50 protein-coding genes, 1 pseudogene and 1 riboswitch (2 of these 52 only partly in view) are annotated in these 57,671 nt (G+C 71.4%); of the genes and pseudogenes, 25 read left to right on the forward strand and 26 right to left on the reverse strand.

All coding sequences use genetic code 11. The features are described 5' to 3' along the window. Positions 1-331, reverse strand: partial view of a D-alanyl-D-alanine carboxypeptidase family protein gene (locus BLU27_RS14030; RefSeq protein ID WP_092653993.1) — the start only. 1,070 nt of this gene lie to the left of the window's left edge; only the first 331 of its 1,401 coding nucleotides appear in the window; the start codon lies at positions 329-331; its stop codon lies beyond the left edge, outside the window. Positions 332-379: 48 nt separating this feature from the next. Here BLU27_RS14030 and BLU27_RS14035 point away from each other — a divergent pair, with 48 nt between their 5' ends. After that, entirely contained in the window at positions 380-1,411 is a 1,032-nt protein-coding gene (locus tag BLU27_RS14035) for a serine/threonine dehydratase (protein WP_241827960.1), read from the forward strand. Here the strand turns inward: BLU27_RS14035 and BLU27_RS14040 are convergent. Together BLU27_RS14040 and BLU27_RS14045 are read right to left on the reverse strand one after the other, a co-directional pair. After that, positions 1,378-1,653 carry an SCO4848 family membrane protein gene (locus tag BLU27_RS14040; protein ID WP_241827961.1) on the reverse strand — a complete coding sequence of 92 codons (276 nt, stop codon included), beginning with the start codon at positions 1,651-1,653 and terminating at the stop codon, positions 1,378-1,380. The genes BLU27_RS14035 and BLU27_RS14040 overlap by 34 nt on opposite strands. A gap of 115 nt (positions 1,654-1,768) precedes the next feature. After that, positions 1,769-2,077 (reverse strand): hypothetical protein, encoded by a 309-nt coding sequence (locus BLU27_RS14045; protein ID WP_092653995.1) that lies wholly within the window; start codon positions 2,075-2,077, stop codon positions 1,769-1,771. Positions 2,078-2,341: 264 nt separating this feature from the next. On the opposite strand from BLU27_RS14045, the gene BLU27_RS14050 reads away from it, so the two are divergent. From BLU27_RS14050 to BLU27_RS14100, 11 genes and pseudogenes are all read left to right on the forward strand, one after another. Continuing rightward, a complete protein-coding gene (locus BLU27_RS14050) occupies positions 2,342-3,376 on the forward strand; it encodes an XRE family transcriptional regulator (RefSeq protein ID WP_157728525.1) in 1,035 nt (344 codons plus the stop codon). Continuing rightward, on the forward strand, positions 3,373-4,992 hold the full coding sequence (locus tag BLU27_RS14055; protein WP_092653999.1) for an acyl-CoA mutase large subunit family protein: 1,620 nt from the start codon (positions 3,373-3,375) through the stop codon (positions 4,990-4,992). Before BLU27_RS14050 ends, BLU27_RS14055 begins: the two co-directional genes overlap by 4 nt. Before the next feature lie 213 nt (positions 4,993-5,205). Next, positions 5,206-6,426, forward strand: a complete 1,221-nt coding sequence (locus tag BLU27_RS14060; protein ID WP_241827962.1) for an amidohydrolase — start codon at positions 5,206-5,208, stop codon at positions 6,424-6,426. Positions 6,427-6,736: 310 nt separating this feature from the next. Further along, positions 6,737-7,867, forward strand: coding sequence for a BMP family lipoprotein (locus BLU27_RS14065; RefSeq protein WP_092654003.1), 1,131 nt, complete (start codon positions 6,737-6,739; stop codon positions 7,865-7,867). A gap of 97 nt (positions 7,868-7,964) precedes the next feature. Beyond that, positions 7,965-9,527 carry an ABC transporter ATP-binding protein gene (locus BLU27_RS14070; RefSeq protein ID WP_092654005.1) on the forward strand — a complete coding sequence of 521 codons (1,563 nt, stop codon included), beginning with the start codon at positions 7,965-7,967 and terminating at the stop codon, positions 9,525-9,527. After that, positions 9,524-10,663, forward strand: coding sequence for an ABC transporter permease (locus tag BLU27_RS14075; RefSeq protein WP_092654007.1), 1,140 nt, complete (start codon positions 9,524-9,526; stop codon positions 10,661-10,663). Before BLU27_RS14070 ends, BLU27_RS14075 begins: the two co-directional genes overlap by 4 nt. Before the next feature lie 19 nt (positions 10,664-10,682). Continuing rightward, positions 10,683-11,963, forward strand: a complete 1,281-nt coding sequence (locus tag BLU27_RS14080; protein WP_092654008.1) for an ABC transporter permease — start codon at positions 10,683-10,685, stop codon at positions 11,961-11,963. A 133-nt stretch (positions 11,964-12,096) separates the two neighbouring features. Next, positions 12,097-12,471, forward strand: a pseudogene (locus tag BLU27_RS14085) (cytidine deaminase); the annotation flags it as partial. Between the two features lie 89 nt (positions 12,472-12,560). Beyond that, complete coding sequence (locus BLU27_RS14090) at positions 12,561-13,850, forward strand: thymidine phosphorylase (protein ID WP_092654012.1); 1,290 nt, start codon at positions 12,561-12,563, stop codon at positions 13,848-13,850. Between the two features lie 89 nt (positions 13,851-13,939). Further along, positions 13,940-15,052: an adenosine deaminase gene (locus tag BLU27_RS14095; RefSeq protein ID WP_092657678.1), complete on the forward strand. Its 1,113-nt coding sequence runs from the start codon at positions 13,940-13,942 to the stop codon at positions 15,050-15,052. A gap of 93 nt (positions 15,053-15,145) precedes the next feature. Further along, positions 15,146-15,541 carry a hypothetical protein gene (locus BLU27_RS14100; RefSeq protein ID WP_092654014.1) on the forward strand — a complete coding sequence of 132 codons (396 nt, stop codon included), beginning with the start codon at positions 15,146-15,148 and terminating at the stop codon, positions 15,539-15,541. Between the two features lie 61 nt (positions 15,542-15,602). Here the strand turns inward: BLU27_RS14100 and BLU27_RS14105 are convergent, their stop codons facing one another. From BLU27_RS14105 to deoC, 5 genes are all read right to left on the reverse strand, one after another. Next, the gene (locus BLU27_RS14105; RefSeq protein WP_092654016.1) at positions 15,603-15,788 is read right to left on the reverse strand and encodes a PspC domain-containing protein; all 186 of its coding nucleotides are present in this window, start codon (positions 15,786-15,788) and stop codon (positions 15,603-15,605) included. Positions 15,789-15,900: 112 nt separating this feature from the next. Next, on the reverse strand, positions 15,901-17,151 hold the full coding sequence (locus tag BLU27_RS14110) for a hypothetical protein (protein WP_092654018.1): 1,251 nt from the start codon (positions 17,149-17,151) through the stop codon (positions 15,901-15,903). A 3-nt stretch (positions 17,152-17,154) separates the two neighbouring features. Then, on the reverse strand, positions 17,155-18,039 hold the full coding sequence (locus BLU27_RS14115; RefSeq protein WP_092654020.1) for an aldehyde dehydrogenase family protein: 885 nt from the start codon (positions 18,037-18,039) through the stop codon (positions 17,155-17,157). Next, on the reverse strand, positions 18,036-19,505 hold the full coding sequence (locus BLU27_RS14120; protein WP_092654022.1) for an aldehyde dehydrogenase family protein: 1,470 nt from the start codon (positions 19,503-19,505) through the stop codon (positions 18,036-18,038). Before BLU27_RS14120 ends, BLU27_RS14115 begins: the two co-directional genes overlap by 4 nt. 8 nt (positions 19,506-19,513) lie before the next feature. Beyond that, positions 19,514-20,524, reverse strand: a complete 1,011-nt coding sequence (gene deoC, locus BLU27_RS14125) for a deoxyribose-phosphate aldolase (RefSeq protein ID WP_241827963.1) — start codon at positions 20,522-20,524, stop codon at positions 19,514-19,516. A gap of 126 nt (positions 20,525-20,650) precedes the next feature. On the opposite strand from deoC, the gene BLU27_RS14130 reads away from it, so the two are divergent. After that, positions 20,651-21,301: a hypothetical protein gene (locus BLU27_RS14130; RefSeq protein ID WP_092654024.1), complete on the forward strand. Its 651-nt coding sequence runs from the start codon at positions 20,651-20,653 to the stop codon at positions 21,299-21,301. A 28-nt stretch (positions 21,302-21,329) separates the two neighbouring features. On the opposite strand, the gene BLU27_RS14135 is transcribed toward BLU27_RS14130, so the two are convergent. Together BLU27_RS14135 and BLU27_RS14140 are read right to left on the reverse strand one after the other, a co-directional pair. Further along, the gene (locus BLU27_RS14135; protein ID WP_092654025.1) at positions 21,330-23,042 is read right to left on the reverse strand and encodes a phospho-sugar mutase; all 1,713 of its coding nucleotides are present in this window, start codon (positions 23,040-23,042) and stop codon (positions 21,330-21,332) included. 51 nt (positions 23,043-23,093) lie between these two features. Beyond that, positions 23,094-24,149: a LysR family transcriptional regulator gene (locus BLU27_RS14140; protein ID WP_092654027.1), complete on the reverse strand. Its 1,056-nt coding sequence runs from the start codon at positions 24,147-24,149 to the stop codon at positions 23,094-23,096. A 171-nt stretch (positions 24,150-24,320) separates the two neighbouring features. Here BLU27_RS14140 and BLU27_RS14145 point away from each other — a divergent pair, with 171 nt between their 5' ends. Further along, complete coding sequence (locus BLU27_RS14145) at positions 24,321-25,340, forward strand: aldo/keto reductase (RefSeq protein WP_092654029.1); 1,020 nt, start codon at positions 24,321-24,323, stop codon at positions 25,338-25,340. A 23-nt stretch (positions 25,341-25,363) separates the two neighbouring features. Here the strand turns inward: BLU27_RS14145 and BLU27_RS14150 are convergent, their stop codons facing one another. Both BLU27_RS14150 and BLU27_RS14155 read right to left on the reverse strand, forming a co-directional pair. Next, positions 25,364-26,197: a purine-nucleoside phosphorylase gene (locus BLU27_RS14150; protein ID WP_197681832.1), complete on the reverse strand. Its 834-nt coding sequence runs from the start codon at positions 26,195-26,197 to the stop codon at positions 25,364-25,366. Between the two features lie 131 nt (positions 26,198-26,328). Next, positions 26,329-26,781, reverse strand: coding sequence for a gamma-glutamylcyclotransferase (locus BLU27_RS14155; protein ID WP_092654033.1), 453 nt, complete (start codon positions 26,779-26,781; stop codon positions 26,329-26,331). 52 nt (positions 26,782-26,833) lie between these two features. Here BLU27_RS14155 and BLU27_RS14160 point away from each other — a divergent pair, with 52 nt between their 5' ends. After that, complete coding sequence (locus BLU27_RS14160) at positions 26,834-28,249, forward strand: NAD(P)H-quinone dehydrogenase (RefSeq protein ID WP_092654035.1); 1,416 nt, start codon at positions 26,834-26,836, stop codon at positions 28,247-28,249. A gap of 189 nt (positions 28,250-28,438) precedes the next feature. Here BLU27_RS14160 and BLU27_RS14165 read toward each other — a convergent pair whose 3' ends face one another. The 5 genes from BLU27_RS14165 to BLU27_RS14185 form a co-directional block, all read right to left on the reverse strand. Beyond that, on the reverse strand, positions 28,439-28,876 hold the full coding sequence (locus BLU27_RS14165; protein WP_092654037.1) for an SPW repeat protein: 438 nt from the start codon (positions 28,874-28,876) through the stop codon (positions 28,439-28,441). A gap of 122 nt (positions 28,877-28,998) precedes the next feature. Beyond that, positions 28,999-29,853 carry a hypothetical protein gene (locus BLU27_RS14170; RefSeq protein ID WP_092654038.1) on the reverse strand — a complete coding sequence of 285 codons (855 nt, stop codon included), beginning with the start codon at positions 29,851-29,853 and terminating at the stop codon, positions 28,999-29,001. Between the two features lie 132 nt (positions 29,854-29,985). After that, positions 29,986-31,749, reverse strand: coding sequence for an acetyl/propionyl/methylcrotonyl-CoA carboxylase subunit alpha (locus BLU27_RS14175; protein WP_241827964.1), 1,764 nt, complete (start codon positions 31,747-31,749; stop codon positions 29,986-29,988). A 167-nt stretch (positions 31,750-31,916) separates the two neighbouring features. Then, the gene (locus tag BLU27_RS14180) at positions 31,917-34,085 is read right to left on the reverse strand and encodes a heavy metal translocating P-type ATPase (protein WP_197681833.1); all 2,169 of its coding nucleotides are present in this window, start codon (positions 34,083-34,085) and stop codon (positions 31,917-31,919) included. Positions 34,086-34,281: 196 nt separating this feature from the next. After that, the gene (locus BLU27_RS14185) at positions 34,282-34,683 is read right to left on the reverse strand and encodes a MerR family transcriptional regulator (protein WP_092654042.1); all 402 of its coding nucleotides are present in this window, start codon (positions 34,681-34,683) and stop codon (positions 34,282-34,284) included. Between the two features lie 79 nt (positions 34,684-34,762). On the opposite strand from BLU27_RS14185, the gene BLU27_RS14190 reads away from it, so the two are divergent. The 5 genes from BLU27_RS14190 to BLU27_RS14210 all read left to right on the forward strand — a co-directional run bounded on the left by BLU27_RS14190 (position 34,763) and on the right by BLU27_RS14210 (position 40,467). Continuing rightward, positions 34,763-35,929 (forward strand): acyl-CoA dehydrogenase family protein, encoded by a 1,167-nt coding sequence (locus tag BLU27_RS14190; protein ID WP_092654044.1) that lies wholly within the window; start codon positions 34,763-34,765, stop codon positions 35,927-35,929. Positions 35,930-36,039: 110 nt separating this feature from the next. Continuing rightward, the gene (locus BLU27_RS14195; RefSeq protein ID WP_241827965.1) at positions 36,040-37,620 is read left to right on the forward strand and encodes an acyl-CoA carboxylase subunit beta; all 1,581 of its coding nucleotides are present in this window, start codon (positions 36,040-36,042) and stop codon (positions 37,618-37,620) included. A 211-nt stretch (positions 37,621-37,831) separates the two neighbouring features. Beyond that, positions 37,832-38,644: a sugar phosphate isomerase/epimerase family protein gene (locus tag BLU27_RS14200; protein WP_157728526.1), complete on the forward strand. Its 813-nt coding sequence runs from the start codon at positions 37,832-37,834 to the stop codon at positions 38,642-38,644. 179 nt (positions 38,645-38,823) lie between these two features. Beyond that, positions 38,824-39,684 carry a fumarylacetoacetate hydrolase family protein gene (locus BLU27_RS14205; protein ID WP_092654047.1) on the forward strand — a complete coding sequence of 287 codons (861 nt, stop codon included), beginning with the start codon at positions 38,824-38,826 and terminating at the stop codon, positions 39,682-39,684. A 30-nt stretch (positions 39,685-39,714) separates the two neighbouring features. Beyond that, positions 39,715-40,467, forward strand: coding sequence for an SDR family NAD(P)-dependent oxidoreductase (locus BLU27_RS14210; protein ID WP_092654049.1), 753 nt, complete (start codon positions 39,715-39,717; stop codon positions 40,465-40,467). Positions 40,468-40,596: 129 nt separating this feature from the next. Here the strand turns inward: BLU27_RS14210 and BLU27_RS14215 are convergent, their stop codons facing one another. Continuing rightward, complete coding sequence (locus tag BLU27_RS14215; protein ID WP_092654051.1) at positions 40,597-41,325, reverse strand: Maf family protein; 729 nt, start codon at positions 41,323-41,325, stop codon at positions 40,597-40,599. A 102-nt stretch (positions 41,326-41,427) separates the two neighbouring features. On the opposite strand from BLU27_RS14215, the gene BLU27_RS14220 reads away from it, so the two are divergent. Next, entirely contained in the window at positions 41,428-42,765 is a 1,338-nt protein-coding gene (locus tag BLU27_RS14220) for an ADP-ribosylglycohydrolase family protein (RefSeq protein WP_197681834.1), read from the forward strand. A 25-nt stretch (positions 42,766-42,790) separates the two neighbouring features. On the opposite strand, the gene BLU27_RS14225 is transcribed toward BLU27_RS14220, so the two are convergent. Both BLU27_RS14225 and metE read right to left on the reverse strand, forming a co-directional pair. Then, positions 42,791-43,678, reverse strand: coding sequence for a helix-turn-helix transcriptional regulator (locus BLU27_RS14225; protein ID WP_092654053.1), 888 nt, complete (start codon positions 43,676-43,678; stop codon positions 42,791-42,793). 97 nt (positions 43,679-43,775) lie between these two features. After that, the gene (gene metE / locus BLU27_RS14230) at positions 43,776-46,049 is read right to left on the reverse strand and encodes a 5-methyltetrahydropteroyltriglutamate--homocysteine S-methyltransferase (RefSeq protein WP_092654055.1); all 2,274 of its coding nucleotides are present in this window, start codon (positions 46,047-46,049) and stop codon (positions 43,776-43,778) included. Between the two features lie 123 nt (positions 46,050-46,172). Continuing rightward, a riboswitch (cobalamin riboswitch) is annotated at positions 46,173-46,404 on the reverse strand. A 184-nt stretch (positions 46,405-46,588) separates the two neighbouring features. Here metE and dgoD point away from each other — a divergent pair. Continuing rightward, positions 46,589-47,734 carry a galactonate dehydratase gene (gene dgoD, locus BLU27_RS14235; RefSeq protein WP_092654057.1) on the forward strand — a complete coding sequence of 382 codons (1,146 nt, stop codon included), beginning with the start codon at positions 46,589-46,591 and terminating at the stop codon, positions 47,732-47,734. A 20-nt stretch (positions 47,735-47,754) separates the two neighbouring features. Here the strand turns inward: dgoD and BLU27_RS14240 are convergent, their stop codons facing one another. From BLU27_RS14240 to BLU27_RS29060, 3 genes are read right to left on the reverse strand one after another with little or no spacing between them, the layout of a single operon-like run. Continuing rightward, on the reverse strand, positions 47,755-48,126 hold the full coding sequence (locus tag BLU27_RS14240) for a hypothetical protein (protein WP_092654059.1): 372 nt from the start codon (positions 48,124-48,126) through the stop codon (positions 47,755-47,757). Beyond that, on the reverse strand, positions 48,110-48,892 hold the full coding sequence (locus BLU27_RS14245; protein ID WP_092654061.1) for a hypothetical protein: 783 nt from the start codon (positions 48,890-48,892) through the stop codon (positions 48,110-48,112). The genes BLU27_RS14240 and BLU27_RS14245 overlap by 17 nt, the downstream gene beginning before the upstream one ends. Positions 48,893-48,902: 10 nt before the next feature. Further along, positions 48,903-49,217 carry a hypothetical protein gene (locus BLU27_RS29060; RefSeq protein WP_157728527.1) on the reverse strand — a complete coding sequence of 105 codons (315 nt, stop codon included), beginning with the start codon at positions 49,215-49,217 and terminating at the stop codon, positions 48,903-48,905. 217 nt (positions 49,218-49,434) lie between these two features. On the opposite strand from BLU27_RS29060, the gene BLU27_RS14255 reads away from it, so the two are divergent. After that, positions 49,435-49,890 carry a hypothetical protein gene (locus tag BLU27_RS14255; protein ID WP_092654065.1) on the forward strand — a complete coding sequence of 152 codons (456 nt, stop codon included), beginning with the start codon at positions 49,435-49,437 and terminating at the stop codon, positions 49,888-49,890. A 21-nt stretch (positions 49,891-49,911) separates the two neighbouring features. Here the strand turns inward: BLU27_RS14255 and BLU27_RS14260 are convergent, their stop codons facing one another. From BLU27_RS14260 to BLU27_RS14270, 3 genes are all read right to left on the reverse strand, one after another. Further along, a complete protein-coding gene (locus BLU27_RS14260; protein ID WP_092654067.1) occupies positions 49,912-51,594 on the reverse strand; it encodes a DUF885 domain-containing protein in 1,683 nt (560 codons plus the stop codon). Positions 51,595-51,721: 127 nt separating this feature from the next. Then, positions 51,722-52,015 carry an acyl-CoA carboxylase subunit epsilon gene (locus BLU27_RS30885; RefSeq protein WP_092657686.1) on the reverse strand — a complete coding sequence of 98 codons (294 nt, stop codon included), beginning with the start codon at positions 52,013-52,015 and terminating at the stop codon, positions 51,722-51,724. Positions 52,016-52,103: 88 nt separating this feature from the next. Further along, positions 52,104-53,750, reverse strand: coding sequence for an acyl-CoA carboxylase subunit beta (locus tag BLU27_RS14270; RefSeq protein WP_241827966.1), 1,647 nt, complete (start codon positions 53,748-53,750; stop codon positions 52,104-52,106). A 352-nt stretch (positions 53,751-54,102) separates the two neighbouring features. Between BLU27_RS14270 and BLU27_RS14275 the strand changes: the two genes are divergently transcribed. Together BLU27_RS14275 and BLU27_RS14280 are read left to right on the forward strand one after the other, a co-directional pair. Continuing rightward, positions 54,103-56,751 carry a phosphoenolpyruvate carboxylase gene (locus tag BLU27_RS14275; RefSeq protein WP_092654069.1) on the forward strand — a complete coding sequence of 883 codons (2,649 nt, stop codon included), beginning with the start codon at positions 54,103-54,105 and terminating at the stop codon, positions 56,749-56,751. Between the two features lie 135 nt (positions 56,752-56,886). Then, positions 56,887-57,671, forward strand: the 5' portion of a protein-coding gene (locus tag BLU27_RS14280; protein WP_092654071.1) for an alpha-L-fucosidase. 499 nt of this gene lie beyond the right edge of the window; only the first 785 of its 1,284 coding nucleotides appear in the window; the start codon lies at positions 56,887-56,889; its stop codon lies off the right edge, out of view.

Here is a 57,671-nt window from a genome sequence, read left to right on the forward strand (position 1 = left end):
GTGCCGCGCCACCGACCGGGCCGGTGAACGGGTTGCTGGTGGGAACGGGCGCTGCGGTGGGGCCCGGGACGGGCGGAGCCGGTGCGGGCGGATCGGTCGTCGGCGTCGGCTTCGCACCGGGCGCCCCGACGGTCGAACTGACGGCCGCACCGGCGGGGACGGCGGTCAGGCCAAGCGTGGTAGCCAGCCCGAGCACCAGGACGCAGACCACCCGGGCGATCCGGGCCGCGGAACCGACACGAACAACGGTGTGTACCCGGCGTACCGGGCGCACTCCTCCCACGGTCAGGCCGGCCCGTTCACGGGGGCTGGGATGATCGGCTGGGGGCATGGTGTCGGACAGGGTAGTACCTGACCCTGGGCGAAGGGGTGGTCACCGGTGGGGAGATCAGCGGAGCGGGCGAACGCGCCGGACGGAGGGGCCGAGGTCGTACGGCTGCCGGGAGAACGCGAGTTCGCCGACGCGGCGGAGCGGCTGCGCGGACAGGTCCGGCGTACTCCCGTACTGGAGATCGACGGCACCGAGCTCGGCGTGCCCGCCCGGGTCCTTGTCAAGCTGGAGTTGCTTCAGCACACCGGCTCGTTCAAGGCCCGCGGCGCACTCAACACCCTCCTCGTCCGGCCACGCGCCGACGACGGCGTGGTGGCGGCCTCCGGCGGGAACCACGGCGCGGCGGTCGCCTGGGCGGCGGACCGGGTAGGTGTGCCCGCGCGGATCTTCGTCCCGGCCACGTCGCCTCCGGTGAAGGCCGAACGCGTCGCGTCGTACGGCGCCGAGGTAGTTGTCGTCGACGGGTACTACCCCGAGGCGTTCGCCGCCGCCGAGCAGTGGGCGGCCGGGCGTTCCGTAGTGCGGGTGCATGCCTACGACGCGCCGGAGGTGGTGGCGGGTCAGGGCACGCTCGGCCTGGAGCTCGCCGAGCAGGTTCCGGAGGTGTCCACGGTGCTGGTGTCCTGCGGCGGGGGAGGGTTGTACGCCGGACTCGGCCTGGCGCTGGCCGACCGGGCCGCGGTGGTGCCCGTGGAGCCGGAACGCTGCCGGTCGTTGTCGGCCGCGGTGGCGGCGGGCCGCCCGGTGCCGGTCGAGGTCGGCGGCGTGGCCGCGGACAGCATGGGTGCGGGGACGGTCGGCCGGTACGGGTACGCGGTCGCCGCGCGCACCCGTACCTCGCCGCTGCTGGTGTCCGACGAGGCGATCGTCGCCGCCCGGAGCTTCCTCTGGGAACGCTGCCGCGTTCTCGCCGAGCCCGGTGGAGCGACGGCGTTCGCGGCCCTGTCGTCCGGGGTGTTCCGTCCGGCACCCGGGCAGACCGTGGTAGTGGTGGTGTCCGGCGGCAACACCACCGACGTTCCGGACGGACCCTGGCGGCCTGTGGCTCAGCGGCCTGTGGACACCTCGTCGCGGTCCTGACCCCGCCCCGCCTCGCCGGCGCCGGCCCGCTCGGCCTTCTCCGCTTTCAGGGCCTGCCAGCCGATTCGGCCCAGGACGGCCGCGATGGCGAGGTTCACGACGATCAGCACCGTGTGGGCCACGTAGAAACCCGTCGGGCGCCCTTCGGTCCTGGCCAGATTGCGGATGAACGTGGCGTAGGTGACGACGTTCCAGCCGGCCACGGCGAGCAGCAGGGCGGCGATCTTCCTGGTGATACGCACCACCCCAGTATGACCAGCCGACGTGGACGAGCCGCGGAGGACCGCCGGGGACCTGCAGAGGCGACCGGCCGAGGTGACCACCGGGGCGGGACCGCGGAGCCCCCTGCTGCCGGAGTCACGGTTGGATGCCGTACGGCGGTTCGACGAGCTCCTTCACCCAGGCGATGAGGGTTTCCAGGTCGTCGGCGTCGGCGACCGGGCGGCATCCGGTCTGGCGGAAGACCCACCGGCCGTCCCAGCGGTCGCAGCGGAGGACGACCGAGATCTCCGGAAGCGAGGGGTAGGGAATCTCGATGCCGTACTGCTTGCCGGCCATGCCCACCCGGGGATGGGACCGGTAACCGGCGGACTTCAGGGCGATCCGCGCGGACTCGATCAGCTCTTCGCGCTGCCGGTCGTCCGACGGCGGGGCCTCTGCTGTCATGGGCTGCTCGCCTCCTTGTGTGCGTGTTGCCGACATCGGGCAGAGCTCAAGCATTCGGTGGATGGGCGTGACCAGGCGAGGTCCCACGCCGGACCTGTGGCGGACCTGTGCCGGACCCGGATGGCACCGAGGGACCTGTGCCGGACCTCATCCGGACCCTGCGCGCTCGAGGCGGCCGTCGGTCGGTGCCTGCCGGTACAAATTCGTCGAGCGTTCGGGGGCGAGCGTTCCGACGAACGGGGGCCTGGCCACCAGGAGGAGTGGATGACGGGGAGACGAGACACCGCCCCTCGCACCGTGCTGGAGCACCTGATCCGGCAACGCGACCAGACCTACGACGAGGTGGCCGAGGCGTTCGAGACGCTGGCGCGCCAGACCGGGGAACGCGGCGCGAGCATGTCCGCGCGGCACCTGCGCCGGCTGGCGTCCGGGCAGCGCACCGGCATGACGCCGGTCACCCGGCGGGTGCTGCAGGCGATGTTCGGCAGGCCCGCCGCCGAACTCGTCGCGCCGTACGCCCCGACCGGCCCCGCCGCGGCGAGCGGGCCGGCGACCGGCCCGGCCTTCGGGCCCGACCACGAAACCGCCTTCGGGCAGGATGCGCACGACCTGGAGATCCTGGAGCGGTCCGCCCGGCGGGCACGCGCGTTCGGTCTGCTGGTCGCCCGCACCGCTCTCGGCGAGGAGAGCCTGGATCAGGTCTACGCCGAGGTTCGCCAGCTCACCCACGCCTACCAACAGCGGCCGCTGCCGCGGATCCTGGGCACCCTCGCCGCCACCCAGGACCTGCTGTTCACCCTGCTGGAGGGCCCGCAGCATCCCGCGCACGTACGCCGGCTGCACTTCGCCGCCGCCCTCGTGTCCGGGATGCTGGCCAAGCTCGCCCACGACCGGGTGGACGCACCGAACGCGATGGCGCACGCCTACGCCGCGTTCGTGTGCGCCGACCTCGCCGACCACAACGGCCTGCGGGCGTGGGCACGCGGGCTGCAGTCGGTGGTGGCGTACTGGATCGGCCGGCCGCACGACGCGATCCGCTACGCCCAGGCGGGCGCCGACTACGCCACCACCGACGGCACCGAGGTGTGGCTGCACGCGAGTGAGGCCCGCGCTCTGGCGGTCCTCACCCGCGCGCGCACCCCCGCCCCTGCCGGTCGCCGGGGGTTCTACTACGCCGCGGACGCCATGGCCTGGCTGCCCACCGACCTGCGTGAGGACGTCGAGGTGCTCCACCGCGACGCGTCGGCGTGGGAGGACCCCGCTCGCGGATATCCTCGTCGCGGAGGCGAGAACCCATGACCGATGCCGCTGCGTCGAAGCCCTCCCCCTCGCGCCCGGCGCGGGTGGGGGAGTCCGGCCTGCCGATCAAGCCCGTCTACGGACCCGGCGACCTCGCAGGGTGGACGCCTGCGAGCCAGTTGGGCGAGCCCGGCTCGTATCCGTACACCCGGGGTGTCTACCCGACGATGTACACCGGCCGCCCGTGGACGATGCGGCAGTACGCCGGCTTCGGCACAGCGGCGGAGTCCAACCGCCGGTACCACCAGTTGATCGAGGCGGGCACCGCCGGCCTCTCGGTGGCCTTCGACCTGCCCACCCAGATGGGTTACGACTCCGACGCGCCGATCGCGCACGGCGAGGTCGGCAAGGTCGGGGTCGCGATCGACTCCATCGAGGACATGCGGCTGCTCTTCGACGGCATCCCGCTGGACCAGGTGTCGACGTCGATGACGATCAACGCGCCGGCCGCGGTGTTGCTGCTGCTCTACCAACTCGTCGGCGAGGAACACGGCGTCGACCCCGGTCGGCTGAGCGGGACCATCCAGAACGACGTGCTGAAGGAGTACATCGCCCGCGGCACCTACATCTATCCGCCGAAGGCCTCGCTGCGGTTGGTCTCCGACATCTTCGCCTACTGTCAAGCCGAGCTTGCGCGGTTCAACACGATCTCCATCTCCGGCTACCACATGGCCGAGGCCGGTGCCACGCCCGCGCAGGAGATCGCGTTCACGCTGGCGAACGGCATCGAGTACGTCCAGGCGGCGATCGACGCGGGCCTCGACGTGGACGAGTTCGCGCCGCGGCTGTCGTTCTTCTTCGTCGCCCGTACGACGCTGCTGGAGGAGGTGGCGAAGTTCCGCGCCGCCCGCAGGATCTGGGCGCAGGTGATGCGTGACCGGTTCGGTGCGCGCAACCCGAAGTCGCAGATGCTGCGCTTCCACACCCAGACCGCGGGCGTGCAGTTGACCGCCCAGCAGCCGGAGGTCAACCTGGTCCGCGTGGCGGTGCAGGGGCTCGCCGCGGTGCTGGGGGGTACGCAGTCGCTGCACACCAACGCCTACGACGAGGCGATCGCACTGCCCAGCGAGAAGGCCGCCCGGCTGGCCTTGCGGACCCAGCAGGTGCTGGCGTACGAGACCGACGTGACGGCGACCGTCGACCCGTTCGCCGGCTCCTACGCCGTGGAGTCGATGACCGACGCGGTGGAGGAGGCCGCGCGGGCGCTGATGGAAACCGTCGAGGACCTCGGTGGGGCGGTGGCCGCGATCGAGAAGGGCTACCAGAAGGCGGAGATCGAGCAGGCGGCGTACCAGATCGCGCGCGACATCGACGGCGGTGAACGCGTCGTGGTGGGCGTCAACAAGTACGTCGTTCCCGACGACGAGCGGTACGAGCCGCTGCGGGTCGACCCCACCATCGAGGAGGCCCAGCGCGGCCGGTTGGCCAAGCTGCGCGCGGACCGGGACGCCGACGAGGTGCAAGGCTGCCTTGCGGAGCTGCGGTCGGCGGCTTCGGGCTCGGACAACGTGCTCTACCCGATGAAGCGGGCGCTGGCCGCACGGGCGACGGTCGGCGAGGTCTGCGACGCGCTGCGCGAGGTGTGGGGCGTCTACACCCCCGCCGACGCGATCTGAGCCCGCGGAGGTCGCTTCGAGGTCGTCCCGAGGTCGTCCCGAGGTCGGTCCGAGGTCGCTTCAGGATCGGCTCCGGAGTCGGCTCCGAGGGCCATGGCCAGTTGGGCTTTCGGTGTCCGGCTGGGTGGGCCGGGCAAGACTGTGGGTGAGAAGCCGGGGGGGCGGAAGCAGGGTGGCGTGCGGGACAAGTCGGACGGGGTGGACAATCGCAGGGTGCCCCTCGACTCAGCTGTCGTTGCCGAGGTGGACCGGCTCGCCAAGACCTACGCCGACGAGCTGATCGCATTCCGGCGCGATCTTCACACCCATCCCGAACCCGGCCGCGAGGAGTTCCGGACCACCCGGGTGGTCAGTGACCGCCTGGAGCTGGCCGGCCTCGCCCCCGTCCCCCTGCCGGTGGGCACCGGGCTGCTGTGCGACGTCGGCGGACCCGCCCTCGGCCCGGTCAAGGCCGCCTTGCGCGCCGACCTGGACGCGCTGCGCGTCGTGGACGAGAAGACCGTCCCCTACCGCTCCAGCCGCCCGGGTGTCTGTCACGCCTGCGGCCACGACGCGCACACCGCGATCGTCCTGGGCGCCGGACTCGTGCTCGCCGAACTCGCCGCGGCCGGGATGCTCGGCAACCGCGTGCGGCTGATCTTCCAGCCCGCCGAGGAGGTCATCCCGGGCGGCGCACTGGACGTGCTCGCCACCGACGGCGCCCTGGCCGGGGTGGAGCAGATCTTCGCCGTGCACTGCGACCCGCGGCTGGAGGTGGGCACCGTCGGCCTGCGGGCCGGACCGATCACCTCCGCCGCCGACCGGGTGCACGTACGCCTGACCGGCCCCGGCGGGCACACCGCCCGGCCGCACCTGTCCGCCGACCTCGTACACGCCCTGTCCACGTTGGTGAGCCAACTCCCGCTGGCACTGAGCCGGCGGGTCGACCCGCGCGGTGGGCTGACCCTCGTCTGGGGACGGATCCAGGCCGGCGCCGCGCCGAACGCGATCCCCATGTACGGCGAGGCCGAGGGCACCCTGCGTTGCCTGAACGTCAACGTGTGGGAGTCCGCCGCCGAACTCGTTCCCGTGCTCGCGCACCAGATCGTGGCGCCCTACGGCGTGGGCGTGCAGGCCGAGGTGCACCGCGGCGTACCCCCGGTGGTCAACGACCCGTTCGCGATCGGCCTTCTGCAGCGGGCGGTGGAGGCCACGATGGGCCGTGACGCCGTGGGCACCACCGAGCAGAGCCTGGGCGGTGAGGACTTCGCGTGGTACCTCACCAGGACCCGGGGCGCCCTTGCCCGCCTGGGAGTTCGCCCGGCCGGCAGCACCCGGCCGTTCGACATCCACCAGGGCACGTTCGACATCGACGAGCACGCTATCTCGGTCGGCGTACGCACTCTCGTGGGCGCCGCCCTGCTCGCCGGCGAGGGCGCCGGCGCCGGCGGCTGAACCGCCGTACTGCCCGGGGTTTGCGGCCGGTGTGACAAGCCCATAACCGGCGGATGAACTCAGGCATTCGGGGCGAGCCGGACCACCTGGCCGGACGAGACGGATTCGCCTGTACCGCCGTCGGGGCGGAAGATGCTCCGGCCCCCGGCCAAGGTCACGGGAGGATCACAGGGCTGGGATCCGAAGCCGCGATTCCTCACCTTCTGTCGGTGCGCCTTATAGTCACCCATGCGCATCGCGCGGCGTCCTTCCTCGACGCCCGTCCGCGTGCGCGGGCACCCCACCCGATCGGGCACGCTGAGGAGGCGTTTTGACGAAGTACCTGAAGGGCCTCGCGGTCCTTGGCGCGGTGGCTCTGGTGGTCACCGGCTGTGGAAGCAAGCCGACCGAGAGCAACTCGGGTTCGGGCGGGAACGGCTCGAAGTCCAACGCGGCGGCGAAGAACTTCCGCGCCTGCATGGTTTCCGACTCCGGCGGTTTCGACGACAAGTCGTTCAACCAGACGTCCTACCAGGGCTTCCAGGACGCCGCGAAGGAACTGAACATCAAGACCTCGACCGCGGAGTCGAAGTCCGACAGCGACTACGCGAAGAACGTCGGCGGCATGGTCGACGCGAAGTGCAACGCCATCGTGACCGTCGGCTTCAAGCTCGGTGACCAGACGGCGAAGTCGGCCGCGGCCAATCCTGACATCAAGTGGGGCATCGTCGACTACGACATCGCCGCCACCGACCTGAAGAAGACCGGCCTGAAGGAGGTGCCGAAGAACGTCAAGTCGCTGCTCTTCGACACCGCCCAGTCCAGCTTCCTCGCCGGCTATCTCGCCGCCGGCACGACGAAGACCGGCAAGGTCGGCACGTTCGGTGGCCTGCCCATCCCCACCGTCACGATCTTCATGGACGGTTACTGGGAGGGCGTGGAGTACTACAACAAGGTCAAGAAGAAGAACGTCCAGGTTCTCGGCTGGAGCGAGAAGACCCAGAAGGGCCTGTTCACCAACGACTTCGAGAACAAGGCGCAGGGCAAGAACACCGCCAGCAACCTGATCAGCCAGGGCGCCGACATCATCTTCCCGGTCGCCGGCCCCGCCGGCCTGGGTGGTCTGCAGGCCGCGAAGGCCTCCGGCGGCAAGGTCAACGCGATCTGGGTGGACACCGACGGCTGCAAGAGCGCCGCGGAGTACTGCGACGTGCTGCTCACCAGTGTCTACAAGGGCATGGACGTCGCGGTGAAGGACGTCGTGACGACCGCGGCCGAGAACAAGTTCGACAGCACCGCCTACGTCGGAACGCTGAAGAACGACGGCACCGGTCTGTCGCCCTACCACCAGTGGGACAGCAAGATCCCGTCCGAACTCAAGGACGAGGTCGACCAGCTGAAGCAGGACATCATCGACGGCAAGATCACGATCAAGTCGAAGGCGCAGCCGCAGTCCAAGTGACCGCGTTGCGACCCTTGTCAGCCGTGGGGGAGGGCTGGTGCGAGCCGCACCGGCCCTCCCCGCCGCACGGGTGCGCACCTTCAGGCTGGAGTAGTGCATGAAGCTCGAACTCCGCGGGCTCACCAAACGGTTCGGTTCGCTCGTCGCCAACGACCACATCGACCTGACGTTCGAGTCCGGGCGGATCCACTGTCTGCTCGGCGAGAACGGCGCCGGCAAGAGCACGTTGATGAACATGCTCTTCGGGCTGCTGCGCCCCGACGAGGGCCAGGTGCTCGTCGACGACACCCCGGTGTCCTTCGGCTCACCCGGTGAGGCGATCGCGGCCGGCATCGGGATGGTCCACCAGCACTTCATGCTGGTCCCCGTCTTCACCGTCGCCGAGAACGTCGTCCTGGGCCGCGAACGCACCCGCGGCCTCGGCCTGCTCGACCAGCGGGCGGCCCGCTCCCTTGTGCGCGACCTGTCGGAGCGCTACGGCCTGGCCGTGGACCCCGACGCGCGGGTGGAGGACCTCCCGGTCGGTGTGCAGCAGCGGGTGGAGATCCTCAAGGCGCTGGCCAACGAGGCCAAGGTGCTGATCCTCGACGAACCCACCGCGGTGCTCACCCCGCAGGAGATCGACGAGCTGATCGAGGTGATGCGCGCGCTCCGGGAGAACGGCACGACGGTGGTCTTCATCACCCACAAGCTCAAGGAGGTGCGGGCGATCGCGGACACGATCACGGTGATCCGCCGCGGGTCCGTGGTCGGCACGGTCGCACCGGACGCCTCCGAGGCCGAACTCGCCGAGCTGATGGTCGGCCGACCGGTGCAACTCCAGGTTGACAAGGCGCCGGCCACCCCGGCCGAGCCCAAGCTGACGGTGAAGGACCTGAGCGTCGTGGACGGCCAAGGCCTGGTCGCGGTCGACGACGTGTCGTTCGACGTGCATGGCGGGGAGATCCTCGGTATCGCCGGCGTCCAGGGCAACGGCCAGACCGAGCTCGTCCAGGCACTGGTCGGGCTGGTCGACGTGGCCGCCGGGTCGGTACGCCTGGGCGGCAGGGAACTCGTCGGTACGACACCACGCCAGCACCTCGCCGCCGGGATCGGCTACATCCCGGAGGACCGCTCCCACGACGGGTTCGTCGGCTCGTTCTCGGTGGCTGAGAACCTCATCCTGGACCTCTTCCGCGGTGCGCCGTTCGCGCGCAGGGGATCGCTGTCCCAGACCGCCGTACGGGAGAACGCCGACCACCGGGTGAAGGAGTTCGACGTCCGTACGCAGTCGGTGGACACGCCGGTGAGCGCACTCTCGGGCGGCAACCAGCAGAAGGTCGTCCTGGCCCGGGAGCTGTCCCGGCCGCTGGAGCTCCTGATCGCCGCGCAGCCCACCCGCGGTCTGGACGTGGGGTCCATCGAGTTCGTCCACCGCCGCATCGTGGCCGAGCGCGACCAGGGCACGGCGGTGGTGATCGTGTCCACGGAGTTGGAGGAGATCGTGGCGCTCGCGGACCGGATCGCGGTGATGTACCGCGGCAGGTTGGTCGGCATCGTCGGCACGGACACGCCGTGGGACCAGCTGGGCTGCATGATGGCCGGCGTGCCGGTCGAGGAGGCCGCGCAGCTGGCCGAGGCCAACCCGACCGCGCTGGGAACGCTGGAGGACGCCTCGTGAGCGCCACCCGTCCGGCCTGGGCGCGCGAGCTCCTCGTGAGCGTGGCCGCGGTCGTGCTCGCGCTGGTGGTCGGCGCGGTGCTGATCGTCGTCAGCAACGCCGAGGTCCTGTCCACCTGGTCGTACTTCTTCTCCTATCCGCCCGACGCGCTCTCGGCGTCGTGGTCGGCGGTGTCGGACGCCTACGGCGCGTTGTTCTCCGGCGCGTTCGGTGGCCTGCGGCAGCTCGCCGAGACGCTGGTGCAGGCGACACCCCTGATCTGCGGCGGCCTCGGCGTCTCGCTGGCCTTCCGTGCCGGGTTGTTCAACATCGGCGCCCAGGGCCAGCTGATCGTCGGCGCGCTGTGCGCCGCCTGGGTCGGCTTCACCCTGCACCTCCCGCCCGGCGTGCACGTCCTCGTCGCGCTCCTCGCCGGCGTGCTCGGCGGGGCACTGTGGGGCGGCATCGTCGGTGTGCTCAAGGCGCGCACCGGGGCGCACGAGGTGATCCTCACGATCATGCTCAACTACGTCGCGTTGTACCTCCTGCAGTGGCTGCTCACCACGAACGCCTTCCAGCGCCCGGGCCGCAACGACCCGATCAGCCCGGTGGTGGACGGCTCGGCGCAGTTCCCGGCGATTCCCGGCTCCCGGCTGCACCTGGGCTTCCTGGTCGCGCTGCTTGCCGCCGGTGCGGTGTGGTGGCTGCTCACCCGGTCGACCACGGGCTTCCAGCTGCGGGCGGTCGGCGCCAACCCCGACGCCGCCAGGACGGCCGGCATGAGCGTCGGTACGGCGTACACGCTGGCGATGCTCGGCGCCGGCGCGCTGGCCGGACTGGCCGGCGTCCAGCAGGTGCTCGGCACCAACTCGCCGCTGACGGACGGGATCGCCGGCACGGTCGGCTTCGACTCGATCACCGTCGCCCTGCTGGGCCGGGCGTCGCCGGTCGGAACGGTCGTCGCCGGGCTGGTGTTCGGCGCGCTGAACGCCGGAGGCCTGCAGATGCAGCTGCAGACCCAGACGCCGCTCACGCTGACCACCGTGCTGCAGGCGACGATCGTGTTGTTCATCGCCGCGCCGGCACTGGTCCGCGCGGTGTTCCGGATCCGCGGCGAGGGCGCGGGCGCCGTGCTCGCCAAGGGCTGGAACGCGTGAGGGACGAGGAGCAGACCCGATGACCACGACCCTCACCCGACCCGAGAAGAGCGCGGCGATCGAGTCTCCGGAGGAGCGTCGCCGGCGCATCCGCACCGGCATCCTCGCGCTGGTGCTCGCCGTGCTCGGTGTGCTGCTCGCGGTGTTCACCGCGCCGAAGACCGCGAAGTTCGGCCTGTCCGACCAGTTCGCGGCCGCGCAGCTGCCAGACATCTCCCTGCCCGCCCTGCCGGTGGCGCTCGCGCTGGCGGCGTACGCGCTGGTGCTGGCACTCACCCAGTTGCTCCGCGGAGTACGCGGGCGCTGGGCCAGGCTGTTGTGGGTGGGCTTCGCGCTCGCCCTGGTGGTGACGTTCCTGTGCTGGGCGGCGGCGGGCAAGACGTTCCCGCTCACCAACCAGTTGCAGGGAACGCTCAACCTCGCCACGCCGCTGATTCTGGGCGCGCTCGCGGGCGTGCTGTGCGAGCGCGCCGGGGTCATCAACGTCGCGATCGAGGGGCAGTTCCTCGCCGGGGCGTTCGCCGCCGCGGTCGTGACCTCGGCCACCGGAAGCTTCTGGGCCGGTGCGTTCGCCGCGATCCTGGCCGGCGTGCTGATCGCGGCGATGCTCGCGGTGTTCGCCATCCGCTACCGCGTCAACCAGGTGGTGCTGGGCGTGGTGCTGGTGGTGTTCGCGTCCGGCATCACCGGCTTCCTGTTCGACCAGTTCGTGAAGTCGGACTCCCAGCGCTACAACAACCCCGGCGTACTCCCGAACGTCCCGATCCCGGTGCTGTCGGCGATCCCGGTGATCGGGCAGACGTTCTTCGCCCAGACCCTGCTCGTGTACGCGATGTACGTCGCGGTGGCAGTCGTCACGGTGGTGTTGTTCAAGACCCGGTGGGGCCTGCGGGTCCGGTCGGTGGGCGAGCACCCCCGCGCCGCCGACACGGTGGGCATCAACGTGCTCCGCGTCCGCTACCAGGCGGTGCTGGCCGGCGGGATCGTGGCCGGCCTCGGCGGTGCGTTCTTCACCATCGGCTTTACCGGCAGCTTCGACAAGGACCTCACCGCGGGCCAGGGCTTCATCGCGCTGGCCGCGCTGATCATGGGCCGGTGGAACCCCCTCGGCGCGACGGTGGCGGCGTTGTTCTTCGGCTTCACCCAGCAGCTGCAGGGCCAGCTGCAGATCCTGCAGACACCGATCCCCGGTGAGCTGCTGGTGATGGCGCCCTACCTCGCCACGGTCGTCGCGGTCGCCGGTGCGGTAGGAAGGGTGCGGCCCCCGAAGGCGGACGGCGAACCCTACGTGAAGAGCTAGGGCGTCCTGGGGCCCTCGCGTCTGCGGGCGGCCGGGAGCCGGGCATGAGTGGTGAGCATGGGCGGGGCACACGCGAGACGACGGGGACGAGGACGTGAGTACGAACGTGGACGGTGACGTGAGCGGCGAACAGGTGGACTGGGCCGGGCTGAGGGCGGCCGCCCGGGAAGTGATGGCCGGGGCGTACGTGCCGTACTCCCACTATCCCGTCGGCGCCGCGGCGCTCACCGAAGACGGCCGGGTGGTGGCCGGCTGCAACGTCGAGAACGCGTCGTACGGCTTGACGTTGTGCGCGGAGTGCGGGCTGGTCTCGGCCCTGCACGCCACCGGCGGTGGCCGGCTGGTCGCGTTCACCTGCTGCGACGGGCAGGGCGCCCTGCTGATGCCCTGCGGCCGGTGCCGCCAGCTGCTGTGGGAGCACGGCGGCCCCCGCCTGCTGGTGGACACCCCGCGCGGAGTGCTGCGGATGACCGAGGTCCTTCCGGACGCGTTCGGGCCGGACCACCTGATCGACTACCGGACCCGACCCGAGCCCGGAGCCGAGCCCGGAGCCGAGCCCGGGACCGGTACCGGGAGCGAGACCGAAGGCGAGATGCCGTGACCGAACACTTCGACGCCGTCGACGTCATCCGCGCCAAGCGGGACGGCCACCGGCTCACGGACGCGCAGATCGACTGGGTGGTGGACGCCTACACCCGCGGGGCGGTCGCCGACGAGCAGATGTCGGCGCTGCTGATGGCGGTGCTGCTGCGCGGCATGGAGTCCGCCGAGATCGCCCGCTGGACCCGGGCGATGATCTCCTCCGGTGAGCGGCTGGACTTCGCCGGCGTGGGCCGGCCGACCGCCGACAAGCACTCCACCGGCGGCGTGGGCGACAAGATCACCCTGCCGCTGGCGGCGGTGGTCGCCGCGTGCGGTGTCGCCGTGCCCCAGCTGTCCGGGCGCGGGCTCGGCCACACCGGCGGCACCCTGGACAAGCTGGAGTCGATTCCGGGCTGGCGGGCGTCGTTGTCGTACGACGAGATCGTGGTCCAGCTGCGTGACGTCGGCGCGGTGATCTGCGCGCCCACCGACACCCTGGCCCCCGCGGACCGCAAGTTGTACGCCCTGCGCGACGTGACCGGCACCGTCGAGTCGATTCCGCTGATCGCCAGCTCGATCATGAGCAAGAAGATCGCGGAGGGCACCGGTGCGCTCGTCCTGGACGTGAAGGTCGGCTCCGGCGCGTTCATGAAGAACGCCGAGGACGCCCGGGCGCTCGCCGCCACGATGGTCGAGCTCGGCCGGTCCGCCGGCGTACGCACCGTCGCGCTGCTGACCGACATGACCACCCCGCTCGGGCTGACCGCCGGCAACGCGCTCGAGGTGCGCGAGTCGGTGGAGGTGCTGGCCGGCGGTGGCCCGCGCGACGTGGTGGAGCTGACCGTGGCGCTGGCCAGGGAAATGCTCACCGCCGCCGGTGCGGCCGGTGGGCCCGACCCGAGCGACGTCCTCAAGGACGGTACGGCGATGGACGTGTGGCGTTCGATGATCCGCGCACAGGGCGGTGACCCGGATGCCCCCCTGCCGCGCGCCGCGCACACCCACGAGGTGCCCGCACCCGCCGAGGGCGTACTCGTGCGGCTGGACGCCTACCAGGTAGGGGTGGCCGCGTGGCGGCTCGGCGCCGGGCGTTCCCGCAAGGAGGACCCGGTGTCGGCCGGTGCCGGGGTCGAGATGCACGCCAAGCCGGGTGCGCTGGTGCGTGCCGGGCAGCCGCTGCTCACCCTGCACGCCGACGATCCGGCGAGGTTCGCCCGGGCGCTGGAGGCCCTGGAAGGTGCGGTGGAGATCGCGCCGAAGGGCGCCGGGACCGACCAGAAGCTGATCCTCGGCCGGATCGAGTGAGCCGCCGGATCGGCTGGACACCCACCACCGAGAGAGCCGCCGCAACCATCGAGCGAGCCGCCGCAACCGAGGAGGGAGACCACCCGACGATGAAGATCACTCCCGAGGAGATCGTCCGCGCGCCGAAGGTTCTGCTGCACGACCACCTGGACGGCGGGTTGCGTCCGCAGACGGTGGCCGAACTCGCCGCCGGGATCGGGCACGAGCTTCCGGCCGCGCCCGAGCGGCTCGGCGAGTGGTTCCGTGAGTCGGCCGACTCGGGTTCGCTCGAACGCTACCTGGAGACCTTCGCCCACACGGTCGCCGTCATGCAGACCGCCGAGTCGCTGACCAGGGTGGCCACCGAGTGCGTGGAGGACCTCGCCGCCGACGGCATCGTGTACGCCGAGGTGCGCTACGCGCCGGAGCTGCACCTGTCCGGCGACCTCGACCTGGACGCGGTGGTGCGCGCGGTCGGCGCCGGCTTCGCCGAGGGGGAACGCCGCGCGGCGCAGGCCGGCCGGCACATCGTCGTACGCCAGATCGTCACCGCGATGCGGCACGCCGCCCGGTCGATGGAGATCGCCGAGCTCGCGGTGCGCTACCGCGACCAGGGCGTGGTCGGCTTCGACATCGCCGGTGCCGAGGCCGGCTATCCGCCCACCCGGCACCTGGACGCGTTCGAGTACCTCCAGCGGGAGAACGCGCACTTCACCATCCACGCCGGCGAGGGCTTCGGGCTGCCGTCGATCTGGCAGGCGATCCAGTGGTGCGGTGCGGACCGGCTGGGACACGGCGTACGCATCGTCGACGACATCACCCACACCGCGGACGGCGACGTCCGCCTGGGCCGGCTCGCGGCGTACGTCCGGGACAAGCGCATCCCGCTGGAGATGTGTCCCTCGTCCAACGTGCAGACGGGCGCGGCGCCCTCGCTGGCCGAGCACCCGGCCGGGCTGCTGACCAGGTTGCGGTTCCGCGTCACGATCAACACCGACAACCGGCTGATGAGCGGTACGTCGCTGTCGCGGGAGTTCGCCGGACTCGCCGACGCGTTCGGGTACGAGCTGGCGGATTTGCAGTGGTTCACCCTCAACGCCATGAAGAGCGCGTTCCTGCCGTTCGACCAGCGACTGGCCCTGATCAACAACGTGATCAAGCCGGGGTACGCCGCGCTCGGCGCCGAGCGGGCCTTTGCCCAGATGCACCAGAGGACCTTCTGACCTCGCCGGCGGGTGTGCGTCCCGAGAGGGTTGGAGCATCCTTGAGGGGCATACCCAAGGCACGGGCCCAGGGCCTGCTGAGGAGGTCGTGCCGTGGCCGGCGAGCGAGGTCAGTCAGCGCTGGGCGCCGTGCTGCGCCGCTGGCGGGAGGGCCTCGAACGCTGGTGGAACGGCGCGGACAGCCGATGCGACCCGCTCGACCGATGGTGGGACACCGTGGACTCCGGTCAGGCGCCGGTCCGGCCGCCGATCGAACGCCTCGCCGCCGACCTGCACCGGCTGGCCGGGGAGAGCGTCCGTCTGCACGCCGACCGCCGGGTCTCCGCACGGGCGTTCCACCTGCACGTCACCGAACTCGCCTACGACGAGACGCTGCTCCTGGCCTGCGGCGCGCTCGGGGTCGAGACCGGAACCACGACCGCGCCGCTGGGCAGCACCAGGCGGCTGGAACTCGAGGTCGAACTCGCCCGCCTCGGCCTCCAGTGGTGAACGCCGGCCGGATCCTTCCGCGGAAGAACCCGGCCGCCACTTCCGAAGGGCATCCCCAGCCCTAGGCGTCGGCGTTCGGGAGCAGGATCCACAAGGCGAGGTAGACGAGGATCTGCGGTCCCGGCAGGGCGCAGGACAGCACGAACGCCACCCGCACGACTCCCCGGGACACTCCGAAGCGCTGGGCCAGGCCCGCGCACACTCCGGCGATCATCCGACCCTGACGTGGGCGTTCCAGTGCTGCCATGAGACGCGTCCTCCGGTGGTGATCAGTGATCAGTTCGCGTGCCCGGCCATTGTGCGCGATGCCCGCACCGACCGCACGTCGGTGCGGGCCCGCGTTCGCCGCGTGCGCGGCGTCAGGAACGCTGGTCCAGCCGCGCGGTGAGGGCGGGTACGACGGCCAGCCAGCCGGCCGCGGCCGCCTCGGTGTCGACGGTGGCCAGGGCCTGCGCGGCACCGGGCCGGTCCTGGGCCAGGTCGAGCGCGCAGGCCACCATGAACGCACCGGCGGGGGAGTCCGGCCCGAGGAGTTCGGTGACGTCGCGCCAGCCGCCCCACGCGGCCAGCCGCAGCACCTCCGACCACGCGCTGACCAGCCGGTCGGCGGCGTCGGCGTCCATCTCCTTGCTCACCGAGTCGGCGAGCTCTACCAGGTCGAAGATGTTGTCGTCGTGCGGGGTGAAGCTCACGTCGTCGCGGGCAGCCACGGCGACCAGGTCGAGGCCCGGGAGCTCGCCGGTGGACCCCTGCGCCACCTCCGCCTGCATGCGGTCGACGTCGGTCCACACCGCCAGCCGGGCGCCGTCGGGTGCGGGCGTACCGAGGTAGGCGGGGTGCCCGTCGGTCAGCGCGGTGCCGCGCAGGGCGTAGAAGCCCTCGTCGGCGAGTCCGAACCACAGTGTCAGCGCCGGGGCGGCGTCCTCCAGCGGAACCGGCCCGTCGGAGGGCGCCGTGCCGTTCACCGCACCGCGTACGCCGGCCAGCGTCGCGCCCGGCCCGCCGCCGGCACCCGCCGTCCCGCGACCGGCCGGGCCCTCGGGAAGCTTCGGGGTGACCACCCGGCGGGACACCTCCGAGACGCAGTCGGACCAGTTGGCGTCCAGGAGCTCGACGACGTGGTGGCGGTGGTGCGCGGCCCGGAACACCGAGAGGAGCTCGTCACCGGAGGCGAGCTTGCTGATGTCCTCGTCGTCGTGCAGGGCCTGGGAGGCGCTGGTCTCGACGTCCATGTAGTCGAGCAGGTCGAGCATCAGCGCCAGCGTCGACCCGAGACCGGCCTGCTCGTCGGCGCTGAGCTCGCCGTCGGCGATCTCCGGCAGCCGGGTCAGGTCGTAGACGCACAACCGCCGGGCGTACTCCTCGGTGGTCCAGATCCGCAGGCTCTTGAAGTGCGGGCTCGGCGTGAGGTCGTTGGCCGCGCCGGAGTCGACGAACTCGACCAGGTCCTCCAGGCTGGTGAAGCCGTAGAGCTGCTTGTTCGAGCCGAGGAACCCGGCCGAGCCGTCGTCGGCGGTGTACCAGCCCGGCTGGTAGAGCGTGTAGCGCTTGCCGATGCCGAGCGTGAGTTCGAGCGGCACGAGCGGGTCGGCGACGAATTCGGTGGTCATTCCTCAGATCCCCATCGGGTGCCAGACGGTCTTGGTCTCCAGGAACGCCGCCATCCGGTCGATGCCGGGCGCGGCGGTCCAGTCTTGGGTGTGGTCGGGTACGCGGACCAGGCGCTTGAGGTTGTCGGCGGCGGCGCGTTCCAGCTCGGTGGCAAGGCCCGCGTCCTCGACACCGGTGAGGTCGAGGGCGTTGACGTCCTGGTGCGCGGCCAGCCACGGCGCCACCTCGGGCACCTTGCCGGTGAGCAGGTTGACCACGCCGCCGGGCAGGTCGCTGGTGGCCAGCACCTCGGTCAGGGTGACCGCCGGCAGCGGGCGGTCGGCGCTGGCGAGGACCACGCAGGTGTTGCCGGTGGTGATCACCGGGGCGAGGACGCTCACCAGCCCGAGCAGGCTGGACTCCTGGGGCGCGAGCACGGCGACGACGCCGGTCGGCTCGGGTACGGAGAAGTCGAAGTAGGGACCGGCGACCGGGTTGGTGGAGCCGAGCACCTGGGCCACCTTGTCCGCCCATCCGGCGTACCACACCCAGCGGTCGATGCTCTCGTCCACGGCGGCCCCGGCCTCGGCCCGGGCGAGTCCCTCGCCGGCGGCCACCTCGTCCACGAACTGTGCGCGGCGGCCCTCCATCACCTCCGCCACGCGGTAGAGGATCTGGCCGCGGTTGTACGCGGTGCGGGCGGACCAGCCGCCGAACGCCTTCCGCGCGGCGACCACCGCGTCGCGGGCGTCCTTGCGGGAGGCGAGTGCGGCGTTGGCGAGGAACCGTCCCTTGGCGTCGTGCACGACGTAGCTCCGCCCGGACTCGCTGCGCGGGAAGGCCCCGCCGACGTACAGCTTGTAGGTCTTGCGAACGGCGAGGCGTTCGCCGGGTCGGGTGGTGCTCATGCCCGCGCCGCCTCCTTCGGGTTGCCGGCCCGCAGGTAGGCGGCCAGGCCGTGCCGGCCGCCCTCACGGCCGTGGCCGGACTCCTTGTAGCCGCCGAACGGCGAGGTCGGGTCGAACCGGTTGAAGGTGTTGGCCCACACCACCCCGGCCCGCAGCCGGTCGGCCATCCACAGGATGCGCGAGCCCTTCTCCGTCCACACCCCGGCGGACAGGCCGTACGGCGTGTTGTTGGCCTTCTCGACGGCCTCGGCGGGGGTGCGGAAGGTGAGGATCGACAGCACCGGTCCGAAGATCTCCTCCCGGGCGATGCGGTGGGCCTGGGTGACGCCGGTGAAGATCGTGGGCGCGAACCAGTAGCCCCGGTCGGGCAGCTCGCACGGCGCCGACCAGCGCTCGGCGCCCTCGGCCTCGCCCACCTCGCTCAGGGTGGCGATCCGGCGCAGCTGCTCGGCGGAGTTGATCGCGCCGACGTCGGTGTTCTTGTCCAGCGGGTCCCCGACGCGCAGCGTGGCCATCCGGCGCTTGAGCCGGTCGAGCACCTCGTCGTAGACGTTCTCCTGCACCAGCAGCCGCGAGCCCGCGCAGCAGACGTGGCCCTGGTTGAAGAAGATGCCGTTGACGATGCCCTCGACGGCCTGGTCCAGCGGCGCGTCGTCGAACACGACGTTGGCGGCCTTGCCGCCGAGCTCGAGCGTGACCAACTTGTGAGTGCCGGCGACCGAGCGGGCGATCGCCTTGCCCACCTCGGTGGAGCCGGTGAACGCCACCTTGTCCACGCCCTCGTGCTCGACGATCGCCTGGCCGGTCGCGCCCGCGCCGGTGACGATGTTGACCACGCCGGGCGGCAGGTCGGCCTGCTGGCAGATCTCGGCGAAGAGCAGCGCGGTCAGCGGCGTCGTCTCGGCCGGTTTGAGGACGACGGTGTTGCCGCAGGCCAGCGCGGGGGCGATCTTCCACGCCAGCATGAGCAGCGGGAAGTTCCACGGGATGACCTGGCCTGCGACGCCGACGGGACGGGGGTCGGCGCCGAAGCCGGCGTACTCCAGCTTGTCGGCCCAGCCTGCGTAGTAGAAGAAGTGCGCGGCCACCAGCGGGATGTCGACGTCACGCGACTCCCGGATCGGCTTGCCGTTGTCGAGCGACTCGAGTACGGCGAGCTCGCGGGCGCGTTCCTGGATCAGCCGGGCGATCCGGAACAGGAACTTCCCGCGGTCCCGGCCCGACATCGGCCCCCACACCGAGTCGAAGGCGGTGCGAGCGGCGCGGACCGCGCGGTCGACGTCCTCCGTACCCGCCTCGGTGACCTCCGCGAGCACCTCCTCGGTGGCCGGGCTGACGGTCTTGAACATCCGGCCGTCGGCGGTGGGCACGAACTCGCCGCCGACGAACAGGCCGTACGACGACCTGAGGTCGACGACGGACCGCGACTCCGGCGCCGGGGCGTACTCGAACTTGCCTGCGGACAACGGCTCTCCTAGTCGAGCGTGAAGTAGTCGGGTCCGGCGTAGTGGCCGGTACGCAGCTTCGACCGCTGCATGAGCAGGTCGTTGAGCAGGCTGGAGGCGCCCAGCCGGAACCAGTCGGGGTCGAGCCAGTCCTCACCGGCGGTCTCGTTGACGAGTACGAGATAGCGGATGGCGTCCTTGCTGGTGCGGATCCCGCCCGCCGGCTTCACCCCGACCTGGCGGCCGGTCGCGGCCCGGAAGTCGCGGACCGCCTCCAGCATCACCAGCGTGACCGGCAGGGTCGCGGCGGGGCTGACCTTGCCGGTGCTGGTCTTGATGAAGTCACCACCGGCGAGCATGGCGAGCCACGAGGCCCTCCGGACGTTGTCGTACGTCGCGAGCTCGCCGGTCTCCAGGATCACCTTCAGGTGCGCGGGTCCGCACGCCTGCTTGACGGCGGCGATCTCCTCGTACACCTCGGCGTACCGGCCGGCGAGGAACGCGCCGCGGTCGATCACCATGTCCACCTCGTCGGCTCCGGCGGACACCGCGTCGGCGGTGTCGCGCAGCTTGACGTCGAGGCTGGAGCGGCCGGACGGGAACGCCGTCGCCACGCTCGCGACCTTGACCGAACTGCCCGTCAAGGCGTGCTTGGCGACCGGGACGAGGTCGGGGTAGACGCAGATCGCGGCCACCGCCGGGCACTCGGGGTCGGCCGGGTCGGGCCGGCGGGCCTTGGCGCACAGGGCGCGCACCTTGCCCGGGGTGTCCTGACCCTCCAGCGTGGTGAGGTCGATCATGGTGACGGCGAGGTCGAGGGCCCAGGCCTTCGCCGTGGTCTTGATCGACCGGGTGGCCAGGGTGGCCGCGCGGGCCTCCGCTCCCACCTGGTCGACGCCGGGCAGGCCGGCGAGGAACCGGCGCAGGCTCGCGTCGGACGCGGTGATCTCGGCGACCTGGCCGGGCGGGATCGCGCCACCCGCGGACCCCGACCCGTTGGTCGTGGCCGACGGCTTCGCGGAGGCTGCGGTGGTCGTCACCGGGCCAGTGTAGGCGTACGGCGGGCAGGGCCCGGGGCGTGCGGTCGGGGGTGCGGCGGAGGCTTCCTGTCGCTGCCGGGCCGGAGCAGGCACAATCTGAGGATCACGATGTCTGGAGGATCGCCGGTGGCCGGGTTGACGCGCAGGGAGACCGACGGATCGCGCAAAGTGATCGAACGCTTCGCCCCCATGGGAGGGCGGGTGCTCGGCTACCTCACGCTGGCGATCGGCGTGCTGATCCTGGTCGACATCGTCGTGGAGTGGCGCACGTGGTCCGGGCTGAGCACGGCCGGAATCGTCGTCGCGGTCTGCGCGCTGGTCTGGCTCAGCCTGTGCCGGCCGGCGGTGGTCGCGTTCGAGCGCGAGTTGGTGCTGCGCAACATCCTGAGCGACATCCACATCCCGTGGCACCTGGTCGAGTCGGTCAACGTCGCGCCGGTGCTCACCCTCCCGGTCGGGGACCGCATCTACCGCTCGTCGGCCATCGGGGTGACCGGGGCCGACCGGCGGGCGATGCGCAAGTCCAGGCGCGACGCGGTGGAGGCCGCCATGGCCGGGAGGCCGGCGGGCGGTGACAGCCCCGGCCAGCCGGACGCCTCGAACCTGTCGGGCCTGTCGCCGGCCAACTACGCCATCCGCCGGTTGGAGATGCTGGCGGACAAGTACGCCGACGCTTCCCGGGGCACCACCGAGGTCGAACGCCAGTGGCGGTGGCCGGAGTTCGCGGTGGTCGGCGCGGGCATCGTCCTCGCCGTGGTCGCCAAGCTGGCGAGCTGACCCCGGTCAGCTCTCCCGCCGGCCGGCGTCAGCCGACCAGGTCGGCGAGGTCGGCGAGCAGCGCCTCGATGTCGGCGTCGGCGCCGCCTCGGGCGGCGGCGAGGTCCTCGCCGGGCTCGGCGACGACGACCTCGAGGTAGCACTTCAGCTTCGGCTCGGTCCCGCTCGGCCGGATCACCACCCGCGCACCGCCGGCCAGGGCATACCGCACACCGGGCGTCCCCGGCAGGCTGTCGGCCGGCTCGGACAGGTCGTCCACCCGCTCCACCGCGCGGCCGCCGAGCACCTGCGGCGGATGGGTGTGCAGCCGGTGCAGCGTGGCGTCGATCTGGCTCAGGTCACGCACCAGCACCGAGTGCTGGGCGGTCACGTGCAGGCCGTACTCGCGGGCGATGTCGTCCAGCAGGTCCAGGAGAGTACGCCCGGCCCGCTTCTGCGTGGCGACGAGTTCGGCAATGCGCAGCAGTGCGGTGATGCCGTCCTTGTCGGCCACCGCCACCGGGTCGACGCAGTAGCCGAGCGCCTCCTCGTAGCCGAAGGCGAGCCCGGGTACCCGGCCGATCCACTTGAAGCCGGTGAGGGTCTCCGCGTACGGCTCGCCCCTGCGGGCGGCGACCACCCCCAGCAGCGACGAGGAGACGATCGTCGTCGCCAGGGTGCCCCGGGCTCCGGAGTCGAGTAGGTGGACGGCGAGCAGGGCGCCCACCTCGTCACCGGTGAGCCTCCGGACGCCGTCCGGAGTGGGTACGCCCACCGCGCACCGGTCGGCGTCGGGGTCGTTGGCGAGCACCACGTCGGCGCCGGTCCGCTCGGCCAGCTCGAACGCGAGGTCCATCGCGCCCGGCTCCTCCGGGTTCGGGAACGCCACGGTCGGGAACGCCGGGTCCGGCTCGGCCTGCGCGGCGACGACCTCCGGCTCGGCGAAGCCGGCCCGCCTCAGGGCCGCGCGCACCACCGCGCCGCCGACACCGTGCAGCGGCGTGTAGGTGATCCGGACGTCGCGCGGCCCCGGCCCCAGCAGGCCGGCCGCCCGGTCGAGGTAGGCCTCGACGATCTCCGGGCCGAGCGTCTCCCAGTCCTGCCCGCGCGGGACCTCTGCCAGCGGGCCGACCGACGCGATGGCGGCGGCGATGCCGCTGTCGGCGGGCGGCACGATCTGCGAGCCGTCACCGAGGTAGACCTTGTATCCGTTGTCCTGCGGCGGGTTGTGGGAGGCGGTGACCATCACCCCGGCCACGCAGCCCAGGTGCCGGATCGCGAACGCCAGCACCGGGGTGGGCAGCGGCTCGGGCAGGACCAGCGGGCGCAGCCCGGCCCCGGCGAGGACTGCCGCGGTGTCGGCGGCGAAGACTCGTGAGTTGCGGCGGGCGTCGTACCCGATCACCACCGAACCACCGGCGGCGCCCTCGGTCCGGAGGTAGCTCGCCAGCCCGGCGGCGGCTCGGATCACCACCGCGCGGTTCATCCGGTTGGGCCCGGCGCCCAGCGCTCCGCGAAGGCCGGCCGTACCGAACGTCAGCGGGCCGGCGAACCGGTCGGCCAGCTCGGCGGCCGCCGCCGACCGGCTCTCCACGGCCTCCGCCCCGGTGTCGCTCCCGTTGTCGCCCAGGGCCCCGTCCCCGGTCCCCTCGGCCGCCGCGATCAGCTCCGCCAGCTCGGCGCGGGTCTGCGGATCGGGATCCTCCGCCAGCCAGGCGCGGGCCTGTTCGAGCAGGTCGGGAGCGGTTTCGGTGGTGCGCACACATCCTCCTCGCGGCCGGCGCCGCGGGAATCGGCCGCCGGAGCGCCCAAGCTATCCGATGGGTTCGACGGCAGGTGCGCCGTGCGGTCCGTTACGCCGAGCACCGGACCGAGCACCGGACCGAGGACCGGACCGGGCACCGGACCGGGCGGACTGAGCACCGGACCGGCCACCGGGGCCACCGGACCCATCGGGTCCGCCGGAGCGCGCACCGGTCCCGCCCTGGGCCGGCCAGCGCAGGCTCGGGTCGCGCAGCAGCGCCTGCGCGGCGGCGCTGCACCGCCGCCCGGCCGCCACCGCGACCGCGGTCTGCCACACCGGCACGGGTGCCTCGAGTGGGACGAACCGGGCCCGGGTCTGCTTGCCGGTGAAACTGTGCGGGACGAGGGCGATACCCAGACCCGCACCCACGAAGTCCAGCAGCGAGTGGACATCGTTGACCTCGAGTGCCACCCGGCGCTCGATCCGGGCACCGGCCAGGGCGTGGTCGGTGACGTCGCGGGTGATCCAGCCGGGGTGGAAGTCGACGAAGGACTCGTCCTTGAGGTCGGCGAGGCCGACCTGCTCCCGCTCGGCGAGGTGGTGCTTCGGCCCGCAGGCGAGCACCATCGGTTCGCTGGCGAGGGGAGTGAGCACCACCCCTGCCGACTCGCCCGCGGGTGGCACGGACACGATCGCGACGTCCATGTCACCGGCGCGTACCTGCGCCAGCAACTCGTGGCTGCCGCCCTGGCGCAGGCGGATCTCCACGCCCGGATGGTCCTGGTGGAAGCGGGCGAGCAGGTCGGGAACGCTCAGCGCTCCGAGGCACTGCAGCGTCCCGACGACGAGCCGGCCGCTCAGCAGGCCCTGCACGGCGGCCACCGCCTCCCGCGCCGCGGCCAGGTCGTTGAGGGTGTGCCGGGCCTCGACGAGCAGTGCCCGCCCGGCGTCGGTGAGGTCGACGTTGCGGGTGCTGCGGATGAACAGCTCGGCACCCAGCTCGCGTTCGAGCGTACGGATGGAGGCCGACAGGCCGGACTGCGCGACGTGCAGGCGCTGGGCGGCGCGGGTGAAGTGGCGCTCCTCGGCGACCGTCACGAAGTACTCCAGCTGACGAATCTCCATACGCACCTGCCCAGGGGTCAAGGGGAACTCTCACGAAGGGGTCGCAGAACCTTGTCGACGGCTCGCCGGCAACTCATCGTCACGGCTGATCGACGAGATCGGTTTCTGCTGTTGGACAGCTTAATCGCTGGTCGGCATGGTGGGCGGTGCAGCGATCTGAGGAGGTCCCACATGGAATACCGCACGCTCGGCTCGACCGGAACTCTCGTCTCCACCCTGTGTCTCGGCACGATGACGTTCGGCAGCGAGAGCGACGAGTCGGTCTCGCACGCCCAGCTCGACCGGTTCGTCGAAGTCGGCGGCACGCTGGTCGACACCGCCAACGTCTACTCCGGCGGCGTCTCGGAGGAGATCATCGGGCGCTGGCTGGCTGCCCGGCCCGGTGCCAGGGAGCAGATCGTGCTCGCCACCAAGGGCCGCTTCAGCCGCGGGGGCAGCGGCAACGAGCTCGGGCTGTCCCGGCTCAGCCTGACCCGTGCGCTGGACGCGAGCCTGCGCCGGCTCGGCGTGGAGACGATCGACCTCTACCAGGCGCACGCGTGGGACCCGCTGACGCCGATCGAGGAGGCGCTGCGGTTCTTCGACGACGCCGTACGCGCCGGCAAGATCCACTACGTCGGGGTGTCCAACTTCCTCGGTTGGCAGCTCCAGAAGGCGTCCCTGCTCACCCAGGTCAAAGGCCTGGCGCCGATCGTCACGCTGCAGCCGCAGTACAACCTCCTGCAGCGCAGCATCGAGCTGGAGCTGACCGACGTCTGCCGCAACGAGGGCATCGGCATCCTGCCGTGGTCGCCGCTGGCCGGCGGCTGGCTCACCGGCAAGTACCAGCGCGACTCGGCCCCGACCGGTGCCACCCGGCTCGGTGAGAACCCCGACCGCGGCATGGAGGCCTACGCCAAGCGCAACGCCGACGAGCGGACCTGGCGGGTGATCGACGCCGTACGCAAGGTCGCCGACGGCCGCGGCATCTCGATGGCGCAGGTCGCGCTGGCCTGGCTGGCCGACCGCCCGGCGGTGACCTCGGTCATCCTCGGCGCCCGCACGGTCGAACAGCTCGACGACAACCTCGGCGCGGCCGGCCTGCACCTGTCGGAGGAGGAGACCACACTTCTCACCGAGGCCAGCGAGCCGATCGTGGACGACTACCCGTACGGCGTCGCGGGCGCCAACCAGCGGGACCGTAAGGCCTGAGTCGGCGCCGATCGCGACTTCGGCTACGCCGTCTGGAGGCGGGTCAGGACGGAGGCGAGCAGGCCGCCCATCCGGGTGGCCGCCGCCCGTCCCGCCGCCAGCACCTCGGCATGGTCCAGCGGAGCGCCGGTCATCCCCGCCGCCAGGTTGGTGACGAGAGACAGGCCGAGCACCTCGGCGCCGGCCTCCCGGGCAGCGATCGCCTCGAGGGTGGTCGACATCCCGACGAGGTCGGCGCCGATCGTGCGCAGGTAGCGGATCTCGGCCGGCGTCTCGTAGTGCGGCCCCGGCAGCTGGGCGTACACGCCCTCGTCCAGGCTGGGCTCGACCGCCCGGCACAGAGCCCGCAGCCGGGCGGAGTAGAGGTCGGTGAGGTCGACGAAGTTCGCGCCCGACAGCGGCGACTTGCCGGTGAGGTTCAGGTGGTCGCCGATCAGGACGGGTGTGCCCGGGATCCACTCCGGGCGCAGACCGCCGCAGCCGTTGGTGAGGACGACGTACCGGCATCCGGCCGCCACCGCGGTCCGCACGCCGTGCACGACCGCGTCCACGCCGTGCCCCTCGTACAGGTGAGTACGGCCGAGGAACACCAGCGCCCGCAGGTCACCGTCGCCGATCCGCACGCTGCGCAGCGTCCCCGCGTGGCCCTCGACGCTGGGCGGTGCGAAGCCGGGCAGGTCGGTGAACGCGATTTCGCTCGCCGTCTTTCCGATCAGGTCGACCGCCGGGCGCCACCCCGAGCCCAGGACCACGGCCACGTCGTGGCGCGGTGTGCCGGTGAGCTCGGCCAGCCGGGTCGCGGCGTCGCGGGCGGCGGCGTAGGGGTCGGCGTGCGGGTCAGGGAGTACGTCGTTCACGACAGGCGACCCTAATGGGGTTCGACCGGCGTTTCGAGCCCGGGCCACGGCTGTTGGGCGCGAGACGGGACGCCCCCGGCAGACGAAGCGATGCGTCACGCTCGGTGACTCGGTGGCTCGGTGGCGGTGGCTCACTGGCCGATGCTGCGGCAGGGCCGGCGGCGGAGGGCGGCGGTGTAGTCGGACGGCGCGCCGGCGAGGTCGGCGGCGTCGGCGAGGATGCCGAGGTAGCGGGCCGACGGCAGGCCGCCCTCGAAAGCGTCGAGCACGTAGCTCGTCGCGGACACGCCGCCGTCGAGGGTCTGCACCCACACACGCACCTTGCGGTAGAGCCCGAGGGAGGCGCCCTCCCAGTCGTCCAGCCTGGCCTCGTCCGCGGGCGCGAGGTCGTACAACGCCACGAAGACCTCCGAGACGGGGTCTTCCACCACCGTGGGCAGCGCGCCCTCCCAGCCGTGGTCCTCCCCGCCGAACGTCAGCCGCCAGCCGGTCATCCAGCCGGTGCCGCGAAGGGGGGAATGCGGGCAGCGTACGGCCATGTCCCGGGGGCTGAGATTGGACGCGTAGGCGGCGTACAGGGTCACGGATGCCGAGGGTACCCGGCGCTCGAAACCGCGTGGGGGAGAATAGGGTCCCGTGACTCGTGTCGTGATCATCGGAGGCGGGCCCGGCGGCTACGAAGCCGCCCTGGTCGCAGCCCAGCTCGGAGCCGAAGTGTGCGTCGTGGACCGGGACGGGCTCGGTGGCTCGGCCGTGCTCACCGACTGCGTGCCCAGCAAGACGCTGGTGGCGACCGCGGAGGTGATCAACCAGGTCCGCGAGTCCGGCGAGCTCGGTGTCCGGATCGGCCGGTCCGCACCCGATCTGGGCGATGTGCGCACCGACATCGCGAAGGTCAACGCCCGGGTGAAGGCCCTGGCCCACAACCAGTCCGAGGACGTCGGCCGCAGCCTGCAGCGCGAGGGCGTTCGGGTGGTGCGCGGATCCGGCCGGATGGCCGGCCCGGACCGGGTGGTGGCCACGCTGGCCGACGGAGGTACGGAGGAGCTCGCGGCCGACGTCGTACTCCTGTCCACCGGTGCCCGGCCGCGGATCCTGCCCGACGCCGAACCCGACGGCGAGCGGATCCTGACCTGGGACCAGGTGTACGAACTCGACGAGCTGCCCGAGCGGCTGATCGTGGTCGGTTCGGGGGTCACGGGTGCGGAGTTCGCCGGCGCCTACAACGCGCTCGGGAGCGACGTCGTGCTCGTGTCCAGCCGCGACCGGGTGCTGCCCACCGAGGACGCCGACGCGGCCACCGTCATCGAGGACGTCTTCACCCGCCGGGGGATGACCGTGCTGTCGCGTTCGCGTGCGGAGCGGGTGGAGCGGCGCGGCGACGGCGTGGTGGTGACGCTGACGGACGGGCGGATCGTGGAGGGTACGCACTGCCTGCTCGCCGTGGGCTCGATCCCGAACACCGGCGACCTCGGGCTGGACACTGCCGGCGTGGCCACCGACGAGCGCGGGTTCATCGAGGTGGACAAGGTGTCCCGGACCACCGCTCGGGGCGTCTACGCGGCGGGGGACTGCACCGGCGTCCTGATGCTCGCGTCGGTGGCGGCCATGCAGGGCCGGATCGCGATGGCGCACGCGCTCGGGGATGCCGTCTCGCCGCTGGACCTGGAGGAGGTCGCGGCGACCGTCTTCACCGCGCCGGAGATCGCCACCGTCGGCTGGTCGCAACACGACCTCGACAGCGGACGCGTCCAGGCCGTGGGGATCAAGCTCCCGCTGACCCGCAACCCGCGGGCGAAGATGCAGGGCATCCACGACGGGTTCGTCAAGCTGATGTGCCGCCCGGGCACCGGGATCGTCGTGGGTGGCGTGGTGGTGGCGCCACACGCCAGTGAACTGATCCACCCGGTGTCGGTGGCGGTGTCCTGCCGCCTCACCGTCGACCAGCTGGCCCACGCGTTCACCGTGTACCCGTCCCTGAGCGGCTCGATCGCCGAGGCGGCTCGCCGGCTGCACGTGCGCGGGCAACAGACTCCGCGTAAGGACAGCTGACGCGGCCGCGGGGGACCACGCACCAACTGTCGGTCGGCGCGCCGACGCCGCGGCCGCAACGAAGAGAAATCGCTTTCGTTCGAGGTCGATCTTCTTGTGTTTTTATCCGGTCCGGAAGATCAAAATGATATTAGTGATCGGTAACTGATTACCGTCGTCGAAGCTGTTCCCGACGTGACGGCTTGTCGGTCAGGTGCGCTCATTCTTGCGGCGCATCAATCCTGAACCGACCACGGCCATGCTCGACAAGAACAGCACGGCGCCACCGATGACGTTGCACAAAATCACCCGAAGGCTGTGATCCGCGTTGTAGATCACCCAGGGTGCGACGATCGTCCACACACCGAGCAGCGGAACCACCCAGCTCAGTCCGTGGGTCGTACGGAACGACGCGGCGAAGCCGAGTGCGAGCGCGACCGCGGTGAGCCCGACGACCAGGTTGTTGACCGCGAGCTGCGTGGAGGGGGCGAATCCCACGATCCACGGCGACAAGGCGACGAACAGCCCGGTCAGCACGATCATGCCGGCGCCCATCTGTACGGCGGGCTTCAGACCAATTCTCTCGTAACGTCCCTGGAGTTCGGTTATATCAGGATGCTCCTCAATAGGGAGCCGCTGGGACGACATTTTCCGTTACCTCCCGTCGAGGAAATCGAGGGGAGAAGCACATCCCCCTCACCCGCGAGCCTAACGCGGGGAGGGGGATTGTTGAACGGGTGGAAAACGAGCTGTCGATTTGTCACCGGCTGTCAGAAACCGAAGTCACCGCCGCCGAAGTCGCCCCCGCCGAAGTCACCTCCACCGAAGTCTCCGCCGTCACCACCGAAGTCTCCGCCGTCTCCGCCGTCGCCACCGTCGCCGGAATCTCCGCCGTCGCCCCCGTCGCCGCCATCGCCACCGTCGCCACCGTCGCCGTCACCGAAGCCGCCGTCGCCGTAGCCGCCCCACATGCCGCCCATCATCGAGCCCATGAGGAACGCCGGCAGCAGACCGGACGTCGCGAAGCCGGCGAAGTAGCCCTGCATCCACGGCGCGTACGCCGGCCCGCCCTGCCAGTAGGGAACGCGCTGGCCGTCGACGGTGACCTTGCGGATGTCGGGCTCGGCGCCCGCCTTCACCCGCTCGGCGTCGGCGGCACACACCGGGACCGTGCGGTAGGCGCCGCCGGCCGGTGCCCACTCCACGTCCTCGAAGGACGGGCCGTGCTGGGGATTGAAGAAGCACGGCGGGCGCCGCTGCGGAAGCGGCTGGCGGTTGATCCGGGCCCGCACGCACGCGACTGCGTACTTGCCGTCCTCCAGGATCGTGGTGACCTGCTTGATGTCCTCGGGCCTGGACGCGGTGTCGACCGCCTTCTTCGCGGTGTCGTACTCGTCCAGTGCGCGTTCGTAGTCCTGGCGGGTCGCGTCGTCGAGTTCGCGCCCGGCGACGTCGGTGTCCAGCCGCTGCAGCTCCTCGCCGAACTTCGTGACGTCCTCCTCGGCGAAGGACCTCACCTTGGCCAGCTCGGCCGCCTCGACCTCCCGGCGCCGGGTCTGTGCGCGCCGGTTGGAGACGAACGCGACGACTCCGATCACGACGACGAGCAGGATCAGGATCTCCACGGGGTGCCCTTTCTTAGGTTGCCCTCAGCGTAGGAGACGTCCGGGCGGGCGCGTGTGTTCCCGGTCGGTCCGTTCGATCCCGATCGTGCCCGGCCTGCGGCGACGCCGCGGACGGCACCGCCGCGACCGCCCTCAGTCCTTGATCTCGCAGAGCGTGGCACCGGCCGTCACCGTGCTGCCGACCTGAGCGGTCAGCCCAGCCACCGTGCCCGCCTTGTGCGCGTTGACCGGTTGCTCCATCTTCATCGCCTCCAGGACGACGATCAGATCGCCGGCCTGCACTGCCTGGCCCTCCTCGACGGCGACCTTCACCAGCGTCCCCTGCATCGGAGAGGTGAGCGCCTCACCGGAGGCGCTGGCACCGGTGCGGGCGCCGCCACCCCGGCGGGGCGGCTTGCGGGACCCGCCGGCGGGAGCACCACTCGTGGCGCCGAGCCCGGCGGGGAGCACGACCTCGAGCCGCTTGCCGTCCACCTCGACGGTGATCCGCTCGCGCTCGGGTGCCTCGGCGGCCTCGGTGGGGCCGTCGTAGGGAGCGATGGTGTTGTCGAACTCGGTCTCGATCCATCGGGTGTGCACCGCGAACTCGCCGTCGGCCGCGGTGAACGCGGGCGTCTCCAGCACCGCGCGGTGGAACGGCAGCACAGTGGGCATCCCGTCGGCGACGAACTCCGCGAGCGCCCGGCGGGACCGGGCGAGCGCGTGCTCGCGGTCGCGCCCGGTGACGACCAGCTTGGCGATCAGCGAGTCGAACGCCCCCGGCACCGTCTCGCCCTGGTCGTACCCCTCGTCCAGCCGTACGCCGGGCCCGGACGGCGGGTGCCAGCGGGTCAGCGTGCCGGGCGCGGGGAGGAAGTTGCGGCCGGCGTCCTCGGCGTTGATCCGAAACTCGATGGAGTGCCCGCGTACGACCGGGTCCTCGTAGCCCAGCGGCTCACCCGCCGCGATGCGCAACTGCTCGCGCACCAGGTCGAGGCCGGTGACCTCCTCCGACACCGGGTGCTCCACCTGCAGCCGGGTGTTGACCTCGAGGAAGCTGATCGTGCCGTCCTGGCCGACCAGGAACTCGCACGTGCCCGCACCGACGTAGCCGGCCTCGCGCAGGATCGCCTTGCTGGCGGAGTAGAGCGTCTCCAGCTGCTCGGCGGACAGGAACGGCGCCGGCGCCTCCTCGACCAGCTTCTGGTGGCGGCGCTGCAGGGAACAGTCGCGACTGGACACCACCACGACGTTGCCGTGGGAGTCGGCCAGGCACTGGGTCTCCACGTGGCGTGGCCGGTCGAGATACCGCTCCACGAAGCACTCGCCGCGCCCGAACGCCGAGACCGCCTCGCGCACGGCCGAGTCGAACAGCTCGGGAATCTCCTCCGCGGTACGCGCCACCTTCAGGCCCCGGCCACCGCCGCCGTACGCCGCCTTGATCGCCACCGGCAGTCCGTGTTCGCGGGCGAAGGCCAGCACCTCCTCGGCGTCGGCCACCGGGTCGGCGGTGCCGGGTACCAGCGGAGCGCCGACCTTCTGCGCGATGTGGCGGGCCTTCACCTTGTCGCCGAGGGCGTCGATCGCGGCCGGCGGCGGACCGATCCAGGTGAGGCCGGCGTCGGCGACCGCGGCCGCGAAACCGGCGTTCTCGGCGAGGAAGCCGTAGCCGGGGTGCACCGCGTCGGCACCGGCGCGTCGGGCGACGTCGACCAGCTTGTCGATCGCGAGGTAGCTGTCCGCCGGGGTCGCGCCGTCCAGGGCGTACGCCTCGTCGGCGACGCGGACGTGCAGCGCGTCCCGGTCGGGATCGGCGTACACGGCGACGCTGGCCACTCCCGCGTCCCGGCACGCCCGCGCGATCCGGACGGCGATCTCGCCACGGTTGGCGATGAGCACCTTGCTGATGGTCGACACCCTGTGGTCCTCCCTCCGCGGGTCGCGGCCGACGCAGGCGTTCGCCGCCGTCGTCCCTTGCCCGCGCGACCCCATGACTTCCCGGAGTCTAGGGCCTGTCCTACGGATCATGGTCGGTTCGCGTGCCCCGCAACAGTCGGCCGGGCGGTCGTACCGCCGCGAAGGCCCTACGGCGAGAGCCGGACGCGGCGGAGCAGCTGGGCGTTCAGCGCCACCACGATCGTGGAGACCGACATCAGCACCGCGCCCACGGCGGGGCTCAGGGCGACGCCGGCCCAGGCCAGGGCCCCGGCCGCCAGCGGGATCGCGACGACGTTGTACCCGGCCGCCCAGCCGAGGTTCTGCAGCATCTTGCGGTACGACGCGCGGGACAGCCGGACCACGCCGCCCACCGCGCGCGGGTCGGAGGCGGCCAGCACCACACCGGCGGACTCGATCGCCACGTCGGTGCCGGCGCCGATCGCGATGCCGACGTCTGCCCTGGCGAGCGCGGGCGCGTCGTTGACCCCGTCTCCCACCATGGCCACGGTCAGTCCGCGTTCCTGCAGCCTGGCCACCGCGCGCTGCTTGTCGGCCGGGAGCACCTCGGCGAACACCTCGTCCACGCCCGGAACGAACCCGAGGTCCGCCGCGACCGCCTCGGCCACCGGCCGGGCGTCCCCGGTCACCATGGCGATGGTGGTGACGCCGAGCTCGCGCAGGTGCGCGATCGCCTCCCGCGCCTCCGGGCGCACCTCGTCCTCCAGCGCAAGTGCACCGAGCACCTGGGCGCCGTCGGCCCCGTCGACCCGCACCAGGTGCAGAACGGCGGCACCGCGCTCCTCCCAGCCGGTGATCGTGTCGCGCAGGTCGTCCGGCACCGACGTCCCGAACTCCCGCAGGAGGGCCGGTCCGCCGACGGCGTACGACGTACCGTCAACCCTGGCTTGCACACCGCGACCCGTCAGTGACCGGAAGTCGGTCGCCGTCGCCGGAGTGGTGCGTTCCTTCGCAGCACTGACGACCGCGCGGGCCAGCGGGTGTTCGCTGTCGGCCTCCACCGCCGCGGCCACCGCGAGCAGGTGGTCCTCTGTCATGGGGGGCTTGCCCGCTGTGGTGGCCTCTGGGGTGCCGGCTGCGGTCGCCACCGCGACGACCTTGTGCTGCCCCTTGGTCAGCGTGCCGGTCTTGTCGAACAGAACCGCGTCGACGGTACGCATCCGCTCCAGTGCCAACCTGTCCTTGACGAGGATGCCGGAGCGGGCGGCCAGCGCCGTGGAGAGCGCGATCACCAACGGGATGGCCAGGCCGAGCGCGTGCGGGCAGGCGATCACCAGGACGGTGACGGTGCGCACCACCGAGTTGTCGGGGTCGCCGAGCAGCCACCAGACGGCGAAGGTGACGACGCCGGCGGCAACCGCGACGTAGAACAACAGCGCGGCGAACCGGTCGGCCAGTGCCTGGGCCCGGCCACCCGAGGCCTGCGCCTGCGCGACCATCCGGGCGATCCCGGCCAGTGCGGTGTCCTCGCCGACCGCCGTGATCTCCACCCGGACGGCGGAGTCGGTCGCCACGGTGCCGGCGACCACGCGGTCCCCGACCGTACGCGGAACCGGGCGGGACTCCCCGGTGATCATCGACTCGTCGACCTCGGCACTCCCGTCGACCACGCGGCCGTCGGCCGGCACCCGTGCGCCCGGCCGGACGAGTACGACGTCGCCGACCGTCAGCTCCTCGACCGGTACCCGCTCGGTGCCGTCGGCCGTGACGCGTTCGGCGTCGTCGGGCAGCAGTTTCGCCAACGCCGCAAGGGCACCCTGCGCCTGGCCGATCGCCTTCATCTCCTGCCAGTGGCCCAGCAGCATGATGGTGATCAGCGCGGCCAGCTCCCACCAAAACTCCAGGTCGAACCACCCGAGACTGCTGGCCGCGGACGCGACGTAGGCGACGACGACCGCGAGCGAGATCAGCAGCATCATCCCTGGCGCGCGGTCGCGAAGCTCGGCGACGGCGCCCGCCAGGAACGGCCATCCGCCGTAGAGGAAGACGACCGTGCCGAGGACAGGACCGACCCAGGCGATGCCCGGGAAGTCCAGTGAATAGCCGAACCACCGCATGACCATCTCGCTGGTCGCCACGATCGGCAGCGTCAGCAGCAGGCTGAGCCAGAACTTCCGCCGGAACATCTCCGGGTCGTGCCCGGCGTGCTTGTCGTGGCCGCCATGCCCGGCGTGCCCGGCGTGCCCCATGTGGTCCTCATGCCCGCGCGGTGTGTGGTGGGGGGCGCGTTCCTGGCCGGCCCGGTCGGGCTCTGCGTTCTCCGGGAGCGGAGCGTCCACGGATCTCAGCTTGTCCATGCCGCACACCATACCCCCCTACGGTATATGTGCAACCCCGCGGACCCGCCGACGTCTGGAAGGGGAGAGAGAGTCAGCGATGCGGTTTCGGCACAGAACACCTGTCGGAGCAGCCGTCCTGGCGGCCGTCGTCGTACCGCTCACGGCCGTCCCTGCCACGTCAGCGCAGTACGCCGACTCCTGCAGTGCACTTCGCTCACCCGGCGCCGAGCCGCTCCAGATCCTCCTGGCAGCGCCGCTCCACCTCGGCCAGCTCATCGAGCGTGGTGTCGATGTCGCGGCCGCGCTGCTCCAGCTCCTGGCGACGCGAGCCGATCTGCTCCAGCAGGTATCGCAACTGGCCCTGCTCGCCCGGCTCCGCGTCGTACATCCCGATGATCGTCTCGATCTCCCGCAGCGAGAACCCCAGCCGCCGGCCACGCAGCACCAGGCCCAGCCGCACCCGGTCGCGCGCGTGGAAGATCCGCTGGCTGCCCCGGCGCTCCGGAGCCAGGAAACCCTTGTCCTCGTAGAACCGGATCGTCCGCAGCGTCACGTCGTACTCCTCGGCGAGCTGCGTGATCGTCCAGGTCGGGGCGTCTCTTCCTGCTCCCGGCATGTCCTTCGTCCCCTTGCGCGGATCGAGGCCTCGACTTACGTTTACGTAAGCGTAAACCTGCGAGCTCTGGGAGCCCACCATGACCTTCGAGCTCTCTCCCGAGCACGAGACGTTCCGCGAGGTGGTCGCCGACTTCGCCCGGGCCGAGATCGCCCCGCACGCCGCCCGGTGGGACGAAGCGCACCATTTCCCCGTCGAGGCGGTCGCCGCGATGGGCAAGCTCGGGTTGTTCGGGCTGGTGGTGCCGGAGGAGTACGGCGGAAGTGGCGGCGACTTCACCAGCCTGTGCGTCGCGATCGAGGAGATCGGCCGGGTCGACCAGTCGCTCGGGCTCACCCTGGAGGCCGCGGTCGGGCTCGGAATCGGCCCGATCCTGGCGTGGGGCACCGACGAGCAGAAGGCCCGATGGCTGCCCGATCTCGCCACCGGCCAGGCGCTCGCCGGGTTCGGCCTGACCGAGGCCGAGGCGGGTTCGGACGCCGGTGCCACCCGCACCCGGGCCCGCCTGGACGGCGACACCTGGGTCATCGACGGCGGCAAGCAGTTCATCACCAACTCCGGGACACCCATCACGTCGCTGGTCACGGTGACCGCCCGCACCGGCCAGGCCGACGACGGAAGTCCGGAGATCTCCGCGATCATCGTCCCCGCCGGCACGCCGGGCTTCACCGTGGAGCCCGCCTACCGCAAGCTCGGCTGGCACGCGTCCGACACCCACCCGCTGTCGTTCGACAACTGCCGCGTCCCGGCCGACCACCTGCTCGGCGAGCGTGGCTCCGGTTTCCGGCAGTTCCTGGCGACGCTGGACGAGGGCCGGATCGCCATCGCCGCGCTGGCCACCGGGCTCGCGCAAGGCTGCCTTGACGAGGCCACGGAGTACGCGAAGAACCGCATCGCGTTCGGCCGTCCGATCGGTGTCAACCAGGGCTTGTCGTTCCAGCTCGCCGACCTGCGGGTTGCGGTGGAGGCCAGCCGGCTGCTGACGTACAAGGCGGCGGCGATGAAGGACGCCGGGCGACCGGCCGCGGAGCTCAAGCAGGCGGCCGCTATGGCCAAGCTGTTCGCCAGCGAGGCCGCGGTGACCGCGACCCGCACCGCCACCCAGGTGTTCGGCGGCTACGGGTTCATGGAGGAGTACCCCGTGGCCCGCTTCTACCGCGACGCGAAGATCCTGGAGATCGGCGAGGGGACCAGCGAGATCCAGCGCATGGTGATCGCCCGCTCGCTCGGGCTTCCGGTGGCCTGAGGCATGTCCCGGCGCGGGTTCGGCAGGTCATGCAGGTCATGCATGACAGCCAGGACATGGCCTAGCCTGCCGGTGAAGGCTTGCGGAAGTCGGCAGAACGGGGAGTTGGCGTGACTGATCAGCCCCTGGGGACAGGTGAGCCCGCTCGGCCGGGTGAGCCCGTACGCCCTAACGTCGCGCAGGAGCTGGCGGCCGCCCGTGAAGCCACCCTGCGGCCCACCGAGAAGGGCGCGGCCAAGCTCGCCGACCAGAACAAGCTCTACGTCCGCGAGCGGATCGCGCTGCTCGTCGACGAGGGCACGTTCGTGGAGGACGGTCAGCTCGCCAACGCCCTGGCCGACGGACTGCCCGCCGACGGTGTGGTGACAGGACGCGGGCTGGTCGACGGCCGGCCGGTCCTCGTCGTCGCCAACGACCCCACCGTGAAGGCCGGCTCGTGGGGCGCGCGGACGGTCGAGAAGATCGTGCGCGTCACCGAGGTCGCCCTGCGCGACGAGCTGCCGATCTTCTGGCTGGTCGACTCCGCGGGCGCGCGCATCACCGACCAGGTGGAGCTGTTCCCCGGTCGCCGCGGCGCGGGCCGGATCTTCGCCAACCAGGTCGCGCTGTCGGGCAAGGTCGCCCAGATCTGCTGCCTGTTCGGGCCGTCGGCGGCCGGCGGTGCGTACATCCCGTCGTTCTGCGACCTGGTGATCATGGTGGAGTCCAACGCCTCGATGTACCTCGGTTCGCCGCGGATGGCGGAGATGGTGGTGGGGGAGAAGGTGTCGCTGTCGGAGATGGGCGGCGCGCGCATGCACACCACCGTCTCCGGGTGCGGCGACCTGCTCGCTTCCGACGACGAGGAGGCGGTCGAGCTCGCCAGGGAATACTTCTCCTACGTGCCGGCGACGTGGCGGGACCAGCCGCCGGAGTTCGACGCCCGGCCACCGGCCCGGCCGTTCACCGCCGAACTGGTGCCCGCGCAGGACAGCGCGGGATACGACATGCACGTCCTGCTGGACGCGCTGCTGGACGCCGACAGCTTCTTCGAGGTGAAGCCGCTCTACGCCGCCGAGCTCATCGTCGGCTTCGGCTGCCTGGAGGGGCAGGTCGTCGGCATCGTCGCCAACAACCCGGCCGTGCGCGGCGGTGTGCTGTTCGTGGACAGCGCTGACAAGGCGGCGAGGTTCATCTGGCTGTGCGACGCGTTCAACGTCCCCCTGCTCTATCTGGCCGACGTTCCCGGCTTCATGATCGGCAGCGAGGTCGAGCGCCAGGGCATCATCCGGGCCGGCGCGAAGATGATCACCGCGGTGGCCGACGCGACCGTGCCAACCGTGTCGGTGATCGTACGGAAGGCCTACGGAGCAGGGTTGTACGCCATGTGCGGTCCCGGCTTCTCCCCGGACGCGTGCATCGCGCTGCCCACGGCCAAGATCGCGGTGATGGGCCCGGAGGCGGCGATCAACGCGGTCTACTACAACCGCATCGCCCAGATCGAGGATCCGCAGGAGCGGGCCGCCTACGTCGAGCGGCTGCGGGCGGAGTACGAACACGACATCGACATTCTCCGGCTGGCCGCCGACCTGGTGATCGACGCCATCGTCGAGCCCGGCGACCTGCGCGCGGAGATCGTGGCCCGGCTGGCCGCGGCACAGACCAAGGACCGGCGTACGCCGGACAAGCGGCGCGGCGTCCCGCCGATGTGACGGCGGTGTCCGATCCCGGACGTTCACCGGCGCCGGGCGGTTGCCGACCTGAGCAGGGACATGCCCTCTGACCTGGGCGGCCTCTGGCGGACGCCACGTCTCAGGCACTGGGACGCTGGACGAGCCCCGGGGTTGCTGCGGCAGGATGGGGCCCGACTGTCTGCACTCTGGCGTCCAATCCACCGTTCGATCCACAACGGAGCGTGAAGTTATGGCGACACCCCTCGCCCTGCAGTTGTACACCGTGCGCGACGCGATGGCCGCTGATCGCGGCGCAGCCCTGGCCAGGGCCGCGGAGCAGGGCTTCCGGGCCGTCGAGCCGTTCGGCATCGGAAATCCCCAGCGACCGCTGGAGGAGCGGCTGGCCGACGCGCGGGAGTTCCGGTCGCAGCTGGACGCCAACGGCCTGAAGGTCGTCGCCGTGCACGGTTCGGTCTCCGCCGGCGACGAGGCCGACGGGGTCTACGAAGAGCTGGAGATCCTCGGCACCGACCGGCTGGTCGCACCGGTGCCCGGCGCGGTGGCGGGGGTGGGTGGCGGCATGGGCAACGACGTCCTGGCCAAGGCCGACGGCGTGAAGCTGCTGGCGGAGGGCCTGAACGCCGCCGCCGAGCGGGCCGCCGCGCGGGGGGTCAAGGTCGGCTACCACAACCACGACTTCGAGTGGCAGCCGGTCGAGGACGGCACCCCGGCGTACGACGTCCTCGTCGGCCACCTCGACCCGCGGGTGTTCCTGGAGGTGGACGTCTACTGGGCGCACACCGCCGGGCAGAACCCCGCGCAGGTCATCTCCTCCTACGTCGACCGCGTCTTCACCCTGCACGTCAAGGACGGCCCCGGCGTGCGCGGCCAGCTGCAGACGGCCGTCGGCCAGGGCTCGGTCGACAACCCCGCTGCGATCGCCGCCGGCACCAACGTCGGCTACCACGTCATCGAGCTCGACGAGGCGCCCGGAGACCCGTTCGACGTCTCCCGCGCGGGCGCGCAGTGGCTGATCGAGCGCGGCCTGTCCAGCTGGAGCTGAGTAACCGCCGGCGTCAGGGCGTGCTTGACCCAGGTCCTGGTCGCCGGGTCCCGATGTTCGCGACGGCACCGCTTCCGGCGGCAGACGAATGCCGGCGGCGATGAACCGGTGAGTCGCCGGAAGCCGTGCCGTCACCACGTGCGACGTCTGCCGAGACGCCGCGACAAGGAGGTACGTACGTGCAGTTGTTGCGACTTGGCGCCCCCGGCGCCGAGCGGCCCGCGGTCCGTACCGACGACGGCCGGCTCCTCGACCTGTCCCCGGTGACCAACGACATCGACGGGGCGTTCCTCGCCGGTGGCGGCATCGCCACGGCCCGGGAGGCGGTGGCCTCCGACCGGCTGTCGCCGATCGACGACCCGGGAGACGGCAGCGGGCTGCGGGTCGGTCCGCCGATCGCCCGGCCGGGAGCGGTGCTGTGCATCGGCCAGAACTACGCCGCGCACGCCGCCGAGTCCGGTGACCCGCCGCCGAAGACGCCCATCCTGTTCTTCAAGCACCCGAACACCGTCGTCGGTCCCTACGACGACGTGGTCGTGCCGCGGGGTGCGACCCGGACCGACTGGGAGGTCGAGCTGGGCGTGGTGATCGGCAAGACCGCGCGCTACCTCGAGTCCCCGGAGGTCGCGCTGGAGCACGTGGCCGGCTACGTCGTGTCCAACGACGTCTCCGAGCGCGCCTTCCAGATCGAGCAGTCCGGCGGCCAGTGGTCCAAGGGCAAGTGTGCGGAGACGTTCAACCCGCTCGGGCCGTGGCTGGTGCCCGCGAACGAGGTCGAACCGCAGAAACTGCGGCTCGCTTCGTCGGTCAACGGCGAGGTCCGGCAGGACTCCACCACCGCCGACATGGTGTTCGACGTGGCCTACCTCGTCTGGCATCTGTCGCAGTACCTCGTGCTCGACCCGGGTGACCTGATCAACACCGGCACGCCGCAGGGTGTCGCGCTGTCCGGGCGCTTCCCCTACCTCAGTTCCGGCGACGTGATGGAACTCGAGATCGACGGCCTTGGACGGCAGCGGCAGCGACTGGTCGACGCGTGAGGCGTGAGTACGGACGAGGGGAGCACATCGATGGGTGAGTTCGACGGGTTGGTCGCCGCTGTCACCGGTGGCGCGTCCGGCATCGGGCTGGCGGCGGCCGGTCAGCTTGCCCGGCAGGGCGCCCGGGTCGCCTGCCTGGACCTCAAGCCCGACGACGTACCCGCACCGCTGGTCGGTGTGGCGTGCGACGTCACCGACGACGCGTCGGTCACCGCGGCTGTCGCCGAGGTCGTACGCCGGTTCGGCAGGCTCGACGTGCTGGTCAACAACGCCGGGATCGGCGCGCAGGGCACTGTCGCCGACAACGACGACGACGAGTGGCACCGGGTGTTCGACGTCAACGTGGTGGGCATCGCCCGGGTCAGCCGTGCGGCGCTCCCGCACCTGCGGCAGTCGCCGTCGGCGGTGATCGTCAACACCTGTTCGGTCGCGGCCACCGCGGGCATCCCGCAACGCGCCCTCTACAGCGCGTCCAAGGGCGCGGTGCGGGCGCTGACGTTCGCGATGGCTGCCGACCATCTCGAGGACGGCATCCGGGTCAACTGCGTCCACCCCGGCACCGCGGACACCCCGTGGGTCGGCCGGCTGCTGGACAAGGCCGAGGACCCCGAAGCCGAGCGCAGGGCGCTGGAAGCCCGGCAGCCGATGGGCCGGCTGGTGTCGGCCGAGGAGGTGGCGCAGGGGATCGTCTACCTCGCCTCGCCGGGCGCCGCTGCCAGCACCGCCGTCGAGTTGTGTGTCGACGGCGGCATGCAGAACCTCCGGTTGCGCCCGAAGTCCTGAGGACGAGCGGGGCGGCGGCGGAACGCTCCTCTCCCGGGTCTGCGTGCGGCGGTTCGTCCGCCACACGCAGACCGGGGTCGACACCGCGGTCGACGCCGATCGGACCAGGGGACGGTTCGGTGGAACGGCTCAGTGGGAACGGTTCCACAGTTCCGGCCAGGCGATGTCGAGATCGCGCAGCAGCCTACGCAACAACGGCAGGGAGACTCCCACGACGTTGTGGTGGTCGCCCTCCACCCGCTCGACGAACGCGCCGCCGAGGCCGTCGACGGTGAAGGCACCGGCCACCGCCAGCGGCTCGCCGGTCGCGACGTACGCCTCGATCTCCTCGTCGGTGACGTCGGCGAACCACACCGTCGTGGAGGCGGTTCCCTGGGCGATCCGCCCGCTTTCGGCGGAGATCACACAGTGGCCGGTGTGCAGGACGCCGCTTCGGCCGCGCATCCGCAGCCAGCGGCGCCGGGCCTCCGCGGCTGTCCCGGGCTTGCCGAGCGTCTCGCCGTCGAACTCCAGAACGGAGTCGCAGCCGAGTATCACCGTGGGAGTGGCCACCAGTCCGCCCTGACCGCCGGAGCGGCCGGCGCCGGCCCGGCCCTTGTCGGCCCAGCCCGTGCCGGACGAGCCCGTGCCGCTCCGACCCGTGTCGGTCCGGCGGAGGTCGGCGGCCACGGCCTCGGCCTTGCGGCGGGCGAGGGCGAGCGCGTGACCGGCGGTGTCGGTCGTGCCGGTGTCCACCGTTTCGTCCACGCCGGACACGATCACGTCGGGTTCGATCCCGGCGGCTCGCAGCGTGGCGAGCCGGGCCGGGGAAGCCGACGCCAGAACCAGCCGGATCTTGCTGTGCGAGCTTGCGGTCATCGGCGCATTCTACGAAGGTGCCCTGCCCGAACGAGCTCGCCGATGCGCGACGGGCCCGCATCCGCATCCCGGGGAGCCGTAAGGGACCTGTGAGGAGAGCCAGTGGCAATCGAGTACTCCAGCCCGCCGACTTTTCTCGAGTACGAGCTCGCCCAGCGCAGCGAGTCCGGTTACGACGTGTCGGCGGTGACCGCACAACTGTCCGGACCGGCGCGTGAGGTGGCACCCGACCGCGCCCGGCTGCTGCTCGACCAGCTGGCCGCTGTGCCCAGAAGGCCGGACTGGCCCTATGTCGAGCCGTCCACTCTCCCCGAGATTCTCGCCGAGCTTCCGTCCACCACCACCGCACGGGGCCGGCCGATCGGGGCGGCCGAGCTCCGGGACCGGATCCAGGCCGCGTGGCTGGGCCGGTGTGCCGGCAACTGCCTGGGCAAGCCGGTCGAGGACGGCGCGTTCTGGACGCCGGAGCGGCTGCGTTCGTACCTCGAGGCCACCGGCAACTATCCGGTCCGCGACTACGTGAGCCGGCTCCAGCCGATGCCGGACGGCTACGTGCTGCATCCGTCGTGGGTGGAGGCCACCAAGGGCCGGATCCGCTACGCCCCGCGCGACGACGACCTCGACTACACCCTGCTCGGCCTGCACCTGCTGGAGAGCAAGGGGTTCGGCTTCACCACCACCGACGTCGCGGAGGAGTGGCTGCAGCGATTGCCGTACCACCTCACCTACACCGCCGAACGCGTCACCTACCGCAACCTGGTCTGCGGTGTCGACCCCGGCCGGTCGGCCGTGGTGGACAACCCCTTCCGCGAGTGGATCGGCGCGCAGATCCGCGGTGACGTGTTCGGGTACGTCTGTGCGGGCAGGCCTCGGGACGCGGCGGTTCTCGCGTTCTCCGACGCCGCACTGTCGCACGTGGCGAACGGCATCTACGGCGAGATGTGGGCGGCGGCCCTGGTGGCCGCGGCGTTCACCGCGGGGTCCCTGCGCGAGGTGGTGGAGGAGTCGATCCGGCACGTGCCCGGGCGTTCCCGCCTGGCCGAGGCGCTGCGGTGGGCGGTGGACGCACGCGACAAGCACGCCGACTGGCGCGACGCCGTCGCGGGCCTGCGGGAGCGGTACGGCCACTACCACTGGATCCACACCATCAACAACGCCGCGGCCTGTGCGCTCGCCCTGCTCTACGCCGACGACTACGGCACGGCGATCGGGCTGGCCGTCCAGGCCGGCCTGGACACCGACTCCAACGGCGCGACGGTCGGGTCGGCCGCCGGTGCGTTCGCCGGCCGGGGCGGGATCCCGCGGCACTGGACCTCGCCCTTCGGCGACGTGCTGCGCAGCGCGCTGTACGGCTTCGACCGGAGCAGCATCCGCGACGTCGCCGAGCGCACGTTCACCCTGGCCCGCACCTACGCGGTCCGTCATCCCGTTCCGGTCTGAGCCACCTCGGGTGGTTGCGGGCGGGTCAGGTGTGGTCTGCGAGGAGTGAGCGGGCCAGCCGGAGCAGGCCGGCGCGGACGAGTGGTTCGTGCGGGTCGTCGGTGGCGTGGGCCGTCCGGTACGTGCGAGGAGGTACGCCGTAGACCGCGCGGAAGCGCCGGGAGAAGTGGAAGGGACTGCTGAAGCCGCACGCGTTCGCGACCGCCGCTACGGTGAGGTTGCTGCGCTGGAGGAGAGTGGCGGCCCGGGCGAGGCGGACGAGTTCCATCGCGGCGACCGGGCCCACGGAGTACTCCGCGCGGAAGAGCCGGCTCAGGTGGCCGGGTGACACGCCGGCTGCCGCGGCCAGCTCGCCGAGGGAGAGCGGCCGGGTGCCGTCGTTTCGCCAGGCGCCGGCCACCGAGTCGGCCAGCCGGCGCAGATGCGGCGACAGCCCGGCGTCGGCTGACACGTCGTCGGGGACCGGCCCGCGCACGAACAGGTCCAGCAGCCAGCCCAGAACCTCCGCGGTCCGGGTGAGATCGGGGTTCGGGGTGCCGCCCGCGAGCCACAGCGCGTACGCACACAGCGCCGCCATCGGGTCCGCCGGTGACAGCGACCTTGTGAGGGGCCAGTGGTCGGGGTCGCCCAGCCTGCCCGCGTCGGCGAGGCCGAAGTGTGCGTACGCGTGGGCGGAGGGGCGTTCTGCGTCCCAGCGGAAGTGGTCCCGCATGCCCGGCCGGGCGAGCAGCAGGGTGCCCGGATGCAGGTCGAGCCGGAGATCGCCGCACTGCCAGTGGGCGCTGCCACGCAGCAGCCAGACGAACTCGAAGTCGACGAGGGTCCGGGGACCGAACGTCGTCCTCGGCGGGTACTCGGCGATCTCCGGGCCGGTCCGCAGGACCAGGGTGGGTTGCGAGGCGTGCTGCGCCACGTGCAGCAGGGTAGGCCGTCACCCGGTGGGAGGGCTCGGCCCGTGCCGGCGCCGGGTGAGCGGCGCCGGCACGACCGACCGGAACTCGGGCCTCTCCTCAGGTGGGCAGGGTGGCTCGGACCCGGCGGGTGGCCTCGACCAGGTGCCGGAGGGCAGGCTCGACCTCGGCGTAGGTGCGGGTCTTCAGACCGCAGTCGGGGTTGACCCACAGCCGGTCGGCCGGCACCGCCTCCAGGGCCAGCCGGAGTGCCTCCTCGATCTCGGCCACGGTGGGCACCCGCGGGCTGTGGATGTCGTACACCCCCGGGCCGATGCCACGCCGGTAGCCGGCCTTGGCCAGGTCGGTGACGAGCTCCATCCGCGACCGCGCCGCCTCCACGCTGGTGACGTCCGCGTCCAGGGCGTCGATGGTGTCGACGATCTCGCCGAACTCCGAGTAGCACATGTGGGAGTGGATCTGCGTTCGATCGGCGACCCCGGAGGTGGCCAGCCGGAACGCGCCGACCGCCCAGTCGACGTAGGCCGGCTGGTCCGCCGCCCGCAGCGGGAGCAGCTCACGCAGGGCGGGTTCGTCGACCTGGATGTAGCGGATGCCGGCCGCCTCCAGGTCGCGGATCTCGTCGCGCAGCGCGAGCGCCACCTGCCGGGCGGTCTCGGCCGGCGGCTGGTCGTCGCGAACGAAGGACCAGGCCAGCATGGTGACCGGCCCCGTCAACATCCCCTTGACAGGCCTGCCGGTCCGGGACTGGGCGTACGTCGTCCACTCCACCGTCATCGGCCGCGGCCGGGCCACGTCGGCGTACAGGATCGGGGGCCGGACGTAGCGGGTGCCGTAGGATTGCACCCAGCCGTGTGACGTGCCGGCGAACCCGGACAGCCGCTCGGCGAAGTACTGAACCATGTCGTTGCGCTCGGGCTCGCCGTGCACGAGCACGTCCAGTCCGATGTCCTCCTGCAACGCGACGATCTCGTCGATCTCACTCCGCATCCGGGTGTCGTAGGTGGCCTGGTCGATCCGGCCGGCGCGCAGGTCGGCCCGCGCCCGTCGGATCCGCGCTGTCTGCGGGAACGAGCCGATCGTCGTCGTCGGCAACGGAGGCAGCGCGCCGGTCGCGGCTTGCAGGCGGGCGCGTTCGGCGTAGTCACGCCGGGCCGTGCCCGTACCCAGGCTGGCCAGCCGGGCCCGGACCCGGCCGTCCACCGTGTCCGCGGCGGTGCCGTCGTTGGCCGAGGCGGCGGCGAGTTCGCGTTCGACCGCCTGGTGACCCTCGCGTAGGGCACGGCCCAGCAGGACCACCTCGTCGACCTTCTGCCGGGCGAAGGCGAGCCGGCCACGCAGTCCGCCCGGCAGGTCGGGTTCCAGGGTGAGGTCGAGCGGAACGTGCAGCAGCGAGCAGGAGGTGCCGACCACCAGGTCCCCGACGGAGCCGAGCAGGGAGGCCGCGACCGACATGGCCCGGGACAGGTCGGTACGCCAGACGTTGCGGCCGTCGACGAGACCGGCCACCACGGTGCGGTCACCGAGCCCGGCGGCGGCGATCCGGTCGAAGTCGGCGGCTCCGGCCACGAGGTCGAGCGCGAGCCCGTCCACCTCGGTGCCTGCCAGGACGGGCAGGGCCGGGCCGATCGGGCCGAAGTACGTCGCCACCATCAGCTTCGGCCGGTGAGCAAGGGATCCCAGGCGCTCGTACGCCGTCCTCAGTGCAGCCAGTTCGGCGGAGTTGCGGTCGGCGGCGAGGACGGGCTCGTCCACCTGCACCCACTCCACGCCCGCGTCGGCCAGGCCGTCCAGCAGTCCGACGTAGGCGTCCAGCAGCGGGTCGAGCAGGTCGAGCGGGCGGAATTCCTTCGGCGCGTCGACCGCGGGTTTCGACAGGAGAAGGAAGCTCAGCGGACCGAGCAGGACCGGCCGGGTGGTGATCCCGAGCGCGGCCGCCTCGTGGTACTCCGTGACCGGCCGGGACCGTGCGCCGGCGGTGCGGAACGTGGTGTCCGGCCCGAGTTCGGGGACGAGGTAGTGGTAGTTGGTGTCGAACCACTTCGTCATCTCCAGCGGTGCCACGCCCTCGGTGCCGCGGGCCATGGCGAAGTACCGGTCGAGCCCGTCAAGCCCGGCGAACCGGTGCGGGACGGCGCCGAACAACTCGGCGTGGTCGAGCACGTGGTCGTAGAACGAGAACGTGTGCGACGGTATGAGATCGACCCCGGCGTCGCGCAGGGTTTCCCACGTATCGCGGCGCAGCGCGGCGGCGGCCTGGTGCAACGCCGCGGCGTCGGTCCGGCCGGCCCAGTAGTCCTCGGTGGCCCGCTTGAGCTCACGGCGCGCCCCGATGCGGGGGTAGCCGAGGACGGTCGTACGCACGGTTTCCATGGAGTCCTTCCCTCGGGAACTCGGACGGCCCGGGGCGGACGAGGGAGGACCAGGTCGAACGACGGCGGCATGCGCCGGTCGCCCGAACGCCTTCCCACGAGGCCACGGACCACCGCGGGCCGGGCGGCCCACGCACGGATGGCAGGTCTTCGGACTCGTGGGCGTCACCGGTAGTTCGTCACCGGTGTTTCCTACTGGCCGTCGCTTCCCAGGTGGCTGATGATGCCGCCCAGTGCGATTTCACGGCGGTCGTTCCCACTCACCGCTGCGGGGCAGTCCCGGACTCACACCGGGTTCCCTCTTGCCTCACCGGCCCGAGCGAGCGAACCGGTGAACCAACCGCACCGCCGACCTTAGCCTCCTTCGGCCCCGGGTGCCGCGCACCCCGCCGGTGGGCCGGGTCCGGTCGCGGTGGGCCGGGCAAGGTCCGCGGCGGGCGGGTCTCCGGTAGCGTCGTCGCGGATGTGCGCGACGACGAAGCGGGTCCCTGTCCGGGCCGTGGTCCGTAGCGCCGGCGAACGTGTGGAAGGAGTCCGCGGGTGAAGATCACCGGCCTGACGACCTATCTCGTGGCGCCCCGGTGGTGCTTCCTGCGAATCGACACCGACGAGGGCGTGACGGGCTGGGGCGAGCCGATCGTCGAGGGGCGTGCGCACACCGTCGCGGCGGCGGTGGACGAGGCGGCCGACTATCTCGTCGGCCAGGACCCGCTGCGCATCGAGGAGCACTGGCAGGTGCTCAGCAAGGGCAACTTCTACCGCGGCGGCCCGGTGCTCTCCAGTGCGGTCGCCGGGATCGACCAGGCACTGTGGGACATCGCCGGCAAGGTGCACGGTGTGCCGGTCTACCAACTGCTCGGCGGTCACGTCCGCGACCGGATGCGGGTCTACGGCTGGATCGGCGGTGACCGGCCGGACGTCGTTGCCGACGCCGCGAAGAACATGCAGGACCAGGGCTTCACCGCGATCAAGATGAACGGCGGCGGGGAGCTGCGCCGGGTGGACACCGCCGCGCAGTGCCTCGCCCTGGTCGACCGGGTGGCGGCGATCCGGGAGGCCTGCGGGCCCGACTTCGACATCGCCATCGACTTCCACGGTCGATTCACGGTGGCGATGGCCCGGCGGACCCTGCCGCTCCTCGAGCCCTACCTGCCGTTCTTCGTGGAGGAGCCGCTCGTCCCGGAGCTGACCGACCAGATCGGACAGATCTGTTCGTCCACGTCGATCCCGATCGCCACCGGGGAGCGGTTGTACTCCCGCTGGGACTTCAAGGACGTCCTGTCCGCCGGCATCGCGATCGCGCAACCGGACCTCTCCCACGCGGGCGGCATCTCCGAGGTTCGCCGGATCGCCGCACAGGCGGAGGTGTACGACGTCGCGCTCGCGCCGCACTGTCCGCTCGGGCCGATCGCACTGGCCGCCTCGCTCCAGGTCGACTTCGCCAGCCCCAACGCGCTGATCCAGGAGCAGAGCCTCGGTATCCACTACAACGAGGGCTCGGACCTCCTCGACTACCTCGTGGACACGTCGGTCTTCGGGTTCGCCGACGGCTACGTCACCCGGCCCACCGGCCCGGGGCTCGGTATCGAGGTGGACGAGAAGGAGGTCGCGCGGGCAGCCGAGGTGGGCCACCGGTGGCGTACTCCGACGTTCCGGCGCGACGACGGCTCGCTGGCCGAGTGGTGAGCCGGTCACCGGACCGAACGTCATGAGGCCTCCTCGAGGCCGTCGTCCTCGAGGAGCGCGTCCAGGTAGGCCTTGCCCGCTGCGGCCTGCGCGGCCCGCTCGTCGTCAGAGAGCCGTGCGTACCAGTCGAGGAAGCCGCGTACGTGGGTCGTGAACTCCTCCGTGTAGGCGGAGGAGAACGCGGCCTCGGCCAACCCCATCCGGCCGTGGCGCACGTCCTCGGCGAAGTCGCGCAGCACGGGCCGGCTCCGATCAGCGGCGAGAACGTCGAGCGAACGCCGCAGCAGAAGCACGCGACCCGGGTCGTCGGCGAGCTGCCGGAGCTCGTCGAACTCCTTCTCGCAGCCCGCCTCCGGCCATCCGCGCGATCCGGCGTCAGAACCCGTGAGCATGCGCACTCCAGTCACCAGCCGGCGGCGCGGTGGACAGGGCGGGCTCGGCAGGCGGCCGCGGAAGTTGCCTGATGGCACAGCAGAGCTGGGCGAGGCTTCCGCAGATCCCGAAGATGCCGACCTCTATCCTGGTCAACATCTTCGTGACGAGAATCCACACCTGTCCGACCTTGGTGAGCGCCGCCGCGGCAACTGCCGCAGCCACGACCGGGCCGGCGCCTGTGGCGGCTCCGGCGGCGAGAGCAATAGCTGCGCAGAGCGCGAAGTCGATGAGTGTCTGGAGCAGTTCCCCGAGTCCTTTGGAGCCGTACCACACCAGCAGAGCGAGACGCTCGTACTCTTCGGAGCCGGCCTTGAGTGCACGATCAAGTGAGTCCAGGTAAGTGATGAGTTCACGGAAGTAGACGAACGCGGCATCGCCCGCATTGCCGTCCCAGGTCGCGTCGAGGAGAGAGTTTCCGCGGCGCAGGTTGGTGGCGACGGCTCGGTAGGCGTCACCGAGCATGCGCCACAGGTCGACACAGTCGGCGAAGGACTTCCAGTCTCCGGCCAGCCGCGCTGCCACCTCCTGGAAGGGATCCGTCCCGAGGGTTCCGTAGACGAGTTCGAGGATCCAGGCAGATGGGCTTGTCAGGGCCATCACCTCGTCGATCGCGTCGAGGAGAGTCTCGGGATAGCCGGTGATGCCGCTCGGGTGGACCAGGCTTTCCTGTGGGTCCACGACGTCGGTGAACTCGCTGCCCGCAGTTGTGTTGCCCGCGTTCATGACGACGGTCTCAACGTCGGGTGGGAGACAGCGCGCCGTCGAGTCGCTGCGCCGCTTCGAGGTCGGTCGATCGATAGCGTGACGCCGCGAGCCTCACCTGCTTCTCCGCGTTTTCGAAGAGGCGGGCAATTTCACCGAGTTGGGCGCACAGAGGGCGGTAGAACTCGTGGTGACAGTCTCTTACCAGTGCTATCCACCCTCTGGACGCCGGCGGAATGGCGCCATACCGCCTGGCGTGCGCATGGATCGCCTCCGCGTCCTCACCTGCCCTCCGAAGCAGGCGGGCGAATTCATCGAGGTCATCAGGAACAACGGCGAGGCTCATGACACCGCACTTTCGCTCGGCGGATCGGACGTCAGGAAGCATAGGTTCGAGGTGATCTTCGGCATGTCCTCCGCTTTGAGCCCTGTGGACAACCACGCCGAACGACTGCCTGTGGACACCTGTCGGGTCACGCTGTGGATGAGCCGGGCAGGGTGAACCTGTCCGTCCGATAGGCTCCGGACCCCGAAGTAACGATCGCGAGGAGGACAGTCAGACCGTGGCCGTCCTTCGAACCATCGACCGGATGCTTGACAAGTTCCTGTTGACGACGGCGAAGTTCTATCGGTATGGCCGTATGCGAAGGAGTATCGAGGAACTCGAACGGGTCGAGCGGGCGAACGGCGTGGTTCGGTCTCCACGTCGAGCGGAGTTCCGCCGGGGGCTCGGATACCGGCTGGTGGACGATCTTCGCTTCCTGGTGATGTATCCAGCCGTGTTCGCGTTCCTGACAGCGGTGATCGCCGTGTGGTTCAGGGTGCGGCGTGGTCTGGACCAAGGTGACTGGGGCGTCGCCGTCATGCTCGTGTTGGGATGCGTCGCCTGCTACTTCGCCTGGAAGGGCTGGTTCGCCGCGCAGTGGAGGTACCGTTGGTATCCGTTGTTCGCCGTACTGGCTGTGGTTCTCGAGTTCGGCGTTCTGGTGTCGGCGGTGAGGAACGACGCCGGTTGGTAGGGGTGCGTCCTCGCCGCGAGGTCACAGGCGGGCGAGGGCCTCCCGCAGCGGGTCCAGACCGAGCGAGCCGAGGTCGAGCGCCGCGCGGTGGAACTCCTTCAGGTCGAACGCCGAACCCTTGCGCGCTTTGGCGTCCTCGCGGGCGGCGAGCCAGATCCGTTCGCCCACCTTGTACGACGGCGCCTGGCCCGGCCAGCCGAGGTAGCGGTTGACCTCGAAGCGAAGGAAGTCCTCGTCGATCCGGGTGTGGGCCAGCATGAACTCCAGCGCCACCTCGGGAGTCCAGCTCTCGCCGACCCGCCAGCCGAACGCGTTCGGCGGGATCGGGTAGCCGAGGTGCAGGCCGAGGTCGACAACGACTCGCGCCGCCCGGAACGCCTGAGCGTCCAGCATGCCGAGCTTCGCGCCGGGTTCGTCGAGGTAACCGAGCTCGTCCATCAGGCGTTCGGCGTACAACGCCCAGCCCTCGCCGTGCCCGGAGACCCAGCACAGCAGGCGCTGCCAGCGGTTGAGGAGGTCCTTGCGTACGACGGTCTGCGCGACCTGCAGGTGGTGGCCGGGTACGCCCTCGTGGAAGACGGTGGTCACCTCCTTCCAGGTGGCGAACGACGTCACGCCCTTCGGCACCGACCACCACATCCGGCCCGGGCGGGCGAGGTCCTCGCTGGGCGCGGTGTAGTAGATGCTGCCGTCGCTGGTGGGCGCGATCCGGCACTCGATCCGGCGGATCTCGTCCGGGATGTCGAAGTGGACGCCGGCGAGCTCGCTGACGGTGTGGTCGGCGAGCTCCTGCATCCAGTCGCGGAAGGCGTCCTTGTCCGCGATCCGGCGCGCGGGGTCCGCGTCCAGCGCGGTCACCGCGTCCGCGACGGTCCCGCCGGGAACGATCCGGTCGGCGACGCCACGCATGTCCGTCTCGATCCGGGTCAGCTCCTCCCAGCCCCACGCGTAGGTCTCGGCGAGGTCGACGGCGGCGCCGAGAAAGTAGCGCGAAGCAAGGGTGTACTGCGCCTCTCCGACGCCGTCGGTCGTACGGCCCTTCGGTGCCAGCTCGGTCCGCAGGAAGCGTTCGAAGTCGGCCACCGCCTGCCGGGCCGACTCCGCTCCACGCGTGAGTTCGGCCCGCAGAGCGGATCCGGCGGCGCCGCCGCCGCTGTCAACGTCGGCTTGTGCGACCAGCGAGCCGAAGAAGTCGTCCTCGGGCGGCAGCCAGGACCCGCACTGGTCGGCACAGGCCTCGATCTGGCGGCGGGCCGCGACCCGGCCGTCGGCGGCGGCCTCGGCGAGCGTGCGCCGGAAGCCGCCGAGCGCGTCGGGAACCCGCGCGAGCCGGGCCGCCACCGTGGCCCACGCCGCCTCGCTGTCAGTGGGCATCAGGTCGAAGGCGCCGCGGACGTCCTGCAGCGGACTGGCCACGACGTTGAGGTCGCTGGTGGTGACGCCGGCGTCGTGGCGTTCGAGTTCGAGGCCGAGGCGCTCGAGCATGGCCGCACGGGCGACCGTCTCCCGCGCGTCCTTGGGCTCGGTCTCCTGGAGTTCGCGGACGGCCGTGCGGGCCAGGTCGGCCCGCCGGTCGAAACCGTCGGGGGAGTAGTCGGTGAGCCGGTCGTCGTACCCCGCGATGCCGGCGAACGTCGCGCCCACCGGGTCGGCGGCGGCGTAGTCGTCGACGTACCTGTCAGCGATCTCGTCAGTGCGCCCCATGAGGCGAGAGCCTAGGGGACACGTGCCGACCACGCCGCCGATATTGGCGCCGGTCCGCTGCTGCCCGACCGGGTCCGGATTCGGCGGCAAGGCGGCAACGCCGCAAGGCGGAAGGCGCGAACCTCCGCTAGCGGGGCAGGGCGCTGGCGCGCCAGGCGCCCGGGCCGGGCCGCAGCGGCTGCTGGGAGGTCCGGCGCCAGTACGCCGCCCAGCCGGACTTCGCGGCTCGCCGTCCCCGCCGGTGGTCGTCGGCGGCCGCCGCGGCCGCTGCCCGCTGCTTGGCGGTCACCACCGCCACCAGGGCGGCGAACTCCGCCGGCGTGGGGTTGCCCTTCACCACCCGAAGCACCGGCTCCGGCAGGCCCGAGGAGTCCACCGAAGCCGCCGCGGGGTCCGGCGTACCGCTCGATTCACCAGTCATCGCGTGGTCCTCCTCCACCTGCTCGTGGGTTCGCCGGGACGTGTTTCCGGGCACCGCTCGGGATGTCGGCCGGATGTCAACGGCGCCTTCACAACGGGATGTTGCCGTGCTTGCGCGGCGGCATCGTCTCCCGCTTGTTCCGCAGCAGGCGCAGCGCGCGGATGATCTCCGTTCTGGTCTCGTGCGGGTTGATCACCGCATCGACGTAACCACGCTCGGCCGCGATGTAGGGATTGGCGAGGGTGTCCTCGTACTCCTGCACGAACTTCGCCCGCGCGGCGTCGGGATCCTCGGCCTTGGCGAGCTCCTTGCGGTAGAGGATCTCCACCGCCCCCTGCGCACCCATCACCGCGATCTGCGCCGTCGGCCAGGCGAGGTTGACGTCCGCGCCGAGGTGCTTGGACCCCATCACGTCGTACGCGCCGCCGTAGGCCTTGCGGGTGATGACGGTGACCAGCGGCACGGTCGCCTCGGCGTAGGCGTAGATGAGCTTCGCGCCCCGGCGGATGATGCCGTTCCACTCCTGGTCGGTGCCGGGCAGGAAGCCGGGTACGTCGACGAAGGTGAGGATCGGGATGTTGAAAGAGTCGCAGGTGCGCACGAACCGCGCCGCCTTCTCCGACGCGTCGATGTCCAGGCACCCCGCGAACTGCAACGGCTGGTTGCCCACCACGCCGACGCTGCGCCCGTCGACCCGGCCGAAGCCGCAGACGATGTTGGGCGCGAACATCGGGTGCAGCTCCAGGAACTCACCGTCGTCGAGGACGTGCTCGATCACCGCGTGCATGTCGTAGGGCTGGTTGGCCGAGTCGGGGATCAGCGTGTCCAGCTCGCGGTCGGCGGCGGTCACCTCGAGGGTCTGCTCCTCGTCGTAGACCGGCGGCTCCTCGAGGTTGTTCTGCGGGAGGTACGACAACAGCGCCTTGACCCAGTCGGCAGCATCGCGTTCGTCCGTGGCGAGGTAGTGGGCGTTGCCGCTCCTGGTGTTGTGGGCGAGCGCACCGCCGAGGTCCTCGAACGACACGTCCTCACCCGTGACGGTCTTGATCACGCCGGGCCCGGTGATGAACATGTGCGAGGTCTGGTCGACCATCACCGTCACGTCGGTGAGCGCGGGGGAGTAGACGTGCCCGCCGGCGCAGGTGCCCATGATCATGGAGATCTGCGGGATCACCCCGGACGCGAGAGTGTTGCGGCGGAAGATCTCGCCGTACAGCCCGAGGGAGGCCACGCCCTCCTGGATGCGGGCCCCGCTGCCCTCGTTGATCCCGATGATCGGGCAACCGGTCTTCAGGGCGAGGTCCATCACCTTGACGATCTTCTCGCCGTACACCTCGCCGAGGCTGCCGCCGAAGACGGTGAAGTCCTGACTGAACACGCACACCTGGCGCCCGGCGATGGTGCCGAACCCGCTCACCACGCCGTCGCCGTAGGGACGGTTGCGGTCGAGGCCGAAGTTGGTGGACCGGTGCCGGGCGAACTCGTCGAGCTCGACGAAGGAGCCCTCGTCGAGCAGCAGCTCGATCCGCTCCCGGGCGGTGAGCTTGCCGCGCGCGTGCTGGCGTTCGATCGCCCGCGCCGAGCCCGCGTGCACTGCCTGCTCGAGCCGGCGTTCGAGGTCGGCGAGCTTGCCCGCGGTCGAGTGGATGTCGATCGCACCGTCCCGGTCGGCCTCTTCCGGGCCGCTGTCCCCGGCGCCCTGCTCGCGGGCGCTGTCCGGTTGCCCGGCTGCCATCGATCCTCCCCAACCCCAGCTCTTTCGGTGCGGCCGAGACTCTACTCCGCCGTACCCGTCCGGCCGGTGCTCCGGCTCGCGACGAGGCCCCGCACATACCGGCGGATGCCTCCGGGCGGACCCGCTTTCCGGACAGACCCGGCCAGGCGTGCACCTACCCTCGGATACCGTCCGGATGCGGAACGACAACCGGCCGGCAGGCCCAAACCCACCGCCCGCCGGCCCATCCCAGCCCTTCACCAGCCCCTTCACCAGCCCCTCACCAGCGCTGTCACCAGCGTCGTCCGTTGCGTCGCGCCGCGGTCCTACCGGCGCCGAGGGGCTCGCACCTGGGCGGACTACGCTTGCCAATATGCCCACGTCCCAGCCTTCCCGTGTCCATGCTCGTTTCGAGATGCCGGCTCCGCTGCGTGCCGACGTCCGACTGCTGGGGGAACTGCTCGGCACCGTACTCAAGGAGTACGGCGGCCAGGAGCTCCTGGACGACGTGGAGAAGCTCCGCGAGCTGACCATCGCCGCCCACGACGACGACCACGAGCGCGCCGACCAGGCCGCGGCCGCCTGCGAGGAGCTGGTCTCCTCCTGGGACATCGAGCGGGCCGACAACGTCGCCCGGGCGTTCACCTGCTACTTCCACCTCACCAACCTCGCCGAGGAGTTCCAGCGGGTCCGCGCGCTGCGTGAGTACGACACCGGCGATGCTCCGGTCCGCGACTCCCTCGCCGCCGCCGTGGCCGAGGTCACGGCGCAGTACGGCGAGGAGGAGGCGCTGGGCCTGCTGTCCGGGCTGGAGTTCCGCCCGGTGCTCACCGCGCACCCGACCGAGGCGCGCCGCCGCGCGGTGGCCTCGGCGATCCGCCGGATCTCCACGCTGCTGGCCCAGCGCGACGACTCCAGGCTCGGCGCGGGCGAGCTGGCCGAGAACGAACGCCGCCTGCTGGAGGAGATCGACGTCCTCTGGCGCACCTCCCAGATCCGGGTGACCAAGCCCGGCCCGCTGGACGAGGTGCGGACGGCGATGACGGTGTTCGACGACACGCTGTTCCAGGTGCTCCCGCAGGTGTACCGCCAGCTCGACGACCAGATCGCGGGCAGCAAGGCGGGTACGCAGCCGCCGCGGGTGCCGGCGTTCGTCCGGCTGGGTTCGTGGATCGGCGGTGACCGGGACGGCAACCCGTTCGTCACCGCGGCGTTCACCCAGAAGGCGATGGCCATCCAGGCCGACCACGTGCTCCGCGCGCTGGAACGCGTCTGCGAGCGGCTCGGCCGCGCGCTGACCGCCGACGCCGAGACCACGCCGCCGGCCCCGGGGGTGCGCCGCATCCTCGCCGACGCCCGCGCGGCCTACCCCGACCTGGCCGAGGACGTCGCCACCCGCTCGCCGGGCGAGCCGCACCGGCAGGTGCTGCTGCTGGCCGCGCGCAAGCTCGCCGCGACCCGGCAGCGCGACGCGGACTTCGCCTACGCGAACGCCGGTGAGCTGTTGCGGGAGCTGCGTACCGTCCAGTCCTCCCTCCACGCGGCCGGTGCGCCGCGGCAGGCCTACGGCGAACTCCAGCATCTGATCTGGCAGGTGGAGACGTTCGGTTTCCACCTGGCCGAGCTGGAGGTACGCCAGCACTCCAAGGTGCACGCACGCGCCCTCGCCGAGCTTCGCGCCGGTGGTGACCTGTCGCCGGAGACCGAGGAGGTGCTCGCGGTCTTCCGGGTGATGGCGCAGATCCAGCAGCGGTTCGGCCCGGACGCGTGCCGGCGCTACGTCGTGTCGTTCACCCAGTCCGTCGACGACCTCGCCGCGGTGCCGGAGCTCGCGCGGTACGCGCTGGACGGGCGGCCGCTCGCCCTCGACGTCGTACCCCTCTTCGAGACCGAGGACGACCTGCGTGCCTCGATCGGCATCCTCGACCAGGCGCTGGAGCTGGAGCCGATCCAGCGCCGGCTGGCCGAGACCGACCGCCGCTTCGAGGTGATGCTCGGCTACTCCGACTCCGCCAAGGACGCCGGCCCGCTGTCGGCGACGCTCGCGTTGTACGAGGCGCAGGCCGCGCTCGCCGCCTGGGCCGAACGCAACTCGATCAGGCTCACCCTCTTCCACGGCCGGGGCGGCGCGCTCGGGCGCGGCGGCGGACCGGCCAACCGTGCCGTGCTGGCGCAGGCGCCGGGCTCGGTCAGCGGCCGGTTCAAGCTCACCGAGCAGGGCGAGGTCATCTTTGCCCGGTACGGCGACCCGATCATCGCCCGCCGGCACATCGAGCAGGTCGCGGCGGCCACGCTGCTCGCCTCCACCCCCGCGGTGGAGAAGCGCACCGCCAACGCCGCGGAGAAGTTCGCCGGCCTGGCCGCGACGATGGACGACGCGGCCCGCGCCACCTATCACCGGCTCGTCCGCAGCGACGGGTTCGCCGAGTGGTTCGCCCGGGTCACGCCGGTGGAGGAGCTCGGCCAGCTCCCGATCGGTTCCCGGCCCGCCCGCCGAGGGCTCGCGCTGTCCTCGCTCGAGGACCTGCGGGCGATCCCGTGGGTGTTCGCGTGGACGCAGGCGCGGGTCAACCTCACCGGGTGGTACGGCGTCGGAGCCGGGCTGGAGGCCGTCGGTGACCTGGACGCGCTGCGGGAGGCGTACGCCCAGTGGCCGTTGTTCACGGTGACGCTGGACAACGTCGAGATGTCGCTGGCCAAGACCGACGCCCGGATCGCCCGCGGCTACCTCGAACTCGGTGACCGGCCCGACCTCGCCGAGCAGGTGCTGGCCGAACACGCCCGTACGACCGAGTGGGTGCTGAAGGTCGCCGGACACGAACGCCTGCTGGAGAACCGCCGGGTGCTCGGCCGCGCGGTGGAGCTGCGCAACCCCTACGTGGACGCGTTGTCCTACCTGCAGTTACGGGCGTTCCGGGCCCTGCGTACGCAGAAGCTTTCGGAGGGCGAGACCGAGCGGCTGCGCCGATTGGTGCTGCTGACGGTGAACGGCGTGGCGGCCGGCCTCCAGAACACCGGCTGAGTCACCGACAGGGTCACTGATCAGGTACGCAGCAAGCGTGCCAGGTTTCGGTCAGGGCGATTGCTTGTTCGGCCGGCGGGTGCGTTGGTAGACATCAGACCTATCGACCGCCCGTCGCCGCAGGAAGGCTCCGCCATGCCGGCACCGCAAGCATCAGTTGACAAGCTCCGGGCCCGCCGGTTCGGGCTCTTCGTGCACTGGGGTCTTTACGCCCTGCCCGCGCGGCACGAGTGGGTGAAGAAGCGCGAGCGGCTCACCGACGAGCAGTACCAGCCGTACTTCGACCACTTCGACCCCGATCTGTACGACCCGCGGGTGTGGGCGAAGGCGGCGGCCGAGGCGGGCATGAAGTACACCGTCCTCACCACCAAGCACCACGAGGGCTTCTGTCTGTGGGACTCCGACCTCACCGACTACAAGGCCACCAACACCCCTGTCGGCCGTGACCTCGTGCGGCCGTTCGTGGACGCGTTCCGCGCCGAGGACCTCGGAGTCGGCTTCTACCACTCGCTGATCGACTGGCACCACCCCGAGTACCCCGTGGACACGCTGCACCCGCGGGTCGACGACGCCGACTTCCGTGCCTCACAGGCCGGCAAGCGGGACATCGAGAAGTACCGCCGCTACCTCCACGGCCAGGTCGAGGAACTCCTCACCAGGTACGGCGACATCGACGTGATGTGGTTCGACTTCTCCTACCCCGGCATGTCGGCGTACGACCTGCCCGGCAAGGGCCGCGACGACTGGGACTCCGAGGCGCTGGTCAAGTTGGTGCGTGGCCTGCAGCCGGACATCCTGATCAACAACCGGCTCGACTATCCGGGCGACTTCACCACGCCGGAGCAGTTCCAGCCGGCCACCCCGCCCACCATCGACGGCCGCGAGGTCCCCTGGGAGGCCTGCCAGACCCTCAACGGCAG

Origin of the sequence: Actinopolymorpha singaporensis (assembly GCF_900104745.1) — a bacterium.
Taxonomy (GTDB): domain Bacteria; phylum Actinomycetota; class Actinomycetes; order Propionibacteriales; family Actinopolymorphaceae; genus Actinopolymorpha; species Actinopolymorpha singaporensis.

Coding starts and splice junctions, on each gene's coding strand:
- BLU27_RS14110 (WP_092654018.1), bottom strand. CDS start 17,151: ATGACCACCGAATTCGTCGCCGACCCGCTCGTGCCGCTCGAACTCACG.
- BLU27_RS14275 (WP_092654069.1), top strand. CDS start 54,103: ATGCCCACGTCCCAGCCTTCCCGTGTCCATGCTCGTTTCGAGATGCCG.
- BLU27_RS14115 (WP_092654020.1), bottom strand. CDS start 18,039: ATGAGCACCACCCGACCCGGCGAACGCCTCGCCGTTCGCAAGACCTAC.
- BLU27_RS14055 (WP_092653999.1), top strand. CDS start 3,373: ATGACCGATGCCGCTGCGTCGAAGCCCTCCCCCTCGCGCCCGGCGCGG.
- BLU27_RS14140 (WP_092654027.1), bottom strand. CDS start 24,149: ATGGAGATTCGTCAGCTGGAGTACTTCGTGACGGTCGCCGAGGAGCGC.
- BLU27_RS14080 (WP_092654008.1), top strand. CDS start 10,683: ATGACCACGACCCTCACCCGACCCGAGAAGAGCGCGGCGATCGAGTCT.
- BLU27_RS14105 (WP_092654016.1), bottom strand. CDS start 15,788: ATGGCAGCACTGGAACGCCCACGTCAGGGTCGGATGATCGCCGGAGTG.
- BLU27_RS30885 (WP_092657686.1), bottom strand. CDS start 52,015: ATGACTGGTGAATCGAGCGGTACGCCGGACCCCGCGGCGGCTTCGGTG.
- BLU27_RS14260 (WP_092654067.1), bottom strand. CDS start 51,594: ATGGGGCGCACTGACGAGATCGCTGACAGGTACGTCGACGACTACGCC.
- BLU27_RS14240 (WP_092654059.1), bottom strand. CDS start 48,126: ATGCTCACGGGTTCTGACGCCGGATCGCGCGGATGGCCGGAGGCGGGC.
- BLU27_RS14210 (WP_092654049.1), top strand. CDS start 39,715: ATGGGTGAGTTCGACGGGTTGGTCGCCGCTGTCACCGGTGGCGCGTCC.
- BLU27_RS14070 (WP_092654005.1), top strand. CDS start 7,965: ATGAAGCTCGAACTCCGCGGGCTCACCAAACGGTTCGGTTCGCTCGTC.
- metE (WP_092654055.1), bottom strand. CDS start 46,049: ATGGAAACCGTGCGTACGACCGTCCTCGGCTACCCCCGCATCGGGGCG.
- BLU27_RS14185 (WP_092654042.1), bottom strand. CDS start 34,683: ATGCCGGGAGCAGGAAGAGACGCCCCGACCTGGACGATCACGCAGCTC.
- BLU27_RS14270 (WP_241827966.1), bottom strand. CDS start 53,750: ATGGCAGCCGGGCAACCGGACAGCGCCCGCGAGCAGGGCGCCGGGGAC.
- BLU27_RS14200 (WP_157728526.1), top strand. CDS start 37,832: ATGGCGACACCCCTCGCCCTGCAGTTGTACACCGTGCGCGACGCGATG.
- BLU27_RS14050 (WP_157728525.1), top strand. CDS start 2,342: ATGACGGGGAGACGAGACACCGCCCCTCGCACCGTGCTGGAGCACCTG.
- BLU27_RS14145 (WP_092654029.1), top strand. CDS start 24,321: ATGGAATACCGCACGCTCGGCTCGACCGGAACTCTCGTCTCCACCCTG.
- BLU27_RS29060 (WP_157728527.1), bottom strand. CDS start 49,217: ATGAGCCTCGCCGTTGTTCCTGATGACCTCGATGAATTCGCCCGCCTG.
- BLU27_RS14190 (WP_092654044.1), top strand. CDS start 34,763: ATGACCTTCGAGCTCTCTCCCGAGCACGAGACGTTCCGCGAGGTGGTC.
- BLU27_RS14095 (WP_092657678.1), top strand. CDS start 13,940: ATGAAGATCACTCCCGAGGAGATCGTCCGCGCGCCGAAGGTTCTGCTG.
- BLU27_RS14165 (WP_092654037.1), bottom strand. CDS start 28,876: ATGTCGTCCCAGCGGCTCCCTATTGAGGAGCATCCTGATATAACCGAA.
- BLU27_RS14045 (WP_092653995.1), bottom strand. CDS start 2,077: ATGACAGCAGAGGCCCCGCCGTCGGACGACCGGCAGCGCGAAGAGCTG.
- BLU27_RS14180 (WP_197681833.1), bottom strand. CDS start 34,085: ATGGACAAGCTGAGATCCGTGGACGCTCCGCTCCCGGAGAACGCAGAG.
- BLU27_RS14245 (WP_092654061.1), bottom strand. CDS start 48,892: ATGAACGCGGGCAACACAACTGCGGGCAGCGAGTTCACCGACGTCGTG.
- BLU27_RS14215 (WP_092654051.1), bottom strand. CDS start 41,325: ATGACCGCAAGCTCGCACAGCAAGATCCGGCTGGTTCTGGCGTCGGCT.